The organism is Pseudoalteromonas sp. XMcav2-N (assembly GCF_024124545.1).
Taxonomy (GTDB): Bacteria; Pseudomonadota; Gammaproteobacteria; order Enterobacterales; family Alteromonadaceae; genus Pseudoalteromonas.
Window position 1 is genome coordinate 1 of the sequence record NZ_JAMXSF010000023.1, and the last position, 57,671, is coordinate 57,671.

Annotated in this window: 42 protein-coding genes and 1 tRNA gene (1 of these 43 running past the window's edge); 31 read left to right on the top strand and 12 right to left on the bottom strand. The window is 46.2% G+C overall.

Features of this window, described 5'->3' with window-relative positions; genetic code table 11:
• The 7 genes from NH568_RS21740 to NH568_RS21770 form a co-directional block, all read left to right on the top strand.
• The coding region (locus NH568_RS21740) for an amino acid adenylation domain-containing protein (protein ID WP_253110153.1) at positions 1-2,555 on the top strand (2,555 nt) is incomplete at its 5' end.
• Positions 2,549-6,730, top strand: coding sequence for an amino acid adenylation domain-containing protein (locus tag NH568_RS21745; RefSeq protein WP_253110155.1), 4,182 nt, complete (start codon positions 2,549-2,551; stop codon positions 6,728-6,730). The genes NH568_RS21740 and NH568_RS21745, both read left to right, overlap by 7 nt.
• A gap of 2 nt (positions 6,731-6,732) precedes the next feature.
• Positions 6,733-9,174, top strand: a complete 2,442-nt coding sequence (locus NH568_RS21750) for a penicillin acylase family protein (RefSeq protein WP_253110157.1) — start codon at positions 6,733-6,735, stop codon at positions 9,172-9,174.
• Complete coding sequence (locus NH568_RS21755) at positions 9,174-10,883, top strand: cyclic peptide export ABC transporter (protein WP_253110158.1); 1,710 nt, start codon at positions 9,174-9,176, stop codon at positions 10,881-10,883. The genes NH568_RS21750 and NH568_RS21755 overlap by 1 nt, the downstream gene beginning before the upstream one ends.
• 17 nt (positions 10,884-10,900) lie before the next feature.
• Positions 10,901-12,592 carry a pyridoxal-dependent aspartate 1-decarboxylase PanP gene (panP, locus tag NH568_RS21760; RefSeq protein WP_253110161.1) on the top strand — a complete coding sequence of 564 codons (1,692 nt, stop codon included), beginning with the start codon at positions 10,901-10,903 and terminating at the stop codon, positions 12,590-12,592.
• Positions 12,593-12,760: 168 nt separating this feature from the next.
• Positions 12,761-13,570 (top strand): hypothetical protein, encoded by an 810-nt coding sequence (locus NH568_RS21765; protein ID WP_253110164.1) that lies wholly within the window; start codon positions 12,761-12,763, stop codon positions 13,568-13,570.
• A 118-nt stretch (positions 13,571-13,688) separates the two neighbouring features.
• Positions 13,689-14,771, top strand: a complete 1,083-nt coding sequence (locus NH568_RS21770; protein WP_253110166.1) for a hypothetical protein — start codon at positions 13,689-13,691, stop codon at positions 14,769-14,771.
• 91 nt (positions 14,772-14,862) lie between these two features.
• Here NH568_RS21770 and NH568_RS21775 read toward each other — a convergent pair whose 3' ends face one another.
• A complete protein-coding gene (locus tag NH568_RS21775; protein WP_253110168.1) occupies positions 14,863-15,960 on the bottom strand; it encodes a hypothetical protein in 1,098 nt (365 codons plus the stop codon).
• 552 nt (positions 15,961-16,512) lie between these two features.
• Complete coding sequence (locus NH568_RS21780) at positions 16,513-16,764, bottom strand: hypothetical protein (protein ID WP_253110170.1); 252 nt, start codon at positions 16,762-16,764, stop codon at positions 16,513-16,515.
• Between the two features lie 365 nt (positions 16,765-17,129).
• On the opposite strand from NH568_RS21780, the gene NH568_RS21785 reads away from it, so the two are divergent.
• The 7 genes from NH568_RS21785 (at position 17,130) to NH568_RS21815 (ending at position 27,348) form a co-directional block, all read left to right on the top strand.
• Positions 17,130-19,232 (top strand): winged helix-turn-helix domain-containing protein, encoded by a 2,103-nt coding sequence (locus NH568_RS21785; protein ID WP_253110172.1) that lies wholly within the window; start codon positions 17,130-17,132, stop codon positions 19,230-19,232.
• 56 nt (positions 19,233-19,288) lie between these two features.
• Positions 19,289-20,653, top strand: a complete 1,365-nt coding sequence (locus NH568_RS21790) for a sigma-54 dependent transcriptional regulator (RefSeq protein ID WP_253110174.1) — start codon at positions 19,289-19,291, stop codon at positions 20,651-20,653.
• Entirely contained in the window at positions 20,640-21,932 is a 1,293-nt protein-coding gene (locus NH568_RS21795) for a HAMP domain-containing sensor histidine kinase (protein ID WP_253110176.1), read from the top strand. Before NH568_RS21790 ends, NH568_RS21795 begins: the two co-directional genes overlap by 14 nt.
• A 153-nt stretch (positions 21,933-22,085) precedes the next feature.
• Positions 22,086-23,333, top strand: a complete 1,248-nt coding sequence (locus tag NH568_RS21800) for an HlyD family efflux transporter periplasmic adaptor subunit (protein ID WP_253110178.1) — start codon at positions 22,086-22,088, stop codon at positions 23,331-23,333.
• 21 nt (positions 23,334-23,354) lie between these two features.
• Positions 23,355-24,083, top strand: a complete 729-nt coding sequence (locus NH568_RS21805; protein WP_253110181.1) for an ABC transporter ATP-binding protein — start codon at positions 23,355-23,357, stop codon at positions 24,081-24,083.
• Positions 24,080-26,512 (top strand): ABC transporter permease, encoded by a 2,433-nt coding sequence (locus tag NH568_RS21810; RefSeq protein ID WP_253110184.1) that lies wholly within the window; start codon positions 24,080-24,082, stop codon positions 26,510-26,512. The genes NH568_RS21805 and NH568_RS21810 overlap by 4 nt, the downstream gene beginning before the upstream one ends.
• Positions 26,513-26,565: 53 nt before the next feature.
• Positions 26,566-27,348, top strand: a complete 783-nt coding sequence (locus tag NH568_RS21815; RefSeq protein ID WP_253110187.1) for a glycosyltransferase — start codon at positions 26,566-26,568, stop codon at positions 27,346-27,348.
• Between the two features lie 83 nt (positions 27,349-27,431).
• Here the strand turns inward: NH568_RS21815 and NH568_RS21820 are convergent, their stop codons facing one another.
• Positions 27,432-28,616, bottom strand: coding sequence for a cellulase family glycosylhydrolase (locus NH568_RS21820; protein ID WP_253110190.1), 1,185 nt, complete (start codon positions 28,614-28,616; stop codon positions 27,432-27,434).
• Positions 28,617-28,945: 329 nt separating this feature from the next.
• On the opposite strand from NH568_RS21820, the gene NH568_RS21825 reads away from it, so the two are divergent.
• From NH568_RS21825 to NH568_RS21835, 3 genes are all read left to right on the top strand, one after another.
• The gene (locus tag NH568_RS21825) at positions 28,946-29,389 is read left to right on the top strand and encodes a DUF2809 domain-containing protein (protein ID WP_253110193.1); all 444 of its coding nucleotides are present in this window, start codon (positions 28,946-28,948) and stop codon (positions 29,387-29,389) included.
• A gap of 275 nt (positions 29,390-29,664) precedes the next feature.
• Positions 29,665-30,783 (top strand): UDP-galactopyranose mutase, encoded by a 1,119-nt coding sequence (gene glf, locus NH568_RS21830; protein WP_253110196.1) that lies wholly within the window; start codon positions 29,665-29,667, stop codon positions 30,781-30,783.
• Between the two features lie 4 nt (positions 30,784-30,787).
• The gene (locus tag NH568_RS21835) at positions 30,788-31,810 is read left to right on the top strand and encodes a hypothetical protein (RefSeq protein ID WP_253110198.1); all 1,023 of its coding nucleotides are present in this window, start codon (positions 30,788-30,790) and stop codon (positions 31,808-31,810) included.
• Between the two features lie 61 nt (positions 31,811-31,871).
• On the opposite strand, the gene NH568_RS21840 is transcribed toward NH568_RS21835, so the two are convergent.
• Both NH568_RS21840 and NH568_RS21845 read right to left on the bottom strand, forming a co-directional pair.
• Entirely contained in the window at positions 31,872-34,445 is a 2,574-nt protein-coding gene (locus NH568_RS21840; protein ID WP_253110201.1) for a reprolysin-like metallopeptidase, read from the bottom strand.
• A gap of 356 nt (positions 34,446-34,801) precedes the next feature.
• Positions 34,802-35,197, bottom strand: a complete 396-nt coding sequence (locus tag NH568_RS21845; RefSeq protein ID WP_253110204.1) for a hypothetical protein — start codon at positions 35,195-35,197, stop codon at positions 34,802-34,804.
• A gap of 545 nt (positions 35,198-35,742) precedes the next feature.
• Between NH568_RS21845 and NH568_RS21850 the strand changes: the two genes are divergently transcribed.
• The 4 genes from NH568_RS21850 to NH568_RS21865 all read left to right on the top strand — a co-directional run bounded on the left by NH568_RS21850 (position 35,743) and on the right by NH568_RS21865 (position 40,843).
• Entirely contained in the window at positions 35,743-36,504 is a 762-nt protein-coding gene (locus NH568_RS21850; protein WP_253110206.1) for a transporter substrate-binding domain-containing protein, read from the top strand.
• Positions 36,505-36,849: 345 nt separating this feature from the next.
• Complete coding sequence (locus NH568_RS21855) at positions 36,850-38,481, top strand: trypsin-like serine protease (RefSeq protein ID WP_253110208.1); 1,632 nt, start codon at positions 36,850-36,852, stop codon at positions 38,479-38,481.
• Between the two features lie 59 nt (positions 38,482-38,540).
• Positions 38,541-39,755, top strand: coding sequence for a hypothetical protein (locus NH568_RS21860; RefSeq protein ID WP_253110210.1), 1,215 nt, complete (start codon positions 38,541-38,543; stop codon positions 39,753-39,755).
• A gap of 65 nt (positions 39,756-39,820) precedes the next feature.
• On the top strand, positions 39,821-40,843 hold the full coding sequence (locus NH568_RS21865) for a tetratricopeptide repeat protein (RefSeq protein WP_253110212.1): 1,023 nt from the start codon (positions 39,821-39,823) through the stop codon (positions 40,841-40,843).
• Here NH568_RS21865 and NH568_RS21870 read toward each other — a convergent pair.
• From NH568_RS21870 to NH568_RS21890, 5 genes are all read right to left on the bottom strand, one after another.
• Positions 40,840-41,523, bottom strand: coding sequence for a response regulator (locus NH568_RS21870; RefSeq protein ID WP_253110214.1), 684 nt, complete (start codon positions 41,521-41,523; stop codon positions 40,840-40,842). The genes NH568_RS21865 and NH568_RS21870 overlap by 4 nt on opposite strands.
• The gene (locus tag NH568_RS21875) at positions 41,520-42,962 is read right to left on the bottom strand and encodes an ATP-binding protein (RefSeq protein ID WP_253110216.1); all 1,443 of its coding nucleotides are present in this window, start codon (positions 42,960-42,962) and stop codon (positions 41,520-41,522) included. The genes NH568_RS21870 and NH568_RS21875 overlap by 4 nt, the downstream gene beginning before the upstream one ends.
• Positions 42,963-43,025: 63 nt before the next feature.
• On the bottom strand, positions 43,026-43,529 hold the full coding sequence (locus NH568_RS21880; protein ID WP_253110218.1) for a hypothetical protein: 504 nt from the start codon (positions 43,527-43,529) through the stop codon (positions 43,026-43,028).
• A gap of 15 nt (positions 43,530-43,544) precedes the next feature.
• On the bottom strand, positions 43,545-45,065 hold the full coding sequence (locus NH568_RS21885; RefSeq protein WP_253110220.1) for a YHYH protein: 1,521 nt from the start codon (positions 45,063-45,065) through the stop codon (positions 43,545-43,547).
• A gap of 212 nt (positions 45,066-45,277) precedes the next feature.
• Entirely contained in the window at positions 45,278-46,183 is a 906-nt protein-coding gene (locus tag NH568_RS21890) for a LysR family transcriptional regulator (protein ID WP_253110223.1), read from the bottom strand.
• A gap of 152 nt (positions 46,184-46,335) precedes the next feature.
• On the opposite strand from NH568_RS21890, the gene NH568_RS21895 reads away from it, so the two are divergent.
• The 3 genes from NH568_RS21895 to NH568_RS21905 all read left to right on the top strand — a co-directional run bounded on the left by NH568_RS21895 (position 46,336) and on the right by NH568_RS21905 (position 47,522).
• Positions 46,336-46,860, top strand: a complete 525-nt coding sequence (locus NH568_RS21895) for an NAD(P)H-dependent oxidoreductase (RefSeq protein WP_253110226.1) — start codon at positions 46,336-46,338, stop codon at positions 46,858-46,860.
• Between the two features lie 156 nt (positions 46,861-47,016).
• Positions 47,017-47,092, top strand: a tRNA-Ala gene (locus NH568_RS21900).
• A 115-nt stretch (positions 47,093-47,207) separates the two neighbouring features.
• Positions 47,208-47,522 (top strand): cupin domain-containing protein, encoded by a 315-nt coding sequence (locus NH568_RS21905; RefSeq protein ID WP_253110228.1) that lies wholly within the window; start codon positions 47,208-47,210, stop codon positions 47,520-47,522.
• Here NH568_RS21905 and NH568_RS21910 read toward each other — a convergent pair.
• Positions 47,502-49,895 (bottom strand): response regulator, encoded by a 2,394-nt coding sequence (locus tag NH568_RS21910; RefSeq protein WP_253110231.1) that lies wholly within the window; start codon positions 49,893-49,895, stop codon positions 47,502-47,504. The genes NH568_RS21905 and NH568_RS21910 overlap by 21 nt on opposite strands.
• A 238-nt stretch (positions 49,896-50,133) precedes the next feature.
• Here NH568_RS21910 and NH568_RS21915 point away from each other — a divergent pair, with 238 nt between their 5' ends.
• Both NH568_RS21915 and NH568_RS21920 read left to right on the top strand, forming a co-directional pair.
• Positions 50,134-51,066, top strand: a complete 933-nt coding sequence (locus NH568_RS21915) for a cytochrome c peroxidase (protein WP_253110270.1) — start codon at positions 50,134-50,136, stop codon at positions 51,064-51,066.
• Positions 51,063-53,876, top strand: a complete 2,814-nt coding sequence (locus tag NH568_RS21920; RefSeq protein ID WP_253110234.1) for an EAL domain-containing protein — start codon at positions 51,063-51,065, stop codon at positions 53,874-53,876. The genes NH568_RS21915 and NH568_RS21920 overlap by 4 nt, the downstream gene beginning before the upstream one ends.
• 2 nt (positions 53,877-53,878) lie before the next feature.
• Here NH568_RS21920 and NH568_RS21925 read toward each other — a convergent pair whose 3' ends face one another.
• Complete coding sequence (locus tag NH568_RS21925; protein WP_253110237.1) at positions 53,879-54,337, bottom strand: DUF3293 domain-containing protein; 459 nt, start codon at positions 54,335-54,337, stop codon at positions 53,879-53,881.
• Positions 54,338-54,413: 76 nt separating this feature from the next.
• On the opposite strand from NH568_RS21925, the gene NH568_RS21930 reads away from it, so the two are divergent.
• The 5 genes from NH568_RS21930 to NH568_RS21950 all read left to right on the top strand — a co-directional run.
• Entirely contained in the window at positions 54,414-55,535 is a 1,122-nt protein-coding gene (locus NH568_RS21930; protein ID WP_253110240.1) for a type 1 glutamine amidotransferase domain-containing protein, read from the top strand.
• A gap of 369 nt (positions 55,536-55,904) precedes the next feature.
• The gene (locus NH568_RS21935; protein WP_054013635.1) at positions 55,905-56,315 is read left to right on the top strand and encodes a winged helix-turn-helix domain-containing protein; all 411 of its coding nucleotides are present in this window, start codon (positions 55,905-55,907) and stop codon (positions 56,313-56,315) included.
• Positions 56,316-56,637: 322 nt separating this feature from the next.
• The gene (locus NH568_RS21940; RefSeq protein WP_253110243.1) at positions 56,638-57,108 is read left to right on the top strand and encodes a GNAT family N-acetyltransferase; all 471 of its coding nucleotides are present in this window, start codon (positions 56,638-56,640) and stop codon (positions 57,106-57,108) included.
• 38 nt (positions 57,109-57,146) lie between these two features.
• A complete protein-coding gene (locus NH568_RS21945) occupies positions 57,147-57,566 on the top strand; it encodes a hypothetical protein (protein WP_253110246.1) in 420 nt (139 codons plus the stop codon).
• Between the two features lie 73 nt (positions 57,567-57,639).
• Positions 57,640-57,671, top strand: partial view of a response regulator transcription factor gene (locus tag NH568_RS21950; RefSeq protein WP_253110249.1) — the 5' end (the start) only. The gene runs 664 nt beyond the window's last position; the window shows 32 of its 696 coding nt (coding positions 1-32); the start codon lies at positions 57,640-57,642; its stop codon lies beyond the right edge, outside the window.

Here is a 57,671-nt window from a genome sequence, read left to right on the forward strand (position 1 = left end):
TCACCGCCGACTATTCAGATGCACAGGGCATGGCCAGTGCACTTTGTGAAGCGTCACTGAGCTCGGCGCAGACCCGGCAGCTGAGTGCGCTGGCTCAGCGTTGCCAGACAACCATGAATGTGTTGTTACAGGCTGCCTGGGGCTATGTCCTGTCGCGCTATGGAAATCAGGCCAATGTGGTGTTTGGTACCACAGTGTCAGGCCGGCCAGCACAGCTGCCCGGGGTGGAGCACATGGTGGGGCTGTTTATTAACACGGTGCCTGTCTGTATGTCGGTCCCGCAAGCCGGTGCGATAAGCAGCTGGCTGCAGCAGCTCCATGACACTCAGGCAGAGCGTGAGGAATATAGCCATATTGCTCTGTCGGAGATCCAAAAAGCGGCAGGTCTGTCAGGACAGGTGCTGTTCGACAGTCTGTTGGTGTTTGAAAACTATCCGGTTGATCAGACACTGGGTGAGCGCGCGGCGTCGGCGGCTTTAACGGTTGCGGAAATAGAGGATTACGAAGGCACAGACTACGGGATTTCGCTGCTGGTCGCACAGGCTGAGCAGCTGGAAGTGAAACTGGAATATCAGGCGGCGCGTTACAGCGAAGTAACCGCGGCACAGCTGCTCAGGCATTTTATGCAAGTGCTGACGGAGATGTCGGCAGATGCGCAGCAGGATATGGGCGCACTGGAGATGCTGTCCATTGAGGAATCGGCATATCAGCTGGACACACTGAGTCGCTCAGACGAGCGGCCTGTCGCGGCGCACAGTGTAGTGAGTCAGTTTGCGGCGCAAGTGGCGCAGACGCCAGAGGCCGTGGCGGTGATTTGTGGTGGTGAGCAACTGAGTTATGAGGCACTGGATACCCGGTCAAACCGCTTGGCACGCTATCTGCGAGCGGAGCAGGGGGTGGGTGCGGAGTCGCGGGTAGGGCTGTGCTGTCGTCGCGGTGTTGACATGATAGTCGGACTGCTGGGGATCCTGAAAGCGGGGGGCGGCTATGTGCCACTGGACCCGGGATACCCGGCAGAGCGGTTGCAGTATATGGTGCAAGACAGTGAGGCATGCTGCATAGTATCAGACGATGCGGGACAGGATGCGCTGGGTGAATTGGATATCACCCGGGTTACAGTGCAGAAGGTGGTACAGGACAGCAGTGTGTCTGATGCAGCAGTTACAGTGCCAATACAACCACACCAGCTGGCGTATGTGATTTATACCTCAGGCTCTACGGGGCAGCCTAAAGGCGTGATGATAGAGCATCAACAGCTGCTGAACCTTTGTACTTATTTAGCAAGCATGTTCTCTTCTGTAAGGGGGGCATGGGGCGGTATAGCTTCGTTGTCGTTCGATGCTTCATTGCAAAGTATTTGTCAGGTTTTTGTTGGTCGCCCCTTGGTTTTGATTGACGAAGATACTAAGCGTTCTGCAAGTAAATTATTGAAAGTTGTAGAGCTATGTGAAATTGCTATACTTGATTGTACCCCTTCTCTATTAGAGCACTGGCTACAAGACGTTTCTGAAGATGAGTTGCCTCACCTGATCATAGGTGGTGAACCAATATCGACGGCGTTGTGGCGACGTTTGAGTTGTCGATACGAACGAACTAAGTATGCAGCGTATAACGCCTACGGACCGACGGAATGTACTGTAGACACAACCATTGCTAAAATTGCAGGCGATGCCCCCTCTTTGGGACAGCCAATTGCTAACGTGGCCTGTTATGTGCTCAATGAGCAGATGCAGCTAATGCCTTATGGGTGTGTTGGTGAACTCTTTATTGGTGGTCAGGGAGTGGGCCGTGGTTATATTAATCAGCCCGAATTAACAGACCAACAATTTCTGCCAAACCCGTTTGCGCCAGGTGAACGTGTTTATCGGAGCGGAGACTTAGTGTGTTGGCACAAGTCAGGGGAGCTTGAATATATTGGCCGAAAAGACGAACAGATAAAAATTCGCGGGTATCGTATTGAGCCGGCAGAGGTTGAGTCTGCGGTCAATACTCTGGAGTATGTCAGTGCAAGCATTGTAGTTGTGCACAGGGATCAACATCATGAGGCCAGACTGATATGTTATGTTCAGTTTAAGGGCAGTGCCCCGGATACGCAGCAGATCCGGTCTGACCTTCAAACAAAATTACCTGTGCACCTGATCCCCGACTATTTTATGTCGGTAAGTCACTGGCCAATGACAGCGAATGGAAAAGTAGATAAACGGGCTCTGCCGGAAATAAAAATAGATGTTACAGAGCACTATACTCCTGCAATTTCAAAAACTGAGTCGCATTTGGTCCAGATCTGTGCCGAGCTGCTTAATCTGGCTCCGGAAAAGCTAAGTGTAACGGCAAGCTTTTTCGAGCTAGGCGGGCACTCTCTGGTTATCGTTCGGCTACTGCACCAAATAGAGCAGGAGCTGGGTATTGTACTGACAGTAAGGGATGTTTTTGATTTGCTGACCGTCAGGCAAATCGCTCAAGCAATTGATGAACGCCGGGTTCAGACTAGCTTCGCGGAGCGCGAGACCGTTGGGTCATTAGAACAAGAAGAAGTAGAAGAGTTCGAATGGTAATGGCAATAAAAGACAAATTAAAACAGTTTGCGGATCAGGGGATTCACTTCTATCTGGATGACGACAAGCTAAAGTCACGTGCACCGAAAGGTGCTATGACTCAGGACATAAAGACCTATGTAGGTCAAAACAAGGAGGCGATTATTTCATTCTTGATGGACAATCGCCAAGATTCACTGAACCCTTGCCTGCGCTCAGAGCGCGCGCAAGTGCCAATGTCATTTTCGCAGGAACGGCTTTGGTTCATCGACCAGCTGGAAGAGGGGAGTGTCCATTATCATATCCCCTTATTATTTGAATATCAGGGGACGCTGGATACAGAAGCAGTTGAACTGAGTATTCAACGCTTGGTGGATAGACATCAATCTTTACGAACGGTTTATGGTCAGAATGAGTCAGGAGGGTATCAGAGGGTTCTCAGGGAAGTGAAGCTGGAGCTGAAAGAGGAAAGCCTGATGCAGTGTGAAAGCCCGGTTGCAGAGCAGGCATTGATAAAAGAATTGGTCTCACAGCCATTCGATTTGACGGCAGATCTAATGATACGAGTACACCATATTTTAATCAGGCCCGATCAGGGGCTGCTGTTATTCGTATTGCATCATATCGCTTGTGATGGTTGGTCTGTGTCGATACTCGCGAACGAGTTTGTCACATTGTACAATGGTGTGGTTAAGGGGGAGGCGACTCAGTTACCACCACTGGCACTGAGCTATCAGGATTATGCCTGCTGGCAGCGCCATGATAGCAACGCCCCCAGCCGTTTTGATGCAGAAAAATATTGGTCTGATGCACTTTTTGGTGCACCACCGTTACATAACCTTCCACTGGACAAAGCTCGGCCAGCAGTGCAGCAGTTTACAGGGGGACGTTGTCAGGTGTTACTGGAGCCTGGCGTAACGGAAGATATCAGTAAGCTTGCACAGGTTAATAATGTCACCGTATTTATGGTGATGCATGCGGCCTTTAGCCTGTTACTGGCCAGATATGCCAATGAACAAGATATCGTCATAGGGACACCTGTGGCCAATCGGACTCACCCCGGTCTTGCGAATGTAGTTGGATATTTTGCTAACACGGTTGTGCTGCGAACCAAATTGGATATGGAGCTATCGTTTGAACGGTATCTCAGGCATGTAAAAGACGTCAACTTAGGGGCTCAAAGCCACCAGGATATGCCTTTTGAAAGTCTGCTGGACATGCAGCAGCCGATCAGAAGTTTAAGCTACTCGCCAATATTTCAAGTGATGTTTAGCTTAGATAATTACAGCGACGAGCTTCCCGAGCTATCTGGGTGTCATTTAAAGACACGTGACCTGTCAGACCTGCCGGTGAAATTCGACTTGGCTCTATCTGTGAATACGCGTTCTGATGGTAGTATGATGTTAGAGTTTGAGTATAACGGGCATCTGTTCGAGTCTGACTCAATCGAGCGAATGGCGGCCAACTTCCGTACTTTGCTGAACTCTATCGTGGCTTCACCATTGCAACCTTTGTACAGTTATTCGCTGATCTCTGAGCCTGAAGCGCGTCATATTGAGACGCAATTAACCGCATTAGAGCCTTTCCCTTCAGAGTGCACCTTAGTGGAATTGTTTGTGCGCCAGGCCGCAGCAACACCAGATCTAATTGCTATCGATTGTGCAGGTGAGCAACTGACTTATGCGCAGTTGGATACGTACTCGAATCAACTGGCAAACCGGCTGCTACGAGAAACTCACATTCAGCCTGATACGCTGATCGGACTCTCGCTTCCCAGAAGTTGCAATTTACTAGTTGGGATCATCGCCATCTTGAAATCAGGTGGTGCTTATGTACCTCTGGATCCTGAGTACCCTCAAGAGCGACTTGCATATATGATTGAAGATGCAAGAATTACTTGCATTGTTGGTGACCAGATTCAGCCACAATGGCTAGGCGCTCACATCAAATGGCTTGATATCAATATAGTGGCAAGCCAGAATAATAGTGATACCAATTTACCGGCAGTCTCGTTAAAGCCGAGTGACCTTGCTTATGTTATGTATACATCTGGCTCGACAGGCAGACCCAAAGGGGTGATGGTTGAGCATCGCCATATCAGTCTGAAACTCACCTCTGTGGCGACCACATTCGAATTCGAACCGCACGATATATTTGCTAACATCGCTTCATATGCATTTGATATTTCGCTAGTCGAATTGCTGCTTCCTGTGCTTCGAGGGGGGACGACTCGGTTATTGAGTGGTTTCTCTCTTGAAGCCTATGACCAGTTGATCGAACAGACCCGAGGTGTCACACACTTTCACGCAGTGCCTGCGATTATGGAAATGTGGTTGAGCAGAGTTATCGAATTGCGGCAACAAGACCCAAGACTATATCAGCAAATAAAAAGTCTGTTTGTTGGCGGGGATGCGGTTCCCAGAGATTTAGTCAAACGTTTAAACGAAGCGTTCCCATCCGCGTCAGTGTTTGAACTTTACGGGCCCACAGAAGGCACTATTATCTGTACTTACAGAAGTGCAAGCAGTAATGAGTTCGGGCGCGCTGAACATTGTATTGGCAAGCCATTCAAATATGACAGTGTTCGTCTGGTTGATGGGTATGGTCGACACGTACCGATCGGGGCTGTGGGTGAAATTGTTATAGGTGGTGGCTCTGTTGCAAGAGGGTACCTCAATCAACCTCAGTTGACTGCAGAAAAGTTCACTATCAGCTCTGAGCAGCCATCGGGGCGGGAGTATCGTACGGGCGACTTGGCAAAGTGGTTGCCTGATGGCAGTTTGGCTTTTCTGGGGCGCGCAGATAATCAGGTCAAAATACGTGGTGTGCGTATCGAGCTTGGAGAGATTGAATCTCACTGTCTTGAGCATCCTGCCGTGCATACAAGTGTGGCACTCGTTGCCGACGAGCACGGTCAACAGATCTGGGTTTACTGCGGGGTCGATGAGCAACAAGCTGCTGAAGACCTGCACGATCAATTGCGCCAGCGACTTGCAGATGCTCTGCCTGCACATATGCTACCTAGTCATATTCTACTGATGGATGCGTTGCCATTAAGTAGCAATGGAAAAATTCTTCGTCACGCCCTGCCGGCTCCACAGTTGAGAGTCGAGTATCAACCTCTCCAAGGCTCAGCAGAAAAGCTGGTCGCTCAGATATGGGCTAAGGAACTAAATTTGAATTGGCAGGAGTTGGGAGCAAAAGATGACTTTTTTAGCCTGGGCGGCAACTCTCTGTTGCTTATCCCCATAGCAGAGGCTTTTCGAAATGCCGGAGTTGAAGTGTCTATTCGTCAATTAATTGAGCATCAATCAGTGCGAAGCCTGGCGAGTGTGCTAACGCAGACATCGGAAAAAGGGAACGATTTATTAGTGCACCTCAATTCATTCAAGGGTGAAAACACGCTATATATGATTCACCCCGGGCTGGGAAGGGCGGATTATTACTCTGCAATGGCGCAGCATTGTAATGACACAAGGGTTGTTGGTATTAATCCACCTTATATTGAGAATATAGGCTTTTCATATCAACGCTTAGAGAAGCTTGCGAATTTTTATGCTGAACTAATTATTACAAACGATCCCAGCGGACGGATTATGTTGGGGGGCTACTCGTCGGGTGGGTTGATTGCTTATTTAGTCGCGCATCGTTTAAAGGAATTAGGTCGGCCTGTGTCTTACCTGTGTTTGCTGGACTCGGAAATATCAAAAACAGCGCAAACGGATGAGCGCCTGGTGATCCGTACCTTGCTAGAAAACATTGGGATTTATCTGCCTGAGCAATGGTTATCTAAAAGGACTTCCATGGCACGTTCTGACCTGATGTCAGAGCTGGTTGACTATATTTACAGCCAGCCTGGTTACCAGTCAGCCCTAAGAGGTATGCCTGCTGACATGTTTCTGAATGCGATGATATTCGAAATTGATTTTGTATTGTCCAGTGTGGCATTTGATACGTTACTGGATGACTGCCAGATACGTTACTTTTTAGCTCTGCACGACCACGCAAATCAATTAAAACTGGATGCACTGAAGCGCACTTGCGGTAGTCAGGTAAAGTTGACAAAACTGGATTGCTTCCACGATGGGATTCTGGAAGAAGGCCGAGAGGTACTTATTGCAAAGCAAATTGACCAGGATGTGCGTGCCCTTACCCCTTATTCAAACACAAAGCCTGATTGTCAGGTGGTGGTATAAATATGAAGTTGTTATTTGAGAAGTTCCCACTGATTTCCAGGCTACTTTTTTTGTTGGTGTTGCCACTGAGCGTTGTAGGTTGCTGTGCGTACTTTTTTTTGTCTCAGCAATATCTACCGTTTTCAGGACCCCTCAGGTCCGCTGAGTTAGACGCACAGGTAAATGTGCTTCGCGGGCCGAGGGCCATCGTCAAAATTAAAGCGAATAGCGAACTAGATAGCTATTATGCGCTTGGATTCCTGCATGCAAGAGACAGAGCATGGCAAATGGAAATGAACAGAAGGCTGGCTAATGGCACTCTGAGTGAAATATTAGGTGATAAGTTTCTGGGGGCTGATCGCCTGGCCAGAACTATCGGGCTGAGAGAAAATGCTAAGCGCATGTTGGCAGGGCTGAATCAACAAAATAGAGCAATCTTGGATAAATATGTCAAAGGCGTAAATGCGGGTATTGCTGACATGCCAATATTGCCACTTGAGTATTATATTGCAGGGTATGAGCCTGAGCCTTGGACTGCGCTTGACTCCCTTTCTACCATGCAATGGTTAACCTGGCATCTGGCAGGTAACTTCAGTAATGAAATGCAAAAAACACAGCTGATCCAGCTTTTGGGTAAAGATAAAGCGCTTGAACTGGCTGGTACTAACTACCACCGCCTGAAAGAAGCGCTCGAACAGCCTGGTCAGTTTGCTGACAACGAGCATTCATTGTTTGAGTTAGATTCCCAGCTGCGTAAATTACTTGCCGTAAAGACAGCAGTTGGTAGCAATAGCTGGGTGGTTTCAGGCAAGTACACACAATCAGGTGCCCCTTTACTCGCCAATGATCCTCATTTAGGGAACACCATTCCTTCGATGTGGTACCTCGCCAATATGGAAGGAGGAACACTTCAGGTGTCAGGTGCCACTATGCCCGGGTTACCTTTTGTTGTTATCGGTCATAACCGGCATATTGCCTGGGGTATAACGAACATGATGGCTGATACTCAGGATGTCATGCTACTCGATATCAATCCAGTAAACAGTAATCAGTACAAACTCGATGGTGTTTATCAGGAAATGTCCGTACGCAATGAAGAAATCAGGGTAAAACGTAGTTTTCTGCAAAGTGGCAGAAAAAGCGAAATGCTTGCTGTTCGCAGCACTATCTTTGGGCCTGTCATCAGTGATCTGGGCCAACAGCTTGACCAGTTTAGTTACAGCCTGCAATGGACGGGGGCAATGGAGAACGGCGCCTCATTTAATAGCTTTGTACGATTGAATAAAGCCCGTAACTGGGAGGAATTTGAACAGGCACTGAGCGGCTTGATTGCTCCAATATTGGCGATGACATATGCGGATACTCACGGTGATATTGGGCTAATTGCACCGGGACGATACCCGATACGAAAGCAGGGGAGTGGCGCTATTCCTCAGTCAGGTACGAATTCCGCACATCTGTGGTCATCATGGTTGCCATATTCAGAAGTACCCAAAATAAAAAACCCTCCCTCAGGTATCTTAGTGGCAGCAAATCATAATTTCTTGCCTGGCAACTATACCCATTATATTTCCTCTGATTGGGTGGCCGATCACCGAGCGAAAAGAATTCAACACCTGTTGCAGCAGAGAATTGCCAGTGGACAGCCGATAAACTCACAATACTTTGAGCAGATGCAAACCGATACCTTCAGCCCTGCTTGGTTCAACTTAAAAGACCAGATGCTGGCTATGCTCGCAAAACCTTTACTGGATCAACATCCCGAGCTGACTAAGTTTGATGGAAACGTGTCCGAACATGGTCAGGTTGCAGCATTATGGCTGAGCTGGATAGAGCACTTAAACCGCCTTGTTGTTGAAGACGACTTTCTTGATCGCTTCGGTATGCCTAAAAGGTCACTTTTATCAGGACTTGTTGAGCAACCTAATATTGAGATGTTGACAAATATTCTGTCAAAGTCAGATGAGCAATGGTGTGACTACGGTTACACAGACGAACGCGAATCCTGTCAAAATATGGTCAACGTGGCATTTCTTTCTGCAAAAGCGACCGTAGCGAGTCAGTCAGGGTTGTTTAAAAGTGTCAACTGGTCTGAACTACACAAAGCAACTTATGATCAAATTCCTTATGGTGAAGTTGTCGATAGAAACTCTCTGTGGCTTAAGTTACTTCCCATACTTTTTAACCGTTACGCAGAGCACAATGGGAGCTGGGACAGTATTGATGTATCAACTCCGGTAATCACCGACAGAGGGAATTACCGCTCTTTTTATGGCGCAAGTTACCGACACGTTGTTAATTTGACAGAATCAATTGAGATGCACTTCAGCAATATCACCGGCCAGTCAGGTAATGTACTTAGTCCACATTACGACGACATGATATCTACATCGGAATCTCCCGTTGGACTAGTTAAGGACGTAGGTTTTACATCAGCTCAAGAAAGTAGCGAGGAAGAGAGATAATGGAGCTTCGTAGTTTTGGCGATTTATTCTGGAAGGTCGCACCAAACAAATTCTTCTGGTCAGTTTTGATTGGCATTGTCTCAGGGCTTTTATACGCGGGTATTCTTCCGCTGCTGATGTATGCCGCGTCAATTGAAACCTTGAACGAATTGAACTTTCTTAGCAACAAGGACGGTTTTTTTGCAACAAATAATCCTAAGCTGGTGCTGTTCTTTTTCTCCTTTATCGTAGTCGTTATCGTTATTAAGGTTCTGTCTCGTGCCATGACTTTGGTCATTACCGAGAGCGCAGCGACTCAGTGCCGTATCAGCTTATATGAACGGGTGCAGCGTTTGTCAATTGTTGAACTTGAACGCATTGGTCAGGCCAGAATTATCAACCTGTTAACTCTGGATGTGCAAAACATAACGATGGCCGCAGTCAGCCTGCCACAGATCTGGATTAGCTTGTTTACCATACTGGGCACTTTTTTGTATTTGTTCAGTATTGATCAGTATGCATTTTATATGGTGAGTGTGTTCCTGGCGTTGGGGGGAGTGTGTTTTTATATCCCGATGTTGTTTGTCAGTAAAATGTTTGAAAAGTCGCGTATTCAACATGACACAGTTCAAGAGGGGTTAAGAGGACTGGTATTTGGTGCCAAAGAGTTGAAGCTTAATGCAGCAAAAAAGTCAGCTTTCTTCTCCCAGGAGCTTGAAAAGCCAGAGTTTCAGATCCGCAGACAGGAGGTTATGGCGAATACACTGATTATATTTGTTCAGGAGTTTATGACCCTATACTCGTTTGTGGCAATTGGGTTTATTACCTTCTTCTTACCTAATCTGGTTAACCTGACTCAGACCAATATTTTTGCTGTGATAATAACGCTGATGTATGTGACGGGCCCACTAAGTGTCTTGCTGGGCATGGTTAATAACATCAATAAAGGAAAAGTCTCTTTGAACCGTTTGCAAGAGTTCTACAGCTTGTTGAACGAAGAAAAAGTGACTTCGGATACTGTTCAATTTACGCCATTAGATGAGATAGGTATCAAAGGTCTGAACTATCAGTATTCAAACTCGAACACTGAGTTTGCTCTGCAAGATATTAACCTGACTTTCAAAAAAGGCGAGATAACTATGATTGTCGGTGGAAACGGGTCCGGTAAGTCGACGCTATCAAAATGTATCACGTTGCACTATCTGGCAGGTGAGGGCATGGTCACTTTCGACAACTTGTGTGTGAAAGAGTATGGCGTACAGAACGCTCGGGAGCATATTTCAGCAATCTACTCGGATTATCACCTGTTTCAAAACCTGTATGGAATCGATGAAGACAATGTCACATCTGAAGATATCGAACGGTATCTGACATATCTTGAGTTAGAGCATTGTGTTGAGGTAGAGGGGGGTAAACTCAGCAACATCAAGCTATCAGATGGTCAGCGTCGCAGGGTGGCATTGTTGACCCTGCTGCTCGAAAACCGCCGTGTATGTTTGTTTGATGAGTGGGCAGCTGATCAGGACCCCAGGTTCAAAGATATTTTCTATCGGAGGATCCTACCGGATTTAAAAGCTAAGAATAAAATTGTCATCGTTATTTCCCATGACGATAGATATTTTGACTGCGCCGACAAAGTTGTCGAGATGGAAATGGGCAAAGTCAAAGGGGTATTTGTGCCAAAAGAGTGTGCGGATACAAGCTACAAACCTGGCGCATGCCTAGTCTAAAAAGATTGGAGTTTCTAATGATGGACTCGTTAGCGGAGTTGTCTTACTCAAGCACTGAGCAGGACTCAGCAATAAAAAAATACCAAGAATCCTATACTGAGCCTACTGATATAAGGGAAGAGGTGATCCGCTTGTTTCATGACCAAATGGGGGAAACGAGCTATGCCCTGTATGGACTTGAAAAGGCATTGCAGGGAGACTTGAATGCATTTTTGAATACGCAAATTCGAGCAGACAAAACAATGTCTGAGATCGAGCTGGAACACTTGGATTTTGATATTCCAGTGATGCCAAGAAATAGCACAGAGCATGCAGATGAAATAGTGAGTAAGTTGGTTGCCAATAGTGTCAATACTTCTTCTCCTTTATTTATAGGGCATATGACGTCAGCTTTGCCTCGGTTTAGTCTTAGCCTTGCCAAGTTGAATGCATTACTTAACCAAAATGTTGTTAAAGTTGAGACATCCAGAGGATTTACTTCCCTGGAGCGTCAGGTGCTTGGCATGATCCACAAATTGGTGTACCAGCAGGAGGATTGCTTTTACAAACAAACCTTACACGATCCTAAGCTTTCGTTAGGGAGCTTTTGTTCGGGCGGAACACTGGGCAATCTCACGGCACTTTGGGTTGCCAGAAACCAGCTACTGGGCGCATGCTCAAGTGCTATCAGGGATATTGGCCTACCGGCCGCTTTGCAGCGCGCAAACATTTCCGGTTTGAATGTGATCAGCTCTCGATGTGGCCACTATTCTCTGAAAAAGGCCGCCGATATTCTAGGGGTTGGTCGTCAGAACTTGCTTAAAGCAACGGGGCCTTGTGGACGCACAGACCCTGATACCGTGTTTAAGATTGCTACGGAGCGAATGCGTGCCGGAGAGAAAACACTGGCTATTATCGGGATTGCTGGTTTTACAGAAAATGGCATGGTAGACCCACTGGATGAGTTGGCAGAGGTGGCTTCAGAAATTGGTTGTCATTTTCACGTTGATGCAGCCTGGGGCGGAGCTACTTTGTTCTCGAAGCAGCACCGTCATTTGTTCAATGGCATTGAACGAGCAGATTCAGTGACCATCGATGCCCACAAGCAAATGTATGTGCCTATGGGAGTGGGGGTCGTATTGTTCAAAAATGAAATGTCTAGCAATGTGATACGACAAAATGCCAGATACATATTGCGCGATGGTTCTCGTGATATAGGTGCAACAACGGTTGAAGGGTCGCGAGCGAATATGGCCTTGCAAGTCTATAGCATTTTCCAGTTAATGGGTTCCAGGGGCATTGCATGGCTAGTAGATAACAGCATTGAAATGGCTAAACGGTTCTCAAGAATGATTGGTGATAGAGCGGATTTTGAAGTGGTTACCCAGCCTACGCTTTGCATTCTGACTTATCGAGTGATCCCGCAATCGATTCAAAGGTTATTGGCTGATAGTACCTTGTGTGTCGATAAACGAGCCGCCATTGAGAGCAGGTTGGACGATTTGGTTCACTTTGTTCAACGAACACAAAGGGAGAATGGCCGTTCATTTGTGTCACGCACAAGAATACAGAAGCATGAAGGTGAGCAGGGCTCTGTGGCCGTTTTCAGAGTGGTATTAGCAAACCCGTTAACGGAAGAGGAACATTTGCACTCTATATTAGATGAACAGTTACAAATTGCGAAGTCCTCAACGCTGTGGCAAAACCTGCTGATGTTGGAGTTTGACTAGTCAGGAATACCGAATTTTTAATTCCAGGCTTGTGTGACACGGACTTAGGTCAATGGCACACAGGGTTGAGATACTGAAACCGTGGGCCTTGTTGCACTTGAGCACCTAGTAAATTTTTGCCGGTTTTGCGGTGTAAAACGTAATGATATGGAAAATATTGGAGAGAATATGTGGATTAGCAAGTTAAATATGGGGATAGCCTTATTGTTATTTTCATCGCTGGGGTGGACCGCCTCCGTTGAGATAAGCCCTGCTATCGCCTCTGCACTGGCACACACTGAACGTCCTGAAAAGGATAAAATCAGAGATCATGGCGCAAAAACAGCAGAGGTGTTGAGCTTTTTTAAAGTTGAGCCTGGTATGGCTGTGATGGATATCATGTCATCGGGTGGCTATACAACAGAGGCTTTGTCTTGGGTGGTTGGTGAAAAAGGCACAGTCATATCACATAACGACAATATGTCTTCTAATAATACCGAAGACGAATATGCCAGCCGGTTTGGTAACTACGACCGTCTACTTAATGTCTCTCCCGTTTATGGTTACCTTAATGATTTGGAAATGGGCAAAGTACCATTAGACCGTATTGTAATGATCAATGTATTTCACAATATGTTTCTTGGTGAGTACTCCGCTTTTGCTGAACTGTACGGTAAAACTGATGTGCCTCGCGTGTTGAAAAAATTCCACAGCAGTTTAAAGCCAGGCGGATTACTCGGAGTTGTTGACTACCATACATTTGAACAAGACACCTTGTCATCAACATATATTCTGCAAAGGCTGCCAAAACGCCTTGCCATTGAATACATAGAGCAAGCTGGTTTCGAGTTAGTGGGGACGCTGACATCACTGGAAAGTACGAAAGATGATATGTCTAAACCAATCTACAAAATTGAAGAGCAGCATTTAAATCGATATGGCTTGTTGTTTAAAAAATCAAGCCGTGATGCACAAGGACATGCCGGGAGCCCCAAATAACACGGTCAAACATAGGCTCAGTTTGATTGAACTAAGTAATTTAAAATCAACTCGTAGCGTGGATTTTCCTGTCAACTGATTAAAGGTGATGAAGGGCTGTTTCCCGTATAGGTTTACTATGTATAAGAAAAAAATAGGTGTGGTCGTTGCTGGAGTAGGCAATGTGGGAGAGGTTTTTTTAGCGCAATTCCCCGCCCAAATTAAGAAACTATCTAAGTTTGCTGAAGTATCTCTCATTGGCGCAATGAACTCCAGAGGTGTTTACTACTCATTTTCAGGTATCGACCCTAAATGTGTCATTGAAGAACTTGTGAATGACACAGATAGTCAATGTGCACATACTTTCAGGCGAAAACTGACAAATTCGGGGTTTGATGAATGTGTTTTGATTGATATCACCGATAGTCATGATTTTTCTGCGCAGTACGTGCAATGGCTAAATGCAGGGAGCCATATCATTTCTGCAAACAAAAACACGGGTGCCGGAAAACTCGATTTCTATAATGAAGTGAAGGAAACCGCCAAAGAGAGGGAATTATGGTGGCATTGCAATGCGACGGTTGGTGCTGGTTTGCCCATTCAATATGCGATTAATAACTTAGTGAATTCTGGTGATGAAATAATGGCATTGAATGGTGTTTTATCGGGTACGCTGTCATGGCTTTGTGGCCATTTTGATGGCTCAAAACCCTTTTCAGATTTGCTTTTTGAGGCGAAAGAGCAGGGGATCACAGAGCCCGACCCGAGAGATGACTTGTCAGGTCTGGATGTCCAGCGCAAACTGTTGATCCTTGCGAGAGAGCTTGGTTTACCACTGGAACTGAATGATGTAGCTTTGACACCCTTATTGCCTGAGTGTTTGTTAAGTATGCCGTGGCACGATTTCATTGACAACCTTCAGGTGCTGAATAGCCATATGGACCATTTACTAATACAGGCGCAGAGGAATAATCAGGTTTTATGTTTTGGTGCATCTTTAGAGCTGGATGGAAATGGACATTGTAAAGCGCAGGTTGGTCCTCAGTTTGTAGACGCAGGCCATCCTTTTAGTACAGTACGTCCTGGTGATAATATAATCATGGTACATTCTAAGTGGTATTCTGACAGCCCCTTGGTGATCCAGGGACCAGGGGCTGGTCGATTGGTGACGGCAGGCGCGCTGCACTCTGATTTATACGAGCTATGTCAACGCGTTGCCTAAACTAAATTGAGTGCGGCCGTGTAATTACACACGGTCCGCTGTGCTTATCTCCAAACCGGAAAGTCACACAGCGACTTGGTGATATACCTGCTTACTGACTTTCCTTGTTTAGCTGTTCAATGATGGATTTTAGAACGGCATTGACAGCTTCCGTGTTTTCCCAATCAATCTCTTCCCAGTCAATATCTAAGTCGCTTTCCATTACATTCATTGACAGAAATTTTTTGAATATGTGTGGTGAGTTAAAGGTCGCCAGTTTGTAATTATAGTGCGGTTTGACTGGCTTCTTGACTGGGGTGTTTCTGTTATTCAGCTTGTCACTGATCCGCTGATTGATGTCTTGTTTGTGTACAGCATTTAGCTGCTTAACCTGAAGCTCTTCCTTATACTGCGACTCGATTTGTAACACGACATTCTTAACTTGCCTTAAAGAAAGGGTACATCCGTCACTGTATGCCTGAGATACTGCTGGGTAGCGGACAAGTACGTTATAATTGTCAAATGCCCCCGCAGAAATACCCAGAATATTGCGCATTTCTTTAATGGTGAGCGCTTTTTTGCCTAATCGCTTTCTCGATGTGTTCAAAATCTGGATTTCATGCATAGCATCCTGAAATGCCTGCAGTTTGCCATACTGAGGTAGATCTTCACGACTGGCATTTTCCTGAAATTGTTGAGTTTTCGGGAGAACAGGTTTAGATAAGTAAACCTTGAAATGCGCTGCACTATCGACACCCTTTGCGTAGATCAAAGCGAAAAAGCGCCTGTGACCTGTCAAAAGCTGGTAGGTGCCGTCTTCAAGTGGAAAAATGGTTGGCGCCTGAATGATTTCCGACATCACGGCGTTTTCCCCTAATTCCAATATTGACTCTATGCTCTTGTTTGCCTTGTGCCATTCCTTCGAACCATATTGATAGCAATTCACAATGCAAGACTTGCCTATAAGCACTTTGTTGTTTGCTTCATATAAATTGACAAGCTGTTGCTTTGTAATATTTTTAGATATCAGCTGCGACGCATGAAGATCCGAAATGACGATTGCAGGGAAAAAGCGCGGGTTAGTGCTATCGGGTACAATACTATTTAAAAATATAGACTTATATTCATAAGGCTGCTCTGACAAAAAGTGCTCCGATTGTGTCGCATTTAGCTTATTTATTAACTCTTGTTCTAGAGTTAGATTGTTCAAAATTCCACCTTTTCTGAATATAAAACGTACCTTCAATCATTTTATATGAAAATGATTTAGCTGTGAATGTTGATCGCGAAACTGTTCACTTTCAAGGAGGCATGTGTTAGCCAGCTGCAAGTTAGAGATAGTGTAAGATTGGTTAGATTTATTAAACAATAAGTCGCTAGCAAAGTTAAATTTCTTAATGAAATATTTCATGCATACGTATTCATTTTGTTTGTCTAACATGTGGCTTTAAATTTTATTAATATATAACAATGGCTTATTTGTTTTGTGTGAGCTGGTTGAAAATTAACATATGTTTTCATTGTTACGAATTTGTTGACAATTGAGCTGTGTTGCGGCCAAATATTTTCAGTTGAGGAGAAGGAGCGTCTCTGAGAGTAAATCTTTTAGCACGACTGCGAGTGAGCTGGTTTTTGTTTGTGCACTTAATCGGTACAAGGAACGTTTAAGTGCCCAGCAATTCCTGTGTCGCTGTGTAAGTTATGAAAAGTTGAAGCGAAAATGGATATACCCCATCAAATATGTTGAGGTATATCACTTAGTTCAGTGAAGATCCGGGGTTGTAGGGTTGTTTATATTTTTTATCTTTTCCAATAGCTCATCTTCACATGTTAAAAAAGTTTTTAGCACGGCTTGCGGGTTAATATGAATGCCATTAGCGCCTGCTTCTTTGCCTTCGGCATAAGCTTTTAGAAATATGTCTTCAACAATTTCGTATAGATTTTCAAGATCAAGGTGTTCCATAAATTCAACCTCAGCGTATACGTTTATAAGAGAATGTAGTGGGATATCCATAAAAATCGCATTTAAATTGCAGAGAGTGTTGTGTAATCGTTGGGCATAAAATATGTATATTTTAATAGCCCAATGAATAACAGAACTCAGCCTTATGCTTTGGAGATAGTCGTATCTCACTCACATTACAGCAGTCGTCTCTACAGTCTGTTCGCTAGACTCTGAAAATGTTTTTATAGTTAGGTCACTCCTTTTTGTACAAAAACACGGCTTTTAATCGTGTTGCTTAGGACCTGATTATTATTATTTTCATTTTCTCAGTGCTTCCATGACACTTGTTGCCTGAGAAGATACTAAGTTTGATTGCGTAATGCCTTATATGACGATTATAAAATTATTATAAAAATTATTATAGGTGTAAGTATATGATATATAGGGATATATCGCACTTCGAGGATGAGGTGCTGATTGATGGGGTGGTGCTCTATTCTATCAAACATGCTCGATTATCATCTCTGAAAGACAGACAACAGTTCATCTCTTTAGACAATCTAGAGTCAACTGTTCTCAAACAACTGGTGGCATCACCAGATGAGTTGATCACTTATGAAGAGTTCTTTGCGCATTGGCGTAGCCCGGATGTTATCGACAGCGCACTGACTCGCGTGATTTCACTTTTGAGGAAAAAGTTGAGAGAAGCTGGGCTGGCTTCTAATGCAATTAAAAATACACCGAAAAAAGGGTATACCTTTACGGCAAAAGTAATGTACGGACAAAAGCCCAAGACACCAGGAGACAAACCCCCTATTCAATTTGAACAGAGAAAAATAAGTTGGCCGAGTGTATTTATCGCGTTTTTGGTTTGTTTATTGTTTACCGGTTTGTACTTGGTCTTTTGGAGTTTCGAAAACCTTCCTCCTGAGCGAACTGCTATGCCCCCCAGTGCATACTCATATCGACATCTTGAGCCTTTAAATGGTGAAAAGCGCAAGTTAGATTTCGCCCTAAATCATGAAACAGGGGTCTATGCTTTTGCATTGCGTAATGGATCAGATAATAGGTGGCGCGTAGATATTTCAGATTTAAAAGACGGACACCTGTTGTCCATATCAATACCAGGTAGCCATGTTCGAAACCCTGCTTGGATTAGTGCATCAGAACTTGTTATGCGTATATACAATAACCAAGAATGTTCAATTGTTTTAGCCAGAATTATGGATGGTGAATACTCACTAGATAAGCTTTTTTCATGCAATGCAGGATCGTACTTCTCAGCGAATGCTTATTGGCAAAACAGGCAGATTTTGTTTTCTGATGCTGACCTCAATGGTATTAAATCAAATGTATATATTGGCGATATAGACTCAGGACAAACACATCGACTGCAAACTGCGCAAGAAAGAGGGAGCGGTGTTTATTCGATTGTGACATTTCCTGGAGCAAGTATGGTTGCACTGCTATCGAGTGATTTAATCGGTACATACAGAATCACTCTGGTGGATGCAGAACATGAGTGGCGAGAGATATGGTCAAAAGAGCTAACGAGATACAATGAATCTGTGGCTTGGGACGGAAAACATCTATCTTATGTATCTGATGGTGGCGCAATTGTCACTCTGACTTTCGACGGCAAGACATTGCTTCATGAATCTTCCGTATTGAGCTTTGATCCAATTAATAATGTCCATACAGGTATGGGTTATATCGGTTTTACCGCGGAGGAGGTTGCCAAAACACATTTTTCGCTTGTCGATTTACATAGTGAGAATGTGTACTGGGGAAATCGTGTTTTTTCTAAAATGGCACATTCGCATAAGCCGACTTTTATCAATGATTCTTACCTTGCCTATATGTCAGACATTGCTGGCGTTTCTGGGGTGTGGTTATACAGCCTTGATGATAACAGAGAGACTCAAATAAGCATTCCAGAAAAAATTGACAGGATATCTGATTTTGCTTTGGACTCTGCCTTAAAATATATTGCAATTGAAAGCCGCAATGGGATTACTGTATACCGCCTGACGGATAAATTCATATTAGGAGAAGAGATCACACATCTAACCGGGATACGACCTGTTTTTTCCGAGCAAGGGCATATGATTTTCACTCAGTTTGTTGATGGGAACCCTGACTTATATGAGTTTGATATTACAAAGAAGCAAGTCACACGCCTTACTCAAAACGGTGCATATACAGCCAAAGTCGCTGCTGGGAAATTGTATTACTCGAGATTATTTGTATCGGGTATTTGGGTGTATGATAAAGAAAAGCCGGACCAGAAAGTCGCGGATCTACCCCCAAGGTCATCTAGCTGGAACGTTTATAATAATACGATTGTTTATAAGGACGACTCTGAAACTTATTTTCAGTTTGAGCTGGATTCGGGAAGACGTCAAAACTTTAAATCTGAGGTATGTCCTGCCCCTGAAGCGTTTTATAAAAATAAGTGTTTGTCTTCCTACACTTCGCCTTCAAGAAGTCGTGTGTTGTCGATGCATCTACTGACTAGCAGTAGCATGGCTGAGTGATTTCTGAACGAATAAGGGTTAGCAAGGAACAATCTGTAATACAGGAAAAAATAATAATGAGTGGAAATATTTTAATTATTGAAGATGATCCGGATGTGCGCTTCAGTGCCGAATTTATCTTGGAAGAGGGTGGTTATCAAGTCCATCAGGCAGAGTGTCCACTACAGGCACTGCATCGCTTAGAACAAGGGGAAGTCTTTGACTTGATATTGCTTGATATGAACTTTAGTTTGGACACAACACAAGGTGATGAAGGGCTAAATTTTTTAAATCAGCCAGTTGTTCGCAACAGTACAACGCCCGTTGTGGCAATGACAGGTTGGGCGAACATTGAACTGGCGATTAAAACCATGCAAGCGGGGGCGAGTGACTTTCTAGAGAAACCCTGGACCTACGACAAGCTTTTGAATTGTGTTAAACAGCAGTTTACGGTTGGCAAAAAGAAAAAGGGGCAAGTTGATTCAGACAAAGAAAGCTATGAGTGGCGTTCTAATACCATGCTAAAAGCGATTGCGCTACTGAGAAAGGTTGCAAAAAGTGATGCTTCCATTTTATTACTTGGAGAGAATGGAACTGGGAAGACATTTCTGGCAACTAAGGTGCACAAACTGTCCAGCCGAGCCGACAACCCTTTGGTTACATTGAACATGGGCGCTATCCCCTTTGATCTTTTCGAAAGTGAACTGTTTGGGCATCGTAAAGGGGCTTTTACTGGAGCGAGCCAAACCCGGGCAGGTAAGTTTGAACTTGCTAAAGGGGGCACCTTGTTTCTGGATGAAATTGCGAATACACCGCTTAGTCACCAGAATAAATTGCTCCGGGTTTTAGAAACCGGTGAGTTTGAAGCTGTGGGCTCTAATGATACCTTGTCAGCAGATGCAAGAGTAATTTCAGCGACAAATGCGAACTTCAATGAGCTGATAGAAAAAGGGGAGTTTCGACAGGATCTGTTTTATCGTCTAAATACCATCACGGTGACAATACCGCCGCTTCGGGCCTGTCAGGCTGATATTATTCCCTTGGCGTATTATTTTCTGTCTCTGTACTGTGAAAAGTATGAGCGAACGATGATGCGGTTCAGCGATAAAGTAGAAGCATTACTTAAAGCGTATTACTGGCCCGGTAACGTGCGTGAGTTGTCTCATATGATGGAGCGCTTCTCTTTGGTTGTTGATGGTACTGAAATTACTGAGCAGGACCTGCCAGAATCTGTTTCTAAGGTACCTGTGCAATTAGAACCACAATGGGATGTTGAAAGCTTACCAACGCTGAAGGACTCTGAAGAGCGACTAATTGCCAGGGCATTGGAACTCAATCATGGTAATACCAAAAAAGCCGCCGAGGCGTTAGGTCTGACACTTAGTGCAATGTACCGGCGGTTGGATAAGATGAACCATGGAGCCAGCGATGCACAGAGTTAGCTCGTATGAGCGCGGTACGCTTTATGCTTATATTGTTTTGAGCTGCGTGCTTTTACTGATTCTCTACCTGGCAGAGACGTTTGGCCTGATATCAAGTGTCGCTCTTGTGACTCTCTCGGCTGTGATTGGCATTACATTATATGTGCATTTTCTGTGGTGTAAGAAGTTAACCCTTCCTTCTTTAAACGCGGTGTATGAGCATGCAGAGGCGATACGTCAGGAGGATTATAATCGCCGCGCAAAAAAGGTATATAGTCGGGGCGTCTTTCCAAGGATAGCTGACAGTTTAACCCGTATCAGCGAAGAGCAGCTGTTTGAAAAAGAGAGCAGACAAAGTAATGCCTTGATTATCTTTCAGATTATGCAAGATATACAGTCTCCTGTGATCATTATCACTGAGAATAATAAGCTCCACAGTGCAAACCCTGCCTATAAAAAGCTCTACAATCGCCCCTGGGAGCTGGACAGACATATAGATGTTGCCCGGTTAAATTTAAGCTTTAACGCTGGAAGCTGGTCTATCTCTGATCCTGCCTTAGCCCGCTATTGGAATGTCGAGGCGGGTGCATTCAGAGATGGTGAGCAGACCTTTCATTTGGTTATTTTTTCAAATGTTGAGGCTTCACTTTACAATGAAGCCGCAGCTTCTCAAAGCCAGATGTTCAGAGTTATGAATCATGAAGTGCGTAATTCACTCACACCTATTCAGTCTCTGGCGCAGGCCCTCAAGCTTCAGCCGACAATGTCAGAGAAAAATGGCAAGGCACTTCAGACTATAGTTAATCGCTGCGACAGCCTAATGACATTTATTCAGAGGTACAGTGAACTGCAAAAAGAGATCACGGTTAATAAAGAGAATCTAATATCCGGGAAACTAATTCGGGACATTGAGCCAATATTTGTTGATTTGAGTCTAAAAGTCACAGGTAAGAGTGTACCTGTTTTTGCAGATAGTGCTTTGCTGGAGCAGGTCCTCATTAATCTGATACAAAATGCCAGAGATGCGATGGCTGGCAAAGGTCAAGTTGAGCTGCTATTTAGTTCCGATTACCACTACGCGAAAATATTAGTGCGTGATTCGGGCTCCGGGATAACGAATGCTGACAATATATTTGTTCCCTTTTATACCACAAAACCAACCGGGCAAGGTGTTGGTTTGGCGTTGTCAAAACGTCTTATCCAGGCTCAGGGAGGGCGGATTTCTCTGACAAACCGAGCGGATCAAAGAGGTGCTGAAGCTTGTATCTTGCTACCACATTCAGGAAAAAGAGCTCAATAAGTATTGTCGAAAGTGAAAAAGGCGTTTTTCGGAATTGGCAAAGGCCTGTTTTTACACAAGAGTTTTTGATGTAAAAGTAAATAAAAACAATGCTTTACAATCTGGCATTTAACTTGCTTTATCTAGGTAAAGTTCACATGAGTTTTCTTAAGTATGGATGTAGTTAAACCCAAAGACTCTAAAAGCACCGTAAAAGCATATTCGTTTTATCTATTAGTCGCTGTTGTATTCACCGGTGTTTTTATCTGGTATCTCACGAGTGAGAACAAAGAGTTTGTCAACAGAGATGAATTACTCATAGCGTCCGTCAGTCAGGGAGATCTGACACTCAGTGTGAGTGGATTTGGGGTAATGCAATCGGCTGAACAAAAATTGGTTACCGCTTTTGTGAATGCAACTGTTGACTCAATTGAGTTGAAGCCAGGTGCCGCTGTGTCACCCGGTGTGGTGATCATGACGCTTAGCAATCCGCAGCTTTTACAAGATGTTGAAGTCGCAAAAAATCAACTAACTGTAGCACAAGGCGAGTTTAGGCGGGTTGTTCTGACCAACAAGCGCAAGAAATTGGATGAAGAAGCTGAACTGGCACGGTTACAGTCTGAGCTAGAGGGTGAGTTGCTGCGTCTTAAAGCAGAGGAGTCACTTGTAGAAAAAGGGATTGTGTCCAAACTCAGTTATCAGTCATCGCTCTTAAAGGTACAGCAGCTGGAAAGGGACATTAACACACAGAAAAATCGACTGATACAACTGGTGGAATTTAATGCCGAAGAAGAGGACATGCAGCTGAGTCAGGTGAAACAAAGACAAAGTTATTTATCTTTTGTTCAGGAGCAACTTGATCGTCTCGTAATAAAAGCAGATATGGAAGGTGTGCTGTTACGTTCTCCAGTTTCGCTTGGGCAAAGTGTGAGCGCAGGTCAGGAGCTTGCTCTGATAGGTAGTACGAAATCGCTTAATGCACAGATCCGAATTTCACAAAATGAAATTGATAATGTTCAGCTGGAACAAAGTGCCCAGGTTCGCATCAAAAATGAAATTATCTCCGGATTTGTCAGACGTATTTCCCCTGAAGTTCAAGATGGCAGCGTGTTGGTTGAAATTGGGTTTGATGATGCACTTTCTTCTGCTGCTCGCCCTGAAATGATGGTTGAAGCCAGTATCACAACCAGCACCATCAAAGAGGCTCTGTATATTCGCAGACCACCTGGAGTACAGCCAAACAGAACAGCCAAGATATTCAAACTTAATCCGGATACAGACAATGCTGTTAGCACATCAATCCGGTTCGGAAAAGAGTCAGGCAAGTACATTCTGATACTTGATGGAGTCGCAATGAACGATCAACTGATCATTTCCGATATGAAATCTTACAAGAATAAAAATACTTTATATCTGCGTTGAGCAGTAAAAAGGAAATAGCCAATGTCAAAACCAACAATTGAATTACGTAATCTCACCAAAGTTTACAGCACCGAAGAAATGGAAACTCATGCCTTACGAGGTGTAAGTATGGAAATCGCAGCGGGTGACTTTGTTTCTATTTGTGGTCCTTCGGGCTGCGGTAAATCAACGCTTTTGTCTATTCTGGGTCTTCTTGAACCCAGCACATCGGGTGATTACTTTATCGATGGGATGAATGTATCTCAGCTTTCACTGAGTAAGGCAGCAGAAGTACGCAATGAAAAAATTGGCTTTATTTTTCAATCGTTTAATTTGATTGACGAACTGACTGTGTACGACAATATTGCGTTACCAAAAAGGTATAGTGACAGAAACTTCAGTCGTAAGGAAATCTCTGAACGAGTAACTGAATGCCTTGAAATGGTAGATATGGTGCACAGAAGCAAGCATCGACCCTGGCAATTATCAGGTGGACAACAGCAGCGTGTTGCTATTGCCCGGGCACTGGTGAACCGCCCTTCGATTTTGTTGGTTGATGAGCCAACAGGCAACCTGGATTCAAAAAATGGTGATGCTGTGATGCAGCTGCTGGTTGACCTGAATGCAGCGGGTACAACCGTTTGTATGGTAACGCATGATCCGCGTTACGCCGATATGGCTACCAATAAGCTTCATCTTTTGGATGGAAAAATCATCAGTGGTATCGCACCACAAGGTGCCAATGCCTTTCATGGTAAGGAAGCGTCATGAATTCAGTTGCGTTTTCCCACGCCTGGAATAGCTTAAGGTATCAATTGAACTTTGCTTCGACTGTGGTGCTTACACTGGCCGTGACTCTGGGCACATTGCTGTGTTTGATTGGCCTGTACCTTGGTATGTTTGTCAACGATCTACCATACCCTAACAGTCGCAAACTGGTGGCTGTTGAACATACCTTAGAAAAGACTACGGGTGAATTCCTGATGACGGGAAGTCAAAACTATCAGTCGTTACTTGATTTATATACTGACTCAGAGGTCTTTGAGCATTCGAGTATCATGATTTTCGACCGGCTAGTGAATTCGGGTATGCAGGCTAAGCCAATCATAGATACGGTATTCACGACGTCTGAGTACTTTGAGCTGTTTGATGTTCAGATGGCACTGGGTCGTGGGTTAACAAATGGCCCACAAGCAAATCCAGTATCAGAAGCTGTGATTAGTTATCAGGTTTGGCAAAGCCAATATGACGGTGCAGAATCTGTACTCGACCAAAGCATTAGTATCAATGATACCGAGTATAAAATCGTGGGTGTCGTTGCGGATGCATTTAACGAGCCCAGTATTTTTGAGACAAAATTTAATGCCGGAGTTTGGTTACCTCTTGGCAACACTCCTTTACCATCCTGGCAATTGGACAATTGGCAGTATTTTTTTGGCGAATTTAAGTTTGTCGGAGAGCTTAGTGATCAATATTCCATTGACCAGGCCAGGCAGCTACTTAGCCAAGACTCACTTCGTAGCTTTTCTCATCATAATCAAGCTATTGAGTATTGGAATGATCTTCAGGTAAAAACCAATGTAAGATCACTGCGTGACGTGATTACCGCTGGCAATCAAGCCTTTGTCACTTTCTTGGTGATAGGTGCACTTACATTGCTACTGATAGCCTGTGTGAATCTGACTAACTTATTTTTGTCCAGAACGGCCAGCAAGCACAGAGAACTCTCTATTATCGCTTCACTGGGTGCCAAGAAAATTCACTTGTTTCGTTTACTCTGGAGTGAAGCTGCCATCCTGACTGTCAGCGCAGCCTTACTGTCATTACTGGTAGCGCAGGGCGGGTTTTCGCTGTTAAAGGCATTTGCGGCAGAACAGCTACCTCGGGTCTCAGAACTGCACCTTAGCGGGCAGCATATTTTCATTGCGATTAGCATAGCGCTGTTGCTGGCACTGGTTTTTTCAGTGGTGTCGATCAGTACAGTCAATTATCGCCGTTTGCAAGAAAGCCTGCAGTCGAGTGGTAAAGGCAGTGGTCAACAAATATCCAAAACTGTCAGGCACGGGTTAATTGTGAGTCAGGTATTCCTGATAAGCCTGCTGCTTGCAACTAATGTGAGCTTGCTCAAAACATCAATGTACAATATTTCTCATGACATTGATTTTAACATGCCCGGGCTCTACGACATCCAGCTTTCACACAGTGATACGGGGATGTCCAGTGAAACGTATAAGCAAAAAATGTACGAATTTGAGCAAATGCTTGTTCAAAGTGAACTTTTTGAATCAATCAGCATGTCGAATGCACATCCAATACTCTATGACTCGGAAAGTGTACCCATTAGCCCTTTAGAGCGGGAAAGCAATCAAGTATATGTCGCTGCTATGGGGGTTGATCATCGTTACTTTGATGTCACTGGTGTGGCTGTTGAATCGGGGCGGGGATTTAGCGAAGCTGAATACCGTAGTAAAGAGCCGGTTGCACTGGTAAGCAAAAAGTTGGCTGCAGCCCTTTTTGGAGAAACGGATGCGATTGGTAAAAGCATTGTTTTTCAAGGGAACTCCCAGCCTTTTAAGATTGTTGGTATCGCAGCTGACATCTATTTTCCACAGCATCAGAAGAATATAGCGACACTCTATACCACGGCAAATGACTTTCACCTTCATGCTGTAGTGAGAGCTGATATGGGAGTGTCCAGGCAGCAGCTGGTTGATTTACTGGGAGAGGTTGATAGTCGGTTTGCAGTTGATAGTTTTGAATCGGTAGAAACATTCCACAGCCGAACACTATTTCGAGACTTTGTCGTCATCGTTACTGTCATTGCGATTGGCTTAATCACCGTGTTTCTTGCTGTGATCGGTATTTACGGAGTGATGAGTTACAACACGCGAATGCGTCGCACTGAACTGGGTATTCGTATGGCACTCGGCGCAAAACCTTTAACCATTGTCAAAACTGTACTTGGTAGCAATGCTGTAAGCGCATCAATAGGGCTAGTAGGGAGCTTAGTAACAGGCCTGGTCATCGTAAAGGAGAACGTCGCTGGCATTAACAATATCGTAGACTTTGACTGGCTTGGTGTGTTTATTAGCGCAGCAATAGTGGTCTCCATTATAGTACTGGCCTGCATTATGTCACTGCTATCGATTGTAACTACTCCCCCTTCTCGTTCATTGAACAACGGGTTTGAGGAACATTAACTTAGCCATTTCAAGGCGCTATAACGTTAAAACTATCTGAAGGAACTTTGCAAATGAAAAGTGCAGTGATTACCATAAATATAGGTACTAAATACGCCAAAATGGCGGCGTTGACCATCCCTACTCATCAAGCGTACGCACAAAAAATTGGGGCAGATTTCATTGAAATTAACCAAGTGAATTTACCCTATATAGATACGGACTATTCCGCCTACTGGGCTAAGTTTGAACTACATAAATACCTCGATGAGTATGATCGAATTATCTATCTAGATCTGGATACAGTGGTTTTGCCACATTGCCCTAACTTATTGGAAGTCGTGCCAGAAAGCGCGTTTGGGGCTCTGTATGAGACCGATTTCGGTTTGGATCAAACAGAAGAAATCACCGACCATAAAAACAAAATGCCTGATATAGAGTGGGAAAAAGACTACTTTAATGTTGGTGTTATGGTGATGTCTAAATGCCACCAACCGGCATTTGTACTGACAGAGCAATGCCAAGGAGGTAAGTACTATCCGGAACAAACCTTACTCAACTATAATGTGCAGAAGCTGAACTTTGCGCAGTTTCACTTGGATGGAACATACAACCATATGTTTTTCTTGAATTTGGACAATTCGCGACGTGAACAAAGTAATATTTTGCACTATGCTGCTATTCCCCAAGAGGTCAGAGAGTTGCTTATTGCAGATGATCTGTCACGATTTGAAAAAGGGGATAAGCCGCTTGTGGCTGAAGAATTACCGGCTTTAATTGCGGAAAAAATTCCAGGCAAGCAGTTTGAAGACTTTCTCTATCAGCTGTATAAAGATGAAGAAATTGGGTTGAGTTGATTAAAATCCCTTCCTGATAAAGTGTTTTATATGGTGAGAGGGGGCACATAGCCCCCTTGTTTATTATCAATGTTGTGTCTTTGCTATCTTCCTTCTTCTATCCAGCCCTTGACCCAGGTGCCTGCCTCTTTGAGCTGGCTGTCGACAAAGTTCTGAGTGTTACAGGTTCCTTTTTGCCAAACTGCGCCGCTGCGAAAATCGTCAGAATAGTTCCAGTTGGTCCAGCTGATCTTTTTGCGTTTCATCAGGTCTATGTACTTTTGTGAACTGATTAAGTCGTTCGGGCCGTCACCATCGTAGTTTTGAGTGCCCCATTCACTGACAAAAACCGGCAACACATCGGATGCCTGATCCAACACTGAGCGGTGGTAGTCTTTATGCGATGCCGCGTAAAAGTGGAAAGTGTACATGATGTTGTCGAATGGCACTGGATCATTAATGACGTCCTGTACGCTTCCCCCCGTTGAGGCGCCAAAGGTTGACCAACCATGTGTCCCTATCAGGATCAGTGCATCAGGTTGGATAGCGCGGATCACCGGAATAATTTGCTCACTATAATGGCGAACTTCTGGCCAGCTGACGTCGTTTGGCTCATTGGCGATATCGTAAATCACATTGTTCCGGTTTTTGTTAGCACTGACAACGTCTGTGAAGAACTGTTTGGCCAGCGCCAGATTATAGTTCGGATCGCCCGGGTTGAGTTGATGCCAGTCTACCAGTACATACAAGCCGCGCTGGCTTGCCATGTCAATCAGGGTATTCATTTGCTGCGTGAATCCAACCGGGTCGGTCTCATAGCCGCCTTCTTGCACGTACAAGCTGAGACGCACGATATCTGCCTGCCAGTCTTGTGCAAGTACATCCAGAGAGGCATCGGTCAGGCACTTATTAAGCCCATACCATTGCAGGCCGTGGCTGCTCATGCCACGTAACTGGATCTTTTCTTGCTGTTCACTACACAGGTCGGTCCCGCAGACACTCAGCTTGCCATATCGTTCAACGGGCGTAATGCGATTACCCGAATCGCAGCGACCCAGGTATTGCCAGGCTGAGCTGGTGCCCGGCTCCGAGCGGGTCCACCAGTTTGCACGATAGAGTTTGTTCTGATGTTGCATTTTGTCATTGGTATTGGCATGGCTGGGGTTGCCTTGCCAGTCTGTTTGTGTCCAGTCTGGATAGGCATTAACGCCCTGGCAGCTTGCTGCATGCGCCTGGCTGAATACCAACCCGGCTGTGAGTGAAATTGCGATCAAATGTTGATAACTCATAATAATGCTCCTTTACATGTGTTGGGTCTGCCGGGATCTGCTGCGTATCAGAATAGATGCAGGTATCAAATTGCCAGCGGACCTTATCCAACATAACTGAGATTGAGCGCACTGAGATTAGACTTTGGTCTAGGTTTGATCCTTAAGTATTGCAATTAGATAGATGTGTGTTATTCGGCCACCAATATGCAGCTCTAACGGCAATCTGAGTGTTTGTGTCAGAGTCAGCAAGACGGTGTTTTGATATTAATTGATGGACCTCTATAGGGTATAGCTATAATCTTGTATCGTCCTCGCTGAAAAAATTAAATCAAAAAGGGAATGGGGAGATGCGGATATACCTATATCGAATGAAGCAGGCAATGAACCGGGTCATCATTAAGCGCAATATTGCGCTATATATCAGCCTTTTCTTGATGACGATTCTCCTGGGACTCCTCTCTCGTGCTTCATTTATTGAGTTGCCCAAGCTGCTCGCGCTTTATGCAGGAGACACACTGTGGGCTATGATGGTGTTCTGGTTGTTCTGCTGTATTCAGCCCGCGGCGCGCACCCGAATCATTATCTGTCTGGCTTTGGTATTTTCTTTTTCTATTGAATTCTCTCAGCTATATCAGGCGCAGTGGCTCAATGATATCCGCCATACCCGACTTGGTGCTTTGGTGCTGGGTTTTGGTTTTAAACTCAGTGATCTGGTGTGTTACTCGGTGGGCATTTTTAGTGCTGCGGGCTTGGATTGGTGGTGCTTTCGCAGGCAAGTACAATCGGCCTAAAAAAAGCCGCTTTTCCTGCATAAGGTTTGCTAATTAACGGTCTGATACTGGCCAGAGTGCCCCGGGTTTTATGTACCGCCACAGTTACTGGTGGTTACAAAGGGTGATTGGTTTATTCTGATGAAAGTGAAGGCAGATTAAAATTTGCCACATTGTGCTTATATCGGCACGTATTTTCGAATTTCCTCTGTCTCGCTTAATCATTTCTTCACTTTTTCTGATATAGTTTTGCGCTTACGATAGAGCCCAAGACCGATTCAAAAAGGCAAATTTAAATGAATGAAGCTCAATACGACTACCTGATTGTTGGCGCCGGCCTGTTTGGCGCTGTATTTGCGCGAGAAGCAACCGATCAGGGCAAGAAAGTGCTGGTGATTGATAAGCGTAATCACACTGGCGGAAATATCTACTGTGAACAGGTAGAAGGGATCAATGTGCATAAGTACGGTGCGCATATTTTTCATACCAGTAATCAGCAGGTATGGGATTATGTCAATCGTTTTGTGTCGTTTAACCATTACGTCAACTCGCCTGTCGCAAGGCATGAAGACAAGCTCTATAACCTACCTTTTAATATGAATACGTTTTACCAGTTGTGGGGAGTGACTACACCACAGCAGGCGAAAGACAAAATTGCTCAGGAGCGTGCGCCTTATGCCGATTTGTCGCCTAAAAATCTGGAAGAGCAGGCGTTATTTTTAGGTGGTCGCGACCTTTATGAAAAGCTGATTAAAGGCTATACCGAAAAGCAATGGGGCCGCCCGGCCACTGAGATACCTGCTTTTATTATTAAGCGACTTCCTTTTAGATTCACTTTCGACAACAACTATTTCAACGACCGCTATCAGGGGATCCCGATTGGGGGCTACAATGCTCTGACTGATGCGCTGCTTGACGGGGTAGAAGTTAAAACGGGTGTCAATTACTTTGAAAATGCCGAGAAATACAACCAAATGGCAGATAAAGTACTGTACACGGGTAAAATTGATGAGTTCTTTGAGTGTCAGTTTGGCAAGCTGGAATATCGTAGTTTGCATTTCGAAACAGAAGTGCTGGATGAAGAAAACTACCAGGGCAATGCCGTAGTCAACTACACTGAGCGTGACGTACCTTACACACGTATCCTGGAGCACAAGCACTTTGAATTTGGTACTCAGGAAAAAACTGTGGTCACCAAAGAATATCCGCATGAGTTCAGTAAAGACAATGAGCCTTACTACCCAATCAACGACGAAACTAACAATGCCCTGTTAGCTCGTTATCAGGAACTGGCAAAGACTGCGCCGTATGCAGACAAGTTTATTTTCGGTGGCCGTCTGGCGGACTACAAATATTATGATATGGATGACACCATTGAGGCGGCACTCGCGCTAACCAGTAAGGAATTGGCATAACATCATGAGTCGTAAAGTTTATATCGCAAGAAACTACCGTTCCAAGTTTGATGCGGCGGGTAAAGCCAAGATGGATTGCGAAACCATCTTGGAGAACAATGGCTGGAAAAACATTGGTTTTAAACAAACCTGGATCGCAAATTCGGTGCTGGGTACCTTGATCAGTGCGCTGGGTGTCAGCTGGGCCTTGTTGAGACTGAAATCGGGTAGTACCGTGTGTCTTCAGTACCCGTTTAACAAGTTCTATGGCTATTGTTTGTGGGGCGCCAAACTTAAAAACAGCAAAGTGCTGACGCTGGTACACGATGTGCGCAGCCTCAAAGGCAAGTATGGTCACTCTGAAAAAGAGATCAATATGCTCAATAAATCGGATCAGCTGATCGTACACAACGACAAGATGCGCGCCTGGTTTGAAGAGCAGAATATTCAAAGTGAGATCACCAATATTGAAGCATTTGATTATCTGCATACGGATAATCCGAACGCTCAGCGCACTCCAACGGACTATGACAAAATCCGTGTGGTCTTTGCCGGAAATATGGGGCCGTTTGTCTATGAGCTGGATGCCCTGGAGCGTGGTAACTTCAAGTTTGATCTGTATGGTGTTGGTTATGATGAGAAGAAAGTTAAAAACATCAACAATACCATGCTGGACTATAAGGGATGTTTTCCATCAGATAAAGTAATCGATCACATTGATGGAGACTTTGGTCTGGTTTGGTATGGTAACACACTGGATACCTGTGATGGTGTGACGGGTCAGTACCTTAAGTACAATAACCCGCATAAACTGTCGCTGTATTTGCTATGTGAAATGCCGATTATCATCTGGGATAAAGCGGCTATGGCCGATTTTGTTGAAGAGCAAGGGATAGGCTTCAAAGTAAGCTCACTGCGTGACATTAAAACCCGTCTTGCAGAGCTGACACCGGAGCAAATTGACCAGATGAAGCAAAATGTGCAGCGAGTTAAAGCGGATGTACAGTCCGGGCAATATCTAACACGTGCACTGGAAAGACTGTCCTAAGCAAGGCTGTCTTATATGAATCATGGCCAGAGCATTTTTATGCTGCTGGCCATTTCTGCGATTAACGGCGGCGTCTTCTGCCGAATAATAACAGGGCACTTAGCATCGCCCAGGGGCCGAATGAGCCTGAATCGTCATCGTCTTTGTCACCCCCGCCGTTATCCGGATTGGGATTGTCTTTTACTGTCACCGTAACGGTCGCAAAATCGCTGCCACCTTGTCCATCCTCAATATCGTATCGGAAGGTCTCAGTGCCTGAAAAGCCTGCGGCCGGGGTATATACCAAGGCATTGTCACTGATAGTCACCTGGCCCTGACCACGATAGTCGACTTTGCTGATCTTCAGCACATCGCCATCCACATCCTGGTCGTTGTCCAGTACTGCCAGCGAATTATTCTTAGAATCAAAGTCAAGGGTATAGGTATCGTTTTGCGCTTCAGGTGCATCGTTGACAGGTGTAACCGTGACCCTGAGTGTAAACGAGGCACTGGTCAACGAACCACTGGAGACTGTAACAGGCACGTTCAGTTCGCCATGAAAATTGCTCGCCGGTGTAATGGTGGTACCCGTTACCTGATAGTTTTGCCCGCCGGATAAAGTGAGGGTATCTAACGTCACAGCCCGGGCTAATATCAGATCGTCGGGTTTTATTTGTATGCTGCTATCTTCTGTGAGGCTCAGGGGCTTTTGTCCTGTGATTACAGGTGCAACATCACCAGTTGAGTCAGCATTGACGCTAAAGTTGCCCGTATTGACCGCAAAAAAGATATTGTCGTGGCATTTTACCTGAATTCGCGCCTGCTCAGTGCTGATGTTGCTAAGCTGTACCTCAGACTGGCCAGAGTTGGGAATACGTTTGGCCAGTTCAATGTCAAATGTCTTACCGCCGTCTTTGGAAAGCAATATATCGACATTTTCACAGGAAACGGGCGCACGCTCAGTACCTGCAGTGTGCCACTTTACCAGTTGCGTATTACCGCGCCACTGACTTGAGCTGTCAGGTAAGGTGACGGCAAAACCTTGTTCATTGCCAACCACAGAAACTTGCATTGCATCATCACTGACACCTCCCTGACCATCTCTGACAACCAGCCGAAAGTCGAGTTTGCGGGTTGTGGTTGCATAGGCTTCGCCGAAGCTCGGCTGGCCAGACAGTATGTCTGCCATTTTTGGCAATGTACGTTGTGGTGCATTATGCGGATTAAAGGCTCTGAACAGAGGACGTTTACCATCATCAACACTGTCGTCAGCTTTACTGGCTGACGCTCCGCCCAGGTTAAACTGTTGCCAGCTGTAGCTGAGTGTGTCCTGTGCTTTGCCTGTTGCGCTGCCGGTGAGGGTAAAGGGTGTACGGGCCGGAATGGTGTAGTCGGCACCCGCGTTCACTTCGGGGCGTGAATTGCCGCGCTCCGTATGCACACCACAGTTTTTGCCTGATGACATTCTGGCGTAATGATTCATCTGATCCAAAGAATGAATATGAAAATAAGGGTCTGAATTGGGCTGGAGATCCTGCTCGTCACAAATGCCGGTATAGCCCATGATGGTAGAGCCACTGCCCGGTTCATAGGCACTGTTTTCAGCCCGGTTACCGCCGCACGCGCCGGCTTCGCCATTAAAGGTATGATCTGCCCCCAGCTGATGGCCTATTTCGTGGGCAACATAATCGATATGAAAGGCATCGTTGGTTGGCGTTTCGCTACCCGTTATCCCCTCGGCCTTCAGTTCAGTACAGACCACTTCGAACCCGGCGAGACCGCCACCACCAGTCCCCACCAGATGGCCTATGTCATAGTTGTCGGCACCAATTCGGGTATTAATTTGTTCACTGATCTTGTCGATGTCTTCATCAGTGTTAGCGAATGGGTCTGTATCGGGGTCAAGAAAAAGTAACTTGTCATTGTCAGCAACCAGCTCAAACTTAATGGCAAGGTCACGTTCATAAACATCATTGATTCGATTGAGCATAGTGACCACGGCGGCCAGTGTTTTTTCTTTAGTGCCGCCATGAAAGCGAGCGTATTCGCCAGTGGTAGCAACGGCTATGCGGTAAGTGATCTGTGTGTTTGGTATGGCTTGTGGTGTGTTGTTTTGGGCAGCTTGTTCGAGCAGATGGTGCTGATGCAAGTCACTCTTGCGTTTTCTGGGGGCGTGCTGTTTGAACGCTTTTTTGCTTAGAGCCAGGCTGTTGTCATGATAGCTGCGGTAATGGTGTTCGCCCGATTGGGGTTGTGGGTCCAGATACACCTGCTGTCCCTGATGGTTAAATACACCATAGAAACCGTGTGGTCCCAAATCGAAACGGCCAGAATGAGCAGGATTGCCTTTCTCATGTCCACGGAAAGTTTTAATCCCCGGATACTTACCAGCTAGCTCCGGTGCCATAACCTGATTTGGTCTCACAATAAACTCAACCAGTTCACCGTTAGGTAAGGGGAGCATCAGCTCAATAGTCTGCGCTTGAGTCAGCTTTTCAAGCTGCGATGAAAGCGCATGATGATCCAACAGATAGTGACGCTGGGCGCTTTGTGCCGCAGTCCGCTGTTGCTCCAGAGTATGCCACATAGAGGGCGAGGCCAGTGCCGAAGTACACATAAATTGTGACAAGGCCAGTGCAATAAGGTGTTTTTTCATAATTGTATCCCATTGATATGCTTCAATAGAACTGTAACTGGTTAGATGGGGTTGCGGGGTATCAGATTGTCTGGCTTTTGTAGCAGTGCTGATACATATTGAGCTGCGCTATTCGTTTACTCTTAAAGGGCGTATCAGAGCATGCTCTCCCCCTGAGAAACCGCTTGGCGCAGATGCCGGGATTTCTTAACGTTTGGCGCGGCAGGGACGTTAATTAAACGAATTTAATGGACACATCCAGGGCTGTATGCGAAGGCCGCTTCTCGTGTGAAAAGCAGCCCGTTGAGTCTTCAGAGCAAAGCGCGATGCCGAATTTTCGGCGAAGTTAATTTACTCCAAATTGGTATAGGTTTAGCTTAGTAAACCGTTACATAGTTCACGTTGACTGCCCCTTCGTGGAACAGCTGGTTGAACTGATGGTAGTCCACATCAATCTTGACCATGGCATAATCTGTTTCCAGTGAGTAATCTCCGCCAACGGAGCGAGAGTATGTACATTCAGTTTGTGCATACAAGTAAACGGGCGAAGCGGGCTGCACAAAGTAGTTAATTACATGCTGATTACATCCTTGCAGGCGATATCCTGACTCCAGTAGCTGAGCTTTAATCTCCTGATACTGTCTGCCATATTCAATCACTTCATCAATACTGGCATATCCAGCTCTGACAGGCGCGTGCTCGCCTGGTGCGACTGCTGCAATTGCTGTGGTGCTTGCAAGTGAGAGTAATGTAACAAGTAACGCGTTTTTCATGGTTAAATTTCCTTTTTGATAGATATTAATCAACCCGTTTCCTGTGCGTCATTCGAATCATACGCACGTTGAAACAGCTTGATACAAGTCACTGTAGTCAGGCAGACATATGTGTTTGCCTTGCCCTACCACAGCTGAAGAAAACCAATGGGGTATCTGCCCCTGTGTCTTTCTTAGGACCAATGTTGGTACATTATCATGAAACTTATGTTTCGATAAATAGACGAAATAAAGAAAGTTTTATTTATATAATTTTATTTTAGTGCAAAAATCATTCAAATTAACTTTCATTGTTGACTTTTATAGTTTGTATGTGTGTGCTCACTTATGGTGTGGGGTCGTTTAATGAATATTTTCATATTTAACCTGGCTTGCTCTTATGCAGATAACTTGAATACCCAATGTTTGTATTACATTTTGTTTATAAAATTTTGCCTAAGCGCGTTGCTTAACTAAGCTTAAGATCTGTCTTGCGCAAAATTAAGTGCCTATTGTCATGCTTATATTTCGAAACCTTCGGGTTTGCTTCGCTTGAGCACGTTCCAATGCGTGCAGTAACCCAAAACGCGGTGCACTATTTGCTACTGGTGTTGGCCTTGTTGTCGGCAAGTGTTCAGGCCGAACGTTTCTCTGTTCTGGTCTATCATGGTGCCAATCCACCTTATAATTATCTCGAAAAGGGAGAGCAGGCCGGGATCTTCAAGGATATTTTTGATCGAATTGGCGAGTTAACCGGCCACGAGTTTGAGTTTGTTCTGCTATCCGTTGCCCGGGGACATAAATCTTTTGAGTCTGGTGAAATTGATATTGAGCCAGGTGTGAATCCTAGCTGGCGACAGAGTTCGAGAGTGCCCGGTATTTACAGTATCGACTACGCCTTCTCACGGGAAGTTGTGTTGGGGCGTAAAGAGGCGAATTCTACACAGCAACCTGAGTCATTTTATGGCAAGGTCATGGGACGTGTGAGAGGTTATCGCTACGGACCATTTGAGCGACATTTTGGCCCCGGGAAAATTGCAGTGTACGACAATATTTCGGAAAGAGAATTGTTAGTTCAGCTGGCACATACCCGCCTTGATTATATCATGATCGGTGATGTCACGGCGGCTTACTACATCGCAAACTATCCTGCTTACAGAGGTTTTAAGGAAGTCTATGAAATAAGTAAGTTACCTGTGTCTATGCGCATTCAACCAAAAAGAGCAGAATTAAAACGAGAAATAGATCAGGCATTAAGGCACATGCTGGAACAAGGTGAGATAACTCAGATTTACCACAAATATGGCATCACCATGCTCCCGCTTTGATTTGCGCCTACCTATCTAGCACTAAGCCTCCTTGTCTGGCTGGCATTTTCACGCTGCTTCTAAGCGATTCAGGTCTCAGAGAACATGCACTTAAGTCATTGTTAATTAAACCGTTCCAAAAGTGTTGTTCGTCATTTAGATGAAGTTATAGTGCAATCAATCTTACGCAACGCTGTAAAATTTTTGTTACATTTAAGTGTTTAAAATACAAACTAATGATCAGCGAGTAACTAAATTTTCCGCTGGTCGTGCCAGTTGTTTTTTTCACCATGATTATTGATTTTTATGTGTATCTCAGATTATTTCTAGATTGCTTTTTGAGCAATAACCTTACAAGGATACAACATGAAAATTACAATTTTGGCCGCTGCAGTCATGTCACTGTCAGCTGGTTATGTCTCTGCAAATACGCAACAGTCAGGCCTGCCTGATATTACTCCATCTGTCGTTGGTGGAATTGAAACTCCCGCTTATTCAAGGCCATATCAGGTTGCTTTGTTAATGAATGGACGTCAGGGCTGTGGTGGTACCTTGCTGAGTGAAAACTGGGTACTTACTGCTGCACACTGTTTAGATAATGCTTCTACGGCTAGCCTGACAGTACGTGTTGGTGCCCATTCAATCAGTCGTGGAGATGGCGATACACTGAGGGTATCTCAGATTATCATGCATGAGAATTGGCGCGGTGCGAACGGGATACGTTCAGGCTATGATATTGCTGTGCTACGCCTGGCCACTCCGGCGGCAAGCAAGTATACCCCAGCTAAGCTACCCACCCAGTCCATTGCCGATCAGTATGCCGGTATTGGTGATTATCCAACGGTTTCTGGTTGGGGACTGACCTCTAACCGCGGCCGTCCGAGCGATGTACTTCGTGAAGCACAGCTACCAGTGATCTCCAATGCCAGTTGTAGCAGCCAGCTGAGCTTTAATATCCCGGGCTCAGTCATTTGTGGCGGAGGTGAGGGCGGCCGTTCAGCGTGTAATGGCGACAGTGGTGGCCCTTATGCCGTGCGTGTCGGGAATGATTTCTACAGTATCGGTACTGTCAGCTGGGGCATAGCCTGTTCAGGTGCAACCGCATTCACCAGAACAACCAGTTATCTCAACTGGATCGAGCAAAAAACAGGCCTTACACCGGATAACCCGACAGATGCCAAACCGGTTGCTGATTTCAGCTCATTGGTATCAGGTATGACGGTTAGCTTTGCCAACCGCGCAACCGATGACAAGGGGATCACAGCGTATGACTGGAACTTCGGTGATGGCAATCGTTCCAGCGCCGCGAACCCAAGCCATACCTATGCGGCCGATGGTGATTACAATGTCACTCTAACAGTGACTGATACCGCACAGCAAACGTCCAGCGTATCGAAAGTCGTCTCTGTTGGTGAGCCACCGGTATGCGATGTTGAAGCCTGGAACCGTTCAGTGTCATACGCATTAGGCGACAAGGTGTCTTATCAGGGCAGCATCTACGAGGCTATCTGGTGGTCTGCGGGTGCACAGCCAGATTTGTATCCTAATGTCTGGAAGAAGTTAGATAACTGCAACGGGTCAGGCGATCCTGCTCCTGTGGCTGGCTTTACTGTGGCTCAGTCAGGTCTGACAGTTACCCTGACCAATACCAGCACTGACAACGGCCAGATAGTGTCAAGCCAGTGGCAATTTGGAGATGGTCAGAGTGCCTCTCAGCCTTCTGTGACTCATACTTATGGCGCAGCAGGGCGCTACACAATTCGTTTGACTGTAACCGATGATCAGGGCCAAAGCAGCACCCTTGCTAAAGAAGTGGTTGTTGGTGGGGATGATAACTGTCAGGGTCTGCCTGCCTGGAATGCGAGCTCGATTTACAACACGGGAGACCGGGTTGCCAAAAGTGGTGTAGTGTACGAAGCGCAGTGGTGGGTGCAGGGCGAAGATCCGGCTCAGTCTGGTCCCTGGGGCCCATGGAAGTCTGTAGGCAACTGTAACTAGTCGCTTTTTTGCTCAGTCCTAGGTAATCTATCAGCAATGAGACGTAAAGTTAGAAGACCATGGGACTGAGTAACCAGGCACACAGTGAACTACGCAGATTGGGTGAGCGCGTTAAAAAAGTGCTCACCGCTATCATGCGGGCATTACCCCCACAAGCACAGACCATTGGCGGCTTTGCCCGCCACATAGGGTGTCACCGTTCAACCAGCCAGCGATTATTTAATGCCAACAAAGCCAAATCTGGTGAGCAAGTTCTTTACCATTTACCCGGTCTACAGGCTTTGGACGCATTGGGCAGTCAGCTGCAAGGCCATATTCCGGATAACCTGGCAGCCCAGTGGTGTCAGGTCAGCCAACGTTTTGCCGCAACCATGCCTCAGTACGCCAGAAGTCATGCCGAGTTAAAACGCTTACTGGCAGATGATGAAGAGAACAAAGTGAAAACACCGAATGGCAATGTGTCAGGTCAGGATAAGCGTGCCCAACTCTACTATGCAGCCAAGTCTTTGCTGGGTATGAGTATGGATGAAATCTTTTGCGCTTATGTGTTAACCCGTGGGCGAGGCCGGGAAGGGTTCTTGCAAGAAGTGGCTATGATCAGCAAGTCGCAAGTAACGCGAGAAACCGGCGCAGCGCCTTTTGTACAGTTTTACACTCACCCTCACAGTGATGATTTCATCGCGCCACTGAACATTGATAAGCGTAGTCGGGTCGAATCCAAGCAATTTAGCATTGGTATAGCACAAGAGTTATCGACCCCGGGCTTACTGAACGCATTTGCCAGCTATTCCCCCGGAAATAGCGGGTTGGTGTTCGATCCTATTCCAGGTTATGAACACTTTGATGCAACGTTTATTTTCAATAACCCCGATGAGCTGGTTGACCCTTTGAGTCACGCCAGTAAATGCAGTTCCACCAGTATTTCAATTAAAAACCCGGCCAAAAAATTGCGGTTACTGGTTTTGATCGAAAAGCAGTTAGACCGTCACAGCTGTGTCAATGTAGGGTGTTATCACGGCAATCAAAAAGTAGAGGAAGGAAAGCTCAGTGTCGAAGATATGTGGACAGAGCGATTACCTGAATTTCCGGAACTGCGTTTAATTGATTTAGCCGCTGGTGTTCAGGCTTTGCATGGAGACAGTGCGCAGCAGCAAAAGCTTGATTATTTGTTCCGATACGCTGAGCTGGACCCTGCCAATTATAGCTGCTACTTGATGGAGGTGGATTACCCTATTTGGTCGACCACGTATCGTATTTACTTCGAACACCAATGAGTGACTTTGAACAATGTTGCCGCGCAATCTATAGTTTCAGGAGGTAGGTAATCGCGGATCTGAGGATGTTGAAAGCAATTATAGGGCTGTGGATAATGCTGATACCGCTGACTATATGGGCTGCGACACCGTCACAGATCATAGACAAACTGCAAGAAGCAGAAGACTACCTGACAGTTGACCCCGCCACGACTCTTTCATTATTGGAGCAGGTTGACCAAGTTGAAGGCCTGCCCACGTCTTTGTTTTTACGCTGGCACCTGATCCGCTTACGGGCAGCCGTACCCACCCATCAAATGAAAATGATGGAATATTCGTTGGAGGCCATTTTCAAGCATCACACCCACCCTTACTTTATAGAAAAATTACCTACCGCCATGAGTGCGTTGGGGATCTGGTTGCGTCGTCATGAATATCTGAATGATGCCAGGCTCAGTCTGGAGTGTGCCTACAAACATGCGCAGTCAGAGCAACAAAGGCTGATCCTGACAAACAGTCTGGCCCTGGTGTCGCGTCAACTGGGTGATTATGACAAAGCTCGGCGTTTGTATGGAAGAGCAAACAGTATTGCCGATAAGGCGGGTATCACCTCTAAAAATGGCATCATCGCCAATAATTTGGGGATTATCGCGCTGGAACTCGGCAACGTGGCAGAGGCAGAGCGCCAGTTTCGAAAAGCACTGGCCAGTTATCAGGAGATAGATAAGCGCTCCGGGCAGATCTCAGCGGGGGTCAATTTACTGTTCGCCTTTATTATTCAGGAACAATTATTGAACTATCAGCGCCTTTACGGACCTACGTCCAGGCTGACCGAGTCTTTCCCCAATGAGACCAAACAAGCAATGTTACTATGGGTTAATGCTCGGTTTATGCAACTGGAAGGTTATCCCGTCAGTGAGCAGACCAAAGCCAGTCTCAAACTGGCATATACGCAGCTGCAGGATGATAATATTCGAAGGCTGGTATTTCAGCACCTTGCAAAACCGCTGGGCGTAGATGTTCTGCTACCAAAACCTGTGGTAGTCAGACAATTCGAACGCAGCTGGTACAACGTAGTCAAAGCCTGTGACTGGCCAAAAGCCAGTTAGTGCTCAGGAGCGTATTTGTAACCCACGCCGTAAACCGACTCAATGAGATTTTTATCAGGCGCGATAAGGCTGAGTTTCTTTCGTATGTTTTTTACATGGGTATCGATATTGCGATCGACAATGTCATCCCCATCGGGGTAAGTCTGCTCAATGAGCTGAGCGCGGGAAAAGACTTGCTGTGGATGACTAAGCAGTATGGTCAGCAATTTAAATTCACTGGGCGTGAGGTCCAGCGGTTGTGTCTGGTAGCTGGCGGTAAACTGGGTCTGGCTGATAATAAAACCACCGACTTTCAGCTCGTCGCTATGACTGGGCGTAAAGCGACGCAGAACGGTTTTAACTCTGGCCATCACCTCGCGAGGACTAAAAGGCTTGCAGATGTAGTCGTCGGCACCGAGTTCGAGTCCAAGCAGGCGGTCTATTTCATCTTTTTTGGCCGTGATCATGATCATGGGTACATCGCTGAACTGGCGGATCCGTCGACAGATACTGAGCCCATCTTCACCCGGTAGCATGAGGTCTAAGAGGATTAAATCGACCCGGTTGCTTTGCAGATAATCAACTACCTCATCGCCACGCACCATATGTGTGGTGCTATATCCCGCTGCCCGGGCATAAGCAATGAGCACTTCTGCGATATTGGACTCATCCTCGACAATAAGTAGTTGTTTTTTGGTCATTTTGCGTTCTCTTGTTGGCGATATGGGAGACAGACAGTGACACACAATCCACCGAGTGACGAATCTGTCAACGTGATGGTGCCCTGATGGGCCTCGACTATGGTTTTGCACAGGGAAAGTCCAAGTCCACTGCCGCCATAACTGCGGCTTCGTGAAGGCTCGACTCTGTAAAAGCGTTCAAATAACCGGACTTTTTCGTCGTCCGTGACACCTGGCGCTGAATCTTCGATGCGAATGATCACCCGCCTGCTCTCGTGGGCAATGACGACCCTGAGCTGACCACCTTCATCAGTGTAGCGCCTGGCGTTCTCAATCAGATTACTGAACAGCTGATGCAGGCGCGCTTTATCGGCAACAATACATCGTGGTGTCAGGGTCAAAGCATGAGTCAGTGAAGTTAAATCCAAAGCGATTGAACGTTCGGCGAATTTACTTTCAAACCCCTGAATAAGCTGCATAAGTAGTGGTAAAGGGTCGACTTCAGTCATGGTATAACGATAGTTACCTACATCGGCACTGGTCAGCTGATACAGGTCGTCCACCAGTCGGCTGAGGTTGTCGACTTCACTGAGCAGTAAGGCTGTTTTACTGGCATCCATGGAAAATACGCCATCTTCAATGGCAGTAAGCTGGGTTTTGAGTACGGTCAGAGGTGTCCGCAGTTCATGGGAGGTGTCTGACATCCATTGTCGGCGATTTTTTGCATTGTCTTCCAGGGTTTGTGCCAGCTGGTCAACGCGCCCGGCCAGAACACCAAGTTCATCACGCCCACTGTGGCCAACACGGCTGCTGTAATCCCCTTGCATGAGTTTATCCGTGCATTGCATTAGTCTGCCAATGGGTTTGCTCAGCAGTTTGGATATCACCCAGGCCATCAGTAATGCTAACAGCAAGGCTGACAGTGCGATCCATAGGTAATTGGTCAGTTGCTGGCTGATAAATGCGTCATTGCTGATTTGTCTTGTTTCGCCAGGGTCGCGCACTCGCGCGGGATCCCAGCCAAGCCAGCCAATGAGTTCACCGTCAAGTTCCAGAGCTTGTTGATAACGATTGCTTTGTAATCTGGGTTTACCCTCTATACGTTGCTTGTTGCTGTCGTACAGGCTGATCCGTTTGCCAGTATCAAAGTAGCGACGCTCGCTGTGCAGCTGTGAGTTAAACGCGCTATCCCGGCCGACAGGACGGCCGTGTTGGCCAGGTTGTGGTTGCATTAATTGCTGCCACAAGCGCCGGTTATGTCGTAACTTTTGCCAGCTGCTTTCCCTTTGATAAAATGCCAGCAAGCGCGAGCGGGTTTGTTCCACATGACTTTGCTCACTGTGCTGCACTAAGGTTGCAAAGTCACTGGTCAGGCTGCCGGCAGTAAGCCCCAGCTGGATCGCAATGATTGCCATATTGGTGAGCACAATGGCCAGAAACAGTTTGGCAAATAGATTCAAATGTGACTCCTGTGCCCGTTGTCATGAAAAAGAGAGTGTACCCGTCTCAACACCCATACTTCTCTATTTAAAAGAAATATGAGCCGTTTTTCCTGCGCTCAGCATGCGATATTGTGGCCGCGTCACACTGAGGTGTACGGGCCCCAGTGACGGCGGTAATGTCAGACTGACCTGTTCGATCGTTTGCCCTGCGTGAGTGTGTTCTCCGAGCAGGATCAACTCCGCCTGTTCAGGATGATGCTTCGAAGTGTGCAAGCTTTTCAATTGCAAGGCAACCATGGTGTTATTAAGGTGCAGTTTTGTCATGGTTTCAAGCAGATGAGCAATAAAGCTTTGTATCTCCTGAGAGCTCTGGTTGGGAGGCATGACGGCGGTGGTGTCTCCTAACAACCAGGCTTGCGGGTTTTGCAGCGTGTGCTGCCAGTGTTGCATATTGACCTGTAAACGTAGCTCGGCCTGACCGTCACGCAGGGTCAGCCTGGCTTTATTATTCTCTAATACATGTGCTTTAGCCGCGCTTAAGTTGAATAAGACACTGATCAACAACATACTTATCAGATATTTCATATCATTCCTCCTTGCTTATCTGCAGAAAGTACCGGTTTCAACAAGGCCACCATTGCTGACTGTTTTCTGCTCAAATTGATAGCAGTTATCCTGACCTGTTATTGGCGTGTAGTTGACATAATATTGAGTGCCCTGATGGGTGTACGTCATACTGCGTGTGCCATCTGACAAAATGGTATGCGTCAGGTTGCTTACACCGCCCTGAGGCGGAGTCAGGTTGGCACGCATCTGTGGATTGTCGCCTGTCAGAGGGGCCACACGTGGCAGGATTTGTGTATTTACTTCTCCCATTAAACACTGAAAGACATAGGGAGCCTGTTCTGAAGTGTGATATCGATAGCCATATTCACTATCGGACTGGCCGTTACATAGATCCAATGTGCCAGAGGCAATGGCGCTGCCGTCCGGGTTATTATTGCCGTACAAGGGGTAGCCATCATAGCCCCAGCCAAGGATTGCGTCATCTCCCTGGTTGGTCATGGCAGCTATCATACAGGTTGGTGCTGCATGGTAGTGATAATCATCTCCGCGACCGGCATGGCCTCCGCAATTATCAAGCTGACCCAGGGCCTTGGTATCAACTGCGGGATCATACTGGTAAAGATCTAACTCTCCCTGGGCAGAATAATCGTAGATAGGCACACCATTGACGGCGACACCCAGTGCAGCGTCTATGGTTGTCGGGGTGTTACTGAGTTGTCGGTCGAGCCGGATCGGGGCTGCGTAACCGGGGGCCGGTACCGGGATTTGTTCATTGGTTCCTGTTATTCCATTCATCAGGTCGTGGTCTGGATATGTGTCGGATGTGACGTATGCATAGTCACTATCGCAAGTAACGGCGACATCACTGAACCCTGCATTGCTCACAGACTGCTGAACCTGCTCACAGACACTGAGCGCGACATCTGGAAAGCGGTTTACACTGACAGTTAACGTCGTACTGTCGAGAGTAAGCGTGTTGATTGCAGCCATAAAAGCGGCTCTGTCCACGACTGCACTCTGATCCAGTGAGAGGCGCTCAGACAACGCGTAGAGCGTAAATGTGTAGTAGTGTGTGCCTGGGTTGTCAGGGCAGGGGGGCGCATAGGTTTGCTCACCATTGACACTGTTGTTGCCAAGTACACCGGACGAGTCTCCCGTGGTAAACGCCTGTACATCGTTATCTATATGATAAACCAACCAGTGTAGCGTTTGCGTACTGGTTTCCATACTGAGAGCAAACTCCTGAGTTGCCGCTGGCGCGCCTTGCCAGCTCAGTGGGGGAGATAAATTGTCGCCATCACAAGTATAGTTGACAGGTAAGGCTGCCTGGTGAATAAATGCTGAGCTACTCAGGACAAATGTGGATGATTGAGATGAATCCTGATTGCTGTCGTCAGAGTTATCACTGGTGTTCCCTGAGCCATCATTTGCAGCGTCCTGAGCTGTATTGCCTGTATCCGATGTGACATTGCTCTGATCTGTGGTGGCAGAGTCGGATCCTGAGCCACAGGCACCCAGCACAGTACAAAGCGTAATTAAAAGTAGTTGTTTCATGTAGACCTCGAAAGCCGCTGTTGTCTTAGTATTCAGTCTAGACAGCAATTGTGGGGATAAAATAGCCAAGGTCTAAATTTACTAACTTATATTAATTAGTGACTTAGAGAGTTTTCCGCATGTGTCTGGTGCAACTGTGTGGAAATTGTGTGGTTTATTAAAAAGGTTTCAGTGTGCACAGCATCGAATATCTGTTGTGCACAACACTATGATCAGGCGCGTATTTTGTCAAAATGTGCCGATAACAGGTCGATAAAATGTCGCACTTTGGGAGAGAGGTGACGGCGGCTTGGATAAACGACATAGACGTTGACGTCTGGCTGTGGGAAGTCAGGGAACAGGGGCACCAGTTGCTGCTGTGCCAGTAAGGTGTCCACATAAAAGGCGGGCAGGCGCGCAATACCGATCCCGTCACGCGCCATCGCGGTTTGCATATGACCATTGTTACACAAGATCCGTTGTCGAACCTCAACATGGAAAATACCGCCCTGCTTATCTTTGAAATCCCAACGATCCGGCGTTTTGTGATTGCTGTAGCAAATACTATGATGCTTTTGCAGCTCCTTTGGATGATGTGGCTCCCCGAAACGATTGAGGTACTGCGGGCTGGCAACAACGTACGTTTTGCAATGGTAAACGCGTTTGCAGATCAGGCTGGACTCTTCCAGTTGCGGGGTTGCCCGAACAGCCAAGTCGTAGCCGTCAGCAATGACGTCAACGGCTTTGTCTTCCAGATCCCACTCCAGTGACACATTTGGATAGCGGTTCAGATACTCAGCTAATACCGGTTGTAAATAATCGGCACTAAAAGCCACCGGACAGGTGATCTTTAGGGTGCCCCTTGGGATATCGTCAGTCACATTCAGGCGTTGTTGTGCTGCCTGAGCATCCTGGATCAGTTGGGTACAGTTTTGATAATACGACTCCCCTTCTGGCGTCAGTGCCAGTGTTCGTGTGGTTCTGTTCAACAACCTCACGCCCAGACGTTCTTCCAGCTTGGCAATCACTTTGCTGACATGTGACGGAGAGTGCCCCAGCTTCTGGGCTGTAGCAATAAAGCTTTTATTTTCGACGACTTCGGCAAAGATCTCAATGCCCTCAAAAAGATTGTTATTCATTTGGAAATAGTGACTTTACTTTTGCCATATTAATTATTATTAAAGCCTAATATACACTGGTTGTCATCAGCTTGAGGTGAATACAAATCAAGTCATCACCCTGAGTAAACTCTTATTCTACTTTTTTTGATTTATTTTGAGAGGGTAATACCATGAAAGTTTTAGTATTTGCAGCCAGTAACAGCCGTCAGTCAATTAACCAGCAATTAGCCAGCTATGCAGCTTCGTTGATCCCCAATGCCGAGGTAGAAGTACTTGACCTGAATGAGTATGAAATGCCGATTTACAGCATTGAGCGTGAAACTGAGGGTGGCATTCCAGACGAAGCGCAGCGTTTTTACGCAAAAATTGGAGCCGCGGATGCGATTATTGTGTCATTTGCTGAACACAATGGCAGCTATTCAGCCGCTTATAAGAACCTGTTTGACTGGACATCTCGCATCGATATGAAGGTATATCAGAATACACCAATGCTGATGATGGCAACGTCACCGGGCCCTGGTGGTGCCCAAAGTGTGCTGGGAGCAGCGGTGGCTTCTGCGCCTTATTTTGCTGCGGATGTTAAAGCGAGCCTGTCAGTGCCAAGCTTCTTCGATAACTTTGACCTCGAAGTGGGTGAGCTGACTAACCCTGATATCAAACAGGCGCTGGAAGCGGCACTTAAGTTGCTCCACTAAACTGCGCTAAGTAACACTGGGTATTTTCAGCAGGCACGTGTATCAGCGCACATGTGCCTGTTCGATTTTTATCCTAACGGATTCATTCCTATAAAAAAGTGACTTTTGGGGGTTTTCAAAGGTAGAAAAATCTTCTAGTATCTTTGTCGTCGATTTGGGGCTATAGCTCAGCTGGGAGAGCGCTTGCATGGCATGCAAGAGGTCGGCGGTTCGATCCCGCCTAGCTCCACCAAATCTCTAATCTACTATTCTTCTCTCATTCATTTTTTGCTTACGCTTTGATTCTCTGCTTTAGTACTTATCCTCAGTACGTGACATTTTTGTGATATTCAATCAATGGGTGAATAATGAACAACTTACTATCTAACCTTCCCGCTGATCTCAGCGAAGAAGTATTTCAGACGTTACTGTCCCATGACCAGCTCAGGATTGAGCGCATTGTCTCTCAAGGGCATACTTCGCCACCGCAAGGCTGGTACGATCAGGATGAACACGAATGGGTGCTGGTTTTACAGGGGACAGGTGAACTGATGTTTGAGGACGGTCGGGTGACACGCCTGTCAGCCGGAGACTATCTGAATATTCCCGCACATTGTAAGCACAAAGTCAGCTGGACCGATCCCGAGCAGGAAACGGTCTGGTTAGCCATTTTTTACCGCTAACCATTTGTCCAGCACAGATTTGAGTTGCTCCAGCGCAATGGGTTTACTGATGTAATCGTCCATCCCTGCAGCGAAACAGGCTTCGATGTCTTTGATAAGGACATTGGCGGTCAACGCGATAATCGTCAGCTGCATGTGCTGAGGCATACCGCGAATGGCTTTGGTTGCTTCTATGCCGTCCATATTGGGCATGTGCATGTCCATCAGAACCAGATCATAGTGCTCTTTTTCCAGCTGTTGTAAAGCCTGCTCACCATCGGTGACTATGGTGACACTTAACCCCAGTTTTTCCAAAATAGCCTTGGTCACAATCTGGTTTACCGCATTGTCCTCAGCTAACAGTATATGGCCATGTAGCTCTCCAAATGTCACCTGGTCGCTGTCCTCAGAGTAGATCAGGCAGCAGGGCGCCACTGGCCAGTTAAAGTCAAACTGGCTGCCTTCTCCCTGTACTGACTGGCAATTGAGATGACCCCCGCATAATTCAATGATCTGTTGACAGATGCACAAGCCCAGGCCCGAGCCACCATAGCGTCGGGTTGTGCTTTCGTCTTCCTGATAAAAAGGATTAAATATATGGGAAAGCTTATCCTCGGCAATCCCAATGCCACTGTCCGAGACGGCAAACCTGAGCATCACTTGTTCCATGTTGCCGATATTCTGAACTTCAAGTCGAATAAAGCCTTCATGAGTAAACTTAATGGCATTGTTCAGTAAGTTAAGCAGTACTTGTTGTAGGCGATGTTTGTCGCTGACGACCTCTTTTGGCACAGTATCACCAATAACCAGTTGAAAACGAAGCCGTTTTTCAATGACTTTTTCGCTAAACAATTGTTCCAGGTGATGTAAAACGGCATACAAGTCAAACGGTTCAAAGTACAGTGATACCTCACCCTGATCGAGTTTAGAAATATCGAGAATATCATTGAGCAGGGTAAGCAGATTCTGTCCTGATTCGTTGGCAACCCGGATAAGGGTTTGTTGCTCTTCACTGAAGTCGTTTTGTTGATTGAGTAGCTGCAGGGTGCCCAGAATACCATTCATGGGTGTACGTATCTCGTGGCTCATGTTGGCCAGAAAACGACTTTTTGCGCTGGCGGCTTCTTCTGCGGCAATTTTGGCCAGTTCCAGCGCCTGAGTGCGCTCTTCGACTCTATGTTCCAGCTCCGACTCTCGCTGATACACTTTGTCGCGCATCTGTGCGAATGCAAGGCTGAGTTTAGCCATCTCATCTTTGCCACGGGTTGACAAAGACACGCTAAAATTACCCTGCGTCAATGCTTGTGCGGCTTTGGTCAGTTTAGCGATAGGCTGATAAATACCGTGTGAAAAACGCCACACAACCAGCAACGAAATGACCACCGCAAATCCAAGGATAATCAGCAGCTGCTGACGTAATGCATATACAGGTGCAAACACAACATGCTCGGGTAAGGTCAGGGCGATACTGTAACCTGCAGACTTTACCGGCGCATAAAAAATATAAGACCTGGGTTGAGTGGCGGTTTTATCTAACTGGGCATAGCCATTAAAACCTGCGATCATTTTCAGGCCAATCTCGCGTAGTTGTGGGTTAGCTTCTTCGGTGACCTTTAAACGAATAGCAATCTTTTCGCCAATGTCATTCACGACAAACTTGCCCTGTTCACGTTTTAGCTGGATTATTTTGTCTGGTAGCCAGTGATACATATAAATGCCTTCCTTAGACACCAGCATAAAACGTGCATTGTCATAAAACTGATAGACAACCTGCTGTGATACCTCCTGAACCAGGCGATCTATTTCTCGCCAGGGAATGCTGCCACCAAGCAGGCCTGCTACTCTGCCGTCGTTTGCGAGTATCGTTGCGGCGACCACTATTTGCTTGACTCCCGTGGTGTAAGAGACCATGGGTTCAGAAACATAAATTTCAGCGCTTTGATTGACGTTGCGGCCAATGGTTTCCTGCCAGTAGTCGCGACGGGTAATGGTTCTCTTGCGGGCTTGCGGTGAAGTGTCATCAAATGTTCTGAGCATATTCTGAAAAGGATTGCCGCCCTCGGTATTATGAAAGCTCCCGTCGGGACGTCCGAGAATAAACTTTTCATAGGTTTGCTGATAGAATGCTTTCTCACTTTCCAAAATGGGCGCTATCTGAGCGAAGTCCATGGCTTTGAGGGTGGGCTGGCGCGCCAATGCTGCGACCTCGCTCTTGCGTTTAGCGAAATAGCGGTCGAAAATCGCGGCTGCGTTGTAGACTTTAGCCTGGGCAGCGGAAATGCTCAGACGCTTTGCCTGCTCGGTACTGTGTAACATAGCCAGCGAAAAGATCACCAGCATAGGAGCCAGTGCGGTTAAACCCAGTATGACTGTCAGGCGCGTTTTTAATTGCATAGGGTTGATTAAAAAGCTTCTTATCTCACAAGTTTAGACAAAATTTGACGTTGCACCTCCCGTTGTCGGAATTTTATTGTTGTGCCTGTTTGGTCCCGGTGGACTTTTTACGGGTGCATACAAGCCTGTATTAGCTGCGACTGAGTTCACGGTTTCTTTATTCCATATCAAGTCAGGTATCGTTAATAAGTGCTACCTTAGCAAAGTGTTTAGTTACTAAGAGTGGTACTAAAGCGTGATGTTGAGGTCTTTGATTTGGGTACTTGCTATTGGCTCGGCCTGTGTGGTCGCTGAGCCGATATTACCTTTGCAAAGTGTCGCCACCGATGCGCGCAAAGTTGCACTTGGCAGACAGTTGTTTTTTGATACCCGTCTGTCACGTACGAACGATATCAGCTGTGCTTCTTGTCATCAGCTATCGAGCCACGGGGCTGACAACTCAGCCCGTTCTAAGGGGGCATTCGGGCGACTGGGAGAGGTTCGTGCGCCTACAGTATACAACTCGGTGTTCAATATTCGTCAGGCATGGGATGGCAAAGCCATTGATTTAAAAGCGCAGGTCACACTGCCAGTAGAAAATCCCAAAGAGTTTGCAACCACCTGGCCTGAGTTAATCGCGACACTCAATCAGGATCAAGCGTTCAGAGCTGCATTTACTCAGGTATATCGGGCAGGGCTGTCGAGCGATTCAATCAGTGACGCCATCGCCCATTACGAGCGCAGCCTCATCACTTTAAATGCCCCGTTTGATTTATGGCTGCAAGGTAAAGCCACTTTGTCTGAACAAGCACAAGAGGGATATCGTCTGTTCAAATATTATGGCTGTATCAATTGTCATCAGGGGAAAAATGTCGGGGGCAATATGTTCGCGAAAATGGGCACTTTTGGTGATTACTTTGGCGATCGTGGGACGGCCATTGAGCCCTCTGATTATGGTCGATACAACGTCACGGGTCGCGAAGAGGACAAGTTTACCTTTAAAGTGCCTGGTCTCAGAATGGCCGCCAGACAAACATATTTTTTCCATGATGGTAGTGAGCAAAGCCTGACTGGGGCGATTAATACCATGGCACGTTATCAACTCGGGCGTTCGCTCAGCGAAGCCGAGTTGGCAGCAATAGCCGCATTTCTGGAAAGTTTAGTCGGACATCACCAGGAAATGGATCAATGAAGCACAAAGTAAAAATCAACCTCCCCGTTATTGGTCAATGCTTGCTGATGTGCGTGCTCACGGCCTTGATGGTGTATTTTTTCCGCGCCCACGTTACCACTGGTGAGCGGCAACATGAGCAGGTATCACTGCTGTTTGATGCCAAATCTATTGATGCCAAACTAGATAAGTTCGCGCTGGCACTAAGTGTCGGCAGTTTGCGTCAGTTTGATGAGTTGCAGCAACTGGACAAAACCTTGCGTCAACTGACCGACAGGCAGCAAAGTGGCCAGGTTGGCGTCGAATATCAGGCGTATCTGAAGTTGTTGAGCCATAAAATGGCCCTGATGGAGCAGCTAAAAACACAAGCAGTCGGTATGCGAAACGGGTTGACCTACCTGCCTCTGGTATTAGATGAAATGATTACGATACAGCATCCTCAGGCGTTACTTGCCAGTACCATATTGGCCAGCCTGGTTACTTCTGGTCAGCCACTTGACGAGGTATTACTGGATACCCGGATCCGGATGCTGGCCCAGGCAACTGACAGCAATGAGAGTTTTGCGTTACTGAGCCGCCGATTCGTCAATCATATCCAGGTTGCCGTGCACTATTACCGTGAGGTGCACAAAACTCGCCAACAGTATCTTGCTATCGACAGTAAAGCTGCGTTTGCCAGCCTGTATCGGGCCCAAATGGATCTGCACGCTATGCAGTTGCAGCAAACAGGCACATTGAGTGAGCAATTGTTTGGCCTGGCGGTGGTGCTCTTATTGATGCTGTTGTTTATTTTACAGCGGCTCAATAAAGCAAAAAATCACGCGCTGCAAGCAAGCCAGTTACTTCACGACGCCATTGAACGATTGCAAGAAGGGTTTGCGCTGTACGACAGCGAAGGAACACTGACTCTGACCAATCAATGCTGGTTGCGACATTATGGCGTGTTATCAAAAGCGCAGTTTCCGCAAACTCTGGATGACTGGCATTTGCGAAAATCCGACTTTGTTCATGAGCAGAGCGAGACGCCGCAGCGCTTACAAAAAACCGCACAGGGGCGCTGGCTGCAAATCCGTCATGCCCGAACGGCAGAAGGTGGGTATGTATACATAAGCGTTGATGTCACCGAGTTTAAAGAAGTAGAGGCAGAACTAAAAACCGCCGCAGCCGTGTATCAGGCAACGCAGGAAGGGATCATGACAACCAATGCCGACCTTGAAATCACAGCGGTGAACCCGGCTTTTACCCGCATCACGGGGTATCAGGAGCACGAAGTACTTGGGAAAAAGCCAAACTTGCTCAGTTCAGGTCGTCACGATACACGGTTTTACGAGCATATGTGGCAGACGCTCGAAACCAAAGGAGAGTGGGCAGCTGAGATTTGGAATCGCCGAAAAGACGGTACCATTTATCCGGAATGGCTTGCGATCAGTGCTGTTCAGGACGAACAGGGTCAGGTGCAGCAGTATATTGCTGTGTTGTCTGATATGACAGAACGCAAAGAGCAGGAAGCTAAAATTGCCTATCAGGCCATGTATGATGCATTGACTGGGCTGCCAAATCGACGCTTATTACTGGACAGGATCTCTCAGGACCTGAAACAAATTGAACGACAGCCACATCTGAGTGCGTTACTGTTTATTGACCTGGACCGCTTTAAACGCATTAACGATGCAATGGGGCATGACGCGGGTGATAATTTGCTGCTCGAAGTTGCCAACCGGCTTAATCATCTGGTGCGTCGTACGGACACACTGGCACGCTTTGGTGGCGATGAGTTTGTGCTGTTGCTCAGTCAGATCAGCGATGTTGAGGACGCAGCAAAAGTGGCCGAGAAAATTCTCACATCATTAGCACAGCCATTTACTATTAACGGGTTTGAGGTGATCAGTGGCGCCAGTATCGGCATTGCCATTATGCCAGATGATGCGCGCGAGCAGCAGGAGATACTGCGCCGCGCAGATTTGGCGATGTACAAAGCCAAAGAAAGTGGTCGTAATCAGTATCACTATTTCGCACCTTCTATGCAGCAACAGGTTAACCGTCGTGTAGAGCTTGAGCAGCTGCTTCGCAAGGCCATTGCTAATAATGAGCTGGCGGTATTTTACCAGCCAATTATCGAGCTTAAGTCGGGTCAGCTCTATGGATTCGAGGCACTGACGCGTTGGCGCCATGAGGGGCAGTACATAACCCCTGATGAGTTTATTCCGGTTGCTGAAGAAAGCGGCTTGATCTCTGAGCTGGGTGAGTGGATGCTGACCCAGGCTACCTCAGACATTGAGAGGTTGAATCGTTCACTCAATCTCAATTGCTGTTTGTCGGCAAACATATCCAGCCAGCAGTACCGGCTGGGTTTTAACGCGACTACATTACGCCATATTTTGCGCCAGACCGGGTTTGCACCCGGCAATCTCGCGCTTGAGATCACAGAAAGTATTTTGCTGGATGACGATGAAGCTATTCTGGCCTGGCTAGAGGGGCTCAGGGCTACTGGCGCACAGCTGTCTATCGATGACTTTGGTACGGGCTACTCCTCGCTGAGTTATTTACGCCGCTTTCCGATCAACACTATCAAGATCGATAAGAGCTTTATCCATGAGTTTGCACACGCGCCGGATTCGCAAAATTTGGTGCGCGCAATCTTGTCGATGGCCGCCAGCCTGGGCTTATCTGTGATTGCAGAAGGAGTGGAGCACGTTGCACAACTGGAGGGCCTCAAAGAGATGGATTGCGATCTGGTACAGGGTTATGTATATGCAAAACCGATGTCACTGATGGAGTTGCAGCTGTGGTGTGGGGAGTTTTGCCAGGATCAGGCTAAAAATCTCGCCTAGCATTAAAGATACAGGGGATCCAAAATGGCTTGATTGTAAGCTGGTGGCCTGCGGTAGGTGAGTCGTGCCTTGAAATTGGCGGGTAGCGGCGTGCATTGCTGCGAATTTTGCGTGTTGTATAGCCAGATCCGCCCCTCTTTTACAAAGTAATAGGCTTTTTGTCGGCACACCTTTGCCAGCCGAGCTGCTTTATTCTGTGAGCAGTTGACCAGTACACTTAACTCGCGATAGCCGAGAGCGGGGCTGCAGCCCCACATGAGGTGCATGTCGTAGCCTTTGCGCCTAAGTGCCGAATATATAAGTCGCTGGCACTGAATGTTATTTTTATAGCTCTGCTTCATGCCATTTGGGTTCCATAAACTGATGATTGCTCCATCAGGTGACAGAGGTAGTGTGCCGCATGGGCGAAACCAGACGTCCAAATATAGTTGCCAAAGGTTTTCGTCAATCAGATTTTGCACAGCTATGTCCTGATTTTTTCACAATGGCTTCACAGTATCAGCGCTACGGTGAGTCTGTCCAAACAAAGGAGACTTAATGATGAAGAGAAAGCTGATAGTTGCATCCATATGGTCACTGATGAGCACTACTTTGCTGAGTACGGCTTATGCCGCAGAGCAGCCACATGTGCTAATGGTACTGAGTAGTTACGGAAAGCAGGTTGATGGTAAAACCACCCAGCCTGGCTTTGAGTTTGACGAATTAAGCAAAGCGTACCAGGTTTTTAACGACAACGGGATTAAGATCACACTGGCCTCGCCTGGAGGAGGTCAACCCCTTGCAGATGAATACAATAAAGAAAAGTCGTATAACCAGGCATTCTTAAACGATCCTCAGGCGATGAGTGCTCTGACCGACACGGTTAAATTGGCGAGCCTGCAAGGTCAGGCATTTGATGGGGTGTTTATCGTCGGTGGCAAAGGCCCAATGTTTGATTTACATAAAGACGCCGAGTTGCAGCGCCTGATACGGGAAATTTATGAGCTGCAAGGCGTGGTGGGTGCGGTTTGCCACGGACCCGCTGCACTGGTGGATGTCACGTTAAGCAATGGTGAATATCTGGTAGATGGTAAAAGAGTCAACGGTTTTACCAATCTGGAAGAAGACGCTTTTGGCAAAAAGTGGCGACCTCAGTTTGAATTTTTACTGGAAGACAAATTAAAAGAGCGGGGTGGTCAGTTTGAACAGGATGGCCTGATGCTGAATCAGGTGACCATAGATGGCCGTTTGATCACCGGTCAAAACCCGTTTTCAACAGCAGATACAGCCGCTGCTATGGCCAGAGCAATGGGTGTCGGTGACGTCAAAGAACCTGCTTATAAAGATGATCAGAGTGTTAAACTGGCTGAGCTCATGTTCACAGATAAAGCCGCGGCGGAAGCGGAGTTTAAGCAATCGCCACAGAGCTATGATGTGCAAATGCTTGCCATGATAGGGGTCTATCAGGCGAAGTATGCTAAAACGCAGTTGCAACTGCACAATGCCATTGAATTGATGACGTTTGCCCAGTCTCAGTTTAATCATCCCATGATTGAACTTACGATTGCGCAGTCCTATGTCCGACAAAATGATTTTGCTCAGGCAAAGTCAAGCTTGTTAAAAGCACAGAAAGCCTATCCGGACAATGACAAAATTAAAGCCATGCTCGCAACACTATAATCCAATAAAACGACCACAAAAACAGGGTAAACGCGCCAGTGTTTGCCCTCACGTCTACAACTATGAAATTTACTAATAGCTGAATGCCTGGTTACTTTATGCTCATTGTCACTAATAACGGTATAAAGGCTGGGAAATAAAATGCCCAGCGCAGTCTTATACCTTAATTTGTATCTTTTTTGTTTTATATTTGTGTTTTAGTTGATCTATGTGAACAAATCCTTGCAGTGTGCTTACGATAACCTATCATTTTTTCTATTAACAAAAGTCATGTACTTTCATCGCAAATTGGATTTTAAAAAGCCTGGTCAGGCGCTACACTAACCTTGCTTGATAACTCAAAACGTCAAAGGAAGTGTGTCTATCATCATGAAGTTAAATGATAATTATGATGCTGACTTTAGCCGTGCAGTATTTGGGCCCTATGAGCTTCACAAAAGGAAAAGGTTGTTAACATATTGTGGTGAAAGCGTGCGGTTGGAGCCTCTTATCTATGACTTATTAGAATATTTTATCTGTCATAGAGATAGGGTGATTGGCCGGGATGAATTGTGCCGGGAGATCTGGCAACAAGAGTATGTCGACAACAATGCCATTAACCGGGCTGTTTCCGAGTTACGGCGATGTGTTTCCAAGCACAAACTTGGAGTTGACGTGATCAGAACGCATTATCGCAAGGGTTATAGCTTCAACCTGATGGTTGAGCTGGATCCCAGACCAAACCCGTTCCGTTGGATAGCTAAGTGGTTTCATCAGGCTGTGCCATGCAAAGAACAGTGATCAGTCAAACGTCTTGTGGGCTAGCGTCGCTCACGCTGGTCGTGCTTAATAACTAGATGCATTGGGCTAGTAGCCTCATAACTAAACCAATGTGAAATCAACTATGCGTGCTGGTGGCGGGTTAATTTTATCGATTTTCCTGCCCACATTAAGCTGCTTAGTATGTTATTACTTTTCCTCTCTTTCTTATTCATCTGAGTACGCAACAGGTATTCCTCTTCTGGCGTTTACTATTTATCTGACTAGATTCTTCGGTGACAAGCTTGTCATTAGCTGTTTGATGGTTTAAAAAAGGGCCGTTAATGCGAAAGGAACTAATCCAGTGTTTAAGATATCAGGTACATCATATGCCTGCCGCGAAGCCAGGCAACAAGATATTGCCAGGATGAGTGAAATCCGTTTACGGGTTACGGAGAATAAGCTAACCGACCCTGGTAAGATCACACCGCAAATGTACCTGGAACACATAACGGGACAAGGTAAGAGCTGGGTGTGTGAACTGAATGGTCAGATAGTTGGGTTTTCATCAGCGGCCAGTGAGGACGGGTCTATCTGGGTATTGTTTATTTTGCCTCAGTTTGAAGGGCTTGGTATTGGTAAAGCATTGTTATCACTTGCTTGTGACTGGTTGTTTAGTCGCACACATGAGGAGATCCGTTTGTATACGGAGATCAATACGCGTGCAGATGGCTTTTATCAGGCACTGGGTTGGTCCCGGGGCGCTGAAGATGACCTGGGCGATGTGTCTTTTACACTGCACCGTCACACTTTTTACGATAAAACCAGGGTGTGATAAACTGGATAAAATCAAAGGACTATTCAGGTAACGTTATGGCACCGCCACTTCAACAACTGACTCACTGGTTTTGTGCTTTACCGCAGGGCCACAGACAAGTGCTGACTGACACATTAAGCGGGGTCTTTACGGAATTAAATCACTGCCCGACACCTTTAAAAGAACAGCGTCTGGTTGAGTTATTGACCCAGCAGACCAGTAATATAAATCTGTTCGCCCTTATCCTTAATCTGCGTACGCATATTGAGCATACGTTTACATCGCAAACCGACCCACTCCCCAAGCTGACGACAGCGCAGGATCTGCTTTTTTATAGTCGGGCACAGGATGCGAATATGCTGCGAAAAATTGCCGATGAACAATGGCATTGGCAACAATCACGTGATTCCTGGCTGAAGCTGAAACAAGAGTATCTGTCTTTGCAGTATGTACGTCGCTGGTTGCACACAAACTGACCTGGTTTTCACATTGCTTTCACGAATTTCGCGTTAGCTTTTTTGTTATATTCCGAAGAAAGTGGTGGCCTGCATGGCACAAGTAAAAGTACTGCTGATTGAAGA

What these genes read in the sequence shown, in the direction of transcription:
- NH568_RS21745 (WP_253110155.1), top strand. Translation starts at nt 2,549, where the DNA reads ATGGTAATGGCAATAAAAGACAAATTAAAACAGTTTGCGGATCAGGGG.
- NH568_RS21750 (WP_253110157.1), top strand. Translation starts at nt 6,733, where the DNA reads ATGAAGTTGTTATTTGAGAAGTTCCCACTGATTTCCAGGCTACTTTTT.
- NH568_RS21755 (WP_253110158.1), top strand. Translation starts at nt 9,174, where the DNA reads ATGGAGCTTCGTAGTTTTGGCGATTTATTCTGGAAGGTCGCACCAAAC.
- panP (WP_253110161.1), top strand. Translation starts at nt 10,901, where the DNA reads ATGATGGACTCGTTAGCGGAGTTGTCTTACTCAAGCACTGAGCAGGAC.
- NH568_RS21765 (WP_253110164.1), top strand. Translation starts at nt 12,761, where the DNA reads ATGTGGATTAGCAAGTTAAATATGGGGATAGCCTTATTGTTATTTTCA.
- NH568_RS21770 (WP_253110166.1), top strand. Translation starts at nt 13,689, where the DNA reads ATGTATAAGAAAAAAATAGGTGTGGTCGTTGCTGGAGTAGGCAATGTG.
- NH568_RS21780 (WP_253110170.1), bottom strand. Translation starts at nt 16,764, where the DNA reads ATGGATATCCCACTACATTCTCTTATAAACGTATACGCTGAGGTTGAA.
- NH568_RS21785 (WP_253110172.1), top strand. Translation starts at nt 17,130, where the DNA reads ATGATATATAGGGATATATCGCACTTCGAGGATGAGGTGCTGATTGAT.
- NH568_RS21790 (WP_253110174.1), top strand. Translation starts at nt 19,289, where the DNA reads ATGAGTGGAAATATTTTAATTATTGAAGATGATCCGGATGTGCGCTTC.
- NH568_RS21795 (WP_253110176.1), top strand. Translation starts at nt 20,640, where the DNA reads ATGCACAGAGTTAGCTCGTATGAGCGCGGTACGCTTTATGCTTATATT.
- NH568_RS21800 (WP_253110178.1), top strand. Translation starts at nt 22,086, where the DNA reads ATGGATGTAGTTAAACCCAAAGACTCTAAAAGCACCGTAAAAGCATAT.
- NH568_RS21805 (WP_253110181.1), top strand. Translation starts at nt 23,355, where the DNA reads ATGTCAAAACCAACAATTGAATTACGTAATCTCACCAAAGTTTACAGC.
- NH568_RS21810 (WP_253110184.1), top strand. Translation starts at nt 24,080, where the DNA reads ATGAATTCAGTTGCGTTTTCCCACGCCTGGAATAGCTTAAGGTATCAA.
- NH568_RS21815 (WP_253110187.1), top strand. Translation starts at nt 26,566, where the DNA reads ATGAAAAGTGCAGTGATTACCATAAATATAGGTACTAAATACGCCAAA.
- NH568_RS21820 (WP_253110190.1), bottom strand. Translation starts at nt 28,616, where the DNA reads ATGAGTTATCAACATTTGATCGCAATTTCACTCACAGCCGGGTTGGTA.
- NH568_RS21825 (WP_253110193.1), top strand. Translation starts at nt 28,946, where the DNA reads ATGCGGATATACCTATATCGAATGAAGCAGGCAATGAACCGGGTCATC.
- glf (WP_253110196.1), top strand. Translation starts at nt 29,665, where the DNA reads ATGAATGAAGCTCAATACGACTACCTGATTGTTGGCGCCGGCCTGTTT.
- NH568_RS21835 (WP_253110198.1), top strand. Translation starts at nt 30,788, where the DNA reads ATGAGTCGTAAAGTTTATATCGCAAGAAACTACCGTTCCAAGTTTGAT.
- NH568_RS21840 (WP_253110201.1), bottom strand. Translation starts at nt 34,445, where the DNA reads ATGAAAAAACACCTTATTGCACTGGCCTTGTCACAATTTATGTGTACT.
- NH568_RS21845 (WP_253110204.1), bottom strand. Translation starts at nt 35,197, where the DNA reads ATGAAAAACGCGTTACTTGTTACATTACTCTCACTTGCAAGCACCACA.
- NH568_RS21850 (WP_253110206.1), top strand. Translation starts at nt 35,743, where the DNA reads ATGCGTGCAGTAACCCAAAACGCGGTGCACTATTTGCTACTGGTGTTG.
- NH568_RS21855 (WP_253110208.1), top strand. Translation starts at nt 36,850, where the DNA reads ATGAAAATTACAATTTTGGCCGCTGCAGTCATGTCACTGTCAGCTGGT.
- NH568_RS21860 (WP_253110210.1), top strand. Translation starts at nt 38,541, where the DNA reads ATGGGACTGAGTAACCAGGCACACAGTGAACTACGCAGATTGGGTGAG.
- NH568_RS21865 (WP_253110212.1), top strand. Translation starts at nt 39,821, where the DNA reads ATGTTGAAAGCAATTATAGGGCTGTGGATAATGCTGATACCGCTGACT.
- NH568_RS21870 (WP_253110214.1), bottom strand. Translation starts at nt 41,523, where the DNA reads ATGACCAAAAAACAACTACTTATTGTCGAGGATGAGTCCAATATCGCA.
- NH568_RS21880 (WP_253110218.1), bottom strand. Translation starts at nt 43,529, where the DNA reads ATGAAATATCTGATAAGTATGTTGTTGATCAGTGTCTTATTCAACTTA.
- NH568_RS21885 (WP_253110220.1), bottom strand. Translation starts at nt 45,065, where the DNA reads ATGAAACAACTACTTTTAATTACGCTTTGTACTGTGCTGGGTGCCTGT.
- NH568_RS21890 (WP_253110223.1), bottom strand. Translation starts at nt 46,183, where the DNA reads ATGAATAACAATCTTTTTGAGGGCATTGAGATCTTTGCCGAAGTCGTC.
- NH568_RS21895 (WP_253110226.1), top strand. Translation starts at nt 46,336, where the DNA reads ATGAAAGTTTTAGTATTTGCAGCCAGTAACAGCCGTCAGTCAATTAAC.
- NH568_RS21905 (WP_253110228.1), top strand. Translation starts at nt 47,208, where the DNA reads ATGAACAACTTACTATCTAACCTTCCCGCTGATCTCAGCGAAGAAGTA.
- NH568_RS21910 (WP_253110231.1), bottom strand. Translation starts at nt 49,895, where the DNA reads ATGCAATTAAAAACGCGCCTGACAGTCATACTGGGTTTAACCGCACTG.
- NH568_RS21915 (WP_253110270.1), top strand. Translation starts at nt 50,134, where the DNA reads ATGTTGAGGTCTTTGATTTGGGTACTTGCTATTGGCTCGGCCTGTGTG.
- NH568_RS21920 (WP_253110234.1), top strand. Translation starts at nt 51,063, where the DNA reads ATGAAGCACAAAGTAAAAATCAACCTCCCCGTTATTGGTCAATGCTTG.
- NH568_RS21930 (WP_253110240.1), top strand. Translation starts at nt 54,414, where the DNA reads ATGATGAAGAGAAAGCTGATAGTTGCATCCATATGGTCACTGATGAGC.
- NH568_RS21935 (WP_054013635.1), top strand. Translation starts at nt 55,905, where the DNA reads ATGAAGTTAAATGATAATTATGATGCTGACTTTAGCCGTGCAGTATTT.
- NH568_RS21945 (WP_253110246.1), top strand. Translation starts at nt 57,147, where the DNA reads ATGGCACCGCCACTTCAACAACTGACTCACTGGTTTTGTGCTTTACCG.